Origin of the sequence: Sphingomonas parva (ex Maeng et al. 2020) (assembly GCF_004564275.1) — a bacterium.
Lineage (GTDB): Bacteria > Pseudomonadota > Alphaproteobacteria > Sphingomonadales > Sphingomonadaceae > Allosphingosinicella > Allosphingosinicella parva.
This window is the reverse complement of record NZ_SPDV01000045.1, coordinates 1-44,541: the sequence shown is the minus strand read 5'-3', so window position 1 is coordinate 44,541 and position 44,541 is coordinate 1. Positions and strand designations below refer to the sequence as shown.

General features: G+C 70.7%; 36 protein-coding genes and 1 pseudogene. 9 read left to right on the top strand and 28 right to left on the bottom strand.

Annotation, left to right across the window (positions count from 1 at the left end; translation table 11 throughout):
- The coding region (locus tag E2493_RS17710; protein ID WP_135089580.1) for a transposase at nt 1–613 on the top strand (613 nt) is incomplete at its 5' end.
- 14 nt (nt 614–627) lie between these two features.
- On the opposite strand, the gene E2493_RS17705 is transcribed toward E2493_RS17710, so the two are convergent.
- Nucleotides 628–2,871 carry a WD40/YVTN/BNR-like repeat-containing protein gene (locus tag E2493_RS17705; RefSeq protein ID WP_225421568.1) on the bottom strand — a complete coding sequence of 748 codons (2,244 nt, stop codon included), beginning with the start codon at nt 2,869–2,871 and terminating at the stop codon, nt 628–630.
- A gap of 135 nt (nt 2,872–3,006) precedes the next feature.
- Between E2493_RS17705 and E2493_RS17700 the strand changes: the two genes are divergently transcribed.
- Nucleotides 3,007–4,668: a DUF5597 domain-containing protein gene (locus tag E2493_RS17700; RefSeq protein WP_135089578.1), complete on the top strand. Its 1,662-nt coding sequence runs from the start codon at nt 3,007–3,009 to the stop codon at nt 4,666–4,668.
- Nucleotides 4,669–4,678: 10 nt separating this feature from the next.
- On the top strand, nt 4,679–7,570 hold the full coding sequence (locus E2493_RS17695) for a TIM-barrel domain-containing protein (protein ID WP_135089576.1): 2,892 nt from the start codon (nt 4,679–4,681) through the stop codon (nt 7,568–7,570).
- 132 nt (nt 7,571–7,702) lie between these two features.
- On the opposite strand, the gene E2493_RS17690 is transcribed toward E2493_RS17695, so the two are convergent.
- From E2493_RS17690 to E2493_RS17655, 8 genes are all read right to left on the bottom strand, one after another.
- Nucleotides 7,703–9,316 carry an alpha-L-fucosidase gene (locus E2493_RS17690; protein ID WP_135089574.1) on the bottom strand — a complete coding sequence of 538 codons (1,614 nt, stop codon included), beginning with the start codon at nt 9,314–9,316 and terminating at the stop codon, nt 7,703–7,705.
- Between the two features lie 31 nt (nt 9,317–9,347).
- Complete coding sequence (locus E2493_RS17685) at nt 9,348–10,907, bottom strand: TolB family protein (protein ID WP_135089572.1); 1,560 nt, start codon at nt 10,905–10,907, stop codon at nt 9,348–9,350.
- The gene (locus E2493_RS17680; protein ID WP_135089570.1) at nt 10,904–11,302 is read right to left on the bottom strand and encodes a potassium channel family protein; all 399 of its coding nucleotides are present in this window, start codon (nt 11,300–11,302) and stop codon (nt 10,904–10,906) included. The genes E2493_RS17685 and E2493_RS17680 overlap by 4 nt, the downstream gene beginning before the upstream one ends.
- Before the next feature lie 4 nt (nt 11,303–11,306).
- Nucleotides 11,307–12,452, bottom strand: coding sequence for a glutathionylspermidine synthase family protein (locus tag E2493_RS17675; protein ID WP_135089567.1), 1,146 nt, complete (start codon nt 12,450–12,452; stop codon nt 11,307–11,309).
- A 3-nt stretch (nt 12,453–12,455) separates the two neighbouring features.
- The gene (locus tag E2493_RS17670; RefSeq protein ID WP_135089564.1) at nt 12,456–12,869 is read right to left on the bottom strand and encodes a hypothetical protein; all 414 of its coding nucleotides are present in this window, start codon (nt 12,867–12,869) and stop codon (nt 12,456–12,458) included.
- A gap of 26 nt (nt 12,870–12,895) precedes the next feature.
- Nucleotides 12,896–13,303, bottom strand: a complete 408-nt coding sequence (locus E2493_RS17665) for a DUF350 domain-containing protein (protein ID WP_135089562.1) — start codon at nt 13,301–13,303, stop codon at nt 12,896–12,898.
- Between the two features lie 141 nt (nt 13,304–13,444).
- Nucleotides 13,445–14,950 (bottom strand): META domain-containing protein, encoded by a 1,506-nt coding sequence (locus E2493_RS17660; protein WP_135089559.1) that lies wholly within the window; start codon nt 14,948–14,950, stop codon nt 13,445–13,447.
- A 97-nt stretch (nt 14,951–15,047) separates the two neighbouring features.
- On the bottom strand, nt 15,048–15,326 hold the full coding sequence (locus E2493_RS17655) for an Lrp/AsnC ligand binding domain-containing protein (RefSeq protein WP_135089556.1): 279 nt from the start codon (nt 15,324–15,326) through the stop codon (nt 15,048–15,050).
- Nucleotides 15,327–15,479: 153 nt separating this feature from the next.
- On the opposite strand from E2493_RS17655, the gene E2493_RS17650 reads away from it, so the two are divergent.
- The 4 genes from E2493_RS17650 (at nt 15,480) to E2493_RS17635 (ending at nt 21,033) form a co-directional block, all read left to right on the top strand.
- The gene (locus tag E2493_RS17650) at nt 15,480–16,613 is read left to right on the top strand and encodes an amidohydrolase family protein (protein WP_225421567.1); all 1,134 of its coding nucleotides are present in this window, start codon (nt 15,480–15,482) and stop codon (nt 16,611–16,613) included.
- Nucleotides 16,614–16,717: 104 nt separating this feature from the next.
- The gene (locus E2493_RS17645) at nt 16,718–18,142 is read left to right on the top strand and encodes a DUF4832 domain-containing protein (protein ID WP_135089553.1); all 1,425 of its coding nucleotides are present in this window, start codon (nt 16,718–16,720) and stop codon (nt 18,140–18,142) included.
- Nucleotides 18,139–20,070, top strand: coding sequence for an NPCBM/NEW2 domain-containing protein (locus E2493_RS17640; RefSeq protein ID WP_225421566.1), 1,932 nt, complete (start codon nt 18,139–18,141; stop codon nt 20,068–20,070). Before E2493_RS17645 ends, E2493_RS17640 begins: the two co-directional genes overlap by 4 nt.
- An 81-nt stretch (nt 20,071–20,151) precedes the next feature.
- Complete coding sequence (locus E2493_RS17635; RefSeq protein ID WP_135089550.1) at nt 20,152–21,033, top strand: AraC family transcriptional regulator; 882 nt, start codon at nt 20,152–20,154, stop codon at nt 21,031–21,033.
- A gap of 5 nt (nt 21,034–21,038) precedes the next feature.
- On the opposite strand, the gene E2493_RS17630 is transcribed toward E2493_RS17635, so the two are convergent.
- The gene (locus E2493_RS17630; RefSeq protein WP_135089547.1) at nt 21,039–21,539 is read right to left on the bottom strand and encodes a hypothetical protein; all 501 of its coding nucleotides are present in this window, start codon (nt 21,537–21,539) and stop codon (nt 21,039–21,041) included.
- 281 nt (nt 21,540–21,820) lie between these two features.
- Between E2493_RS17630 and E2493_RS17625 the strand changes: the two genes are divergently transcribed.
- The gene (locus tag E2493_RS17625; RefSeq protein WP_135089545.1) at nt 21,821–22,993 is read left to right on the top strand and encodes a lipase family protein; all 1,173 of its coding nucleotides are present in this window, start codon (nt 21,821–21,823) and stop codon (nt 22,991–22,993) included.
- A gap of 347 nt (nt 22,994–23,340) precedes the next feature.
- Complete coding sequence (locus tag E2493_RS17620) at nt 23,341–23,844, top strand: hypothetical protein (RefSeq protein ID WP_135089542.1); 504 nt, start codon at nt 23,341–23,343, stop codon at nt 23,842–23,844.
- A gap of 143 nt (nt 23,845–23,987) precedes the next feature.
- On the opposite strand, the gene E2493_RS17615 is transcribed toward E2493_RS17620, so the two are convergent.
- The 18 genes and pseudogenes from E2493_RS17615 to E2493_RS21950 form a co-directional block, all read right to left on the bottom strand.
- Entirely contained in the window at nt 23,988–25,523 is a 1,536-nt protein-coding gene (locus E2493_RS17615; RefSeq protein WP_135089539.1) for a DUF6519 domain-containing protein, read from the bottom strand.
- An 11-nt stretch (nt 25,524–25,534) separates the two neighbouring features.
- On the bottom strand, nt 25,535–28,048 hold the full coding sequence (locus E2493_RS17610) for a DUF4136 domain-containing protein (RefSeq protein WP_135089536.1): 2,514 nt from the start codon (nt 28,046–28,048) through the stop codon (nt 25,535–25,537).
- A gap of 9 nt (nt 28,049–28,057) precedes the next feature.
- A complete protein-coding gene (locus E2493_RS17605) occupies nt 28,058–31,387 on the bottom strand; it encodes a putative baseplate assembly protein (protein ID WP_135089533.1) in 3,330 nt (1,109 codons plus the stop codon).
- Nucleotides 31,384–34,146, bottom strand: coding sequence for a putative baseplate assembly protein (locus E2493_RS17600; RefSeq protein ID WP_135089531.1), 2,763 nt, complete (start codon nt 34,144–34,146; stop codon nt 31,384–31,386). Before E2493_RS17600 ends, E2493_RS17605 begins: the two co-directional genes overlap by 4 nt.
- Nucleotides 34,143–34,517 carry a GPW/gp25 family protein gene (locus E2493_RS17595; RefSeq protein ID WP_225421565.1) on the bottom strand — a complete coding sequence of 125 codons (375 nt, stop codon included), beginning with the start codon at nt 34,515–34,517 and terminating at the stop codon, nt 34,143–34,145. The genes E2493_RS17600 and E2493_RS17595 overlap by 4 nt, the downstream gene beginning before the upstream one ends.
- Nucleotides 34,514–34,837 (bottom strand): hypothetical protein, encoded by a 324-nt coding sequence (locus E2493_RS17590; protein ID WP_135089529.1) that lies wholly within the window; start codon nt 34,835–34,837, stop codon nt 34,514–34,516. Before E2493_RS17590 ends, E2493_RS17595 begins: the two co-directional genes overlap by 4 nt.
- Before the next feature lie 12 nt (nt 34,838–34,849).
- Nucleotides 34,850–35,377, bottom strand: a complete 528-nt coding sequence (locus tag E2493_RS17585) for a phage baseplate assembly protein V (RefSeq protein WP_135089526.1) — start codon at nt 35,375–35,377, stop codon at nt 34,850–34,852.
- Nucleotides 35,374–36,501 (bottom strand): phage late control D family protein, encoded by a 1,128-nt coding sequence (locus tag E2493_RS17580; RefSeq protein WP_135089523.1) that lies wholly within the window; start codon nt 36,499–36,501, stop codon nt 35,374–35,376. The genes E2493_RS17585 and E2493_RS17580 overlap by 4 nt, the downstream gene beginning before the upstream one ends.
- Nucleotides 36,494–36,823, bottom strand: coding sequence for a LysM domain-containing protein (locus E2493_RS17575; RefSeq protein WP_135089520.1), 330 nt, complete (start codon nt 36,821–36,823; stop codon nt 36,494–36,496). Before E2493_RS17575 ends, E2493_RS17580 begins: the two co-directional genes overlap by 8 nt.
- The gene (locus tag E2493_RS17570; protein WP_135089518.1) at nt 36,820–37,467 is read right to left on the bottom strand and encodes a hypothetical protein; all 648 of its coding nucleotides are present in this window, start codon (nt 37,465–37,467) and stop codon (nt 36,820–36,822) included. The genes E2493_RS17575 and E2493_RS17570 overlap by 4 nt, the downstream gene beginning before the upstream one ends.
- A gap of 7 nt (nt 37,468–37,474) precedes the next feature.
- Complete coding sequence (locus E2493_RS21375) at nt 37,475–37,636, bottom strand: hypothetical protein (RefSeq protein WP_167737611.1); 162 nt, start codon at nt 37,634–37,636, stop codon at nt 37,475–37,477.
- A gap of 21 nt (nt 37,637–37,657) precedes the next feature.
- Complete coding sequence (locus E2493_RS17565) at nt 37,658–38,755, bottom strand: eCIS core domain-containing protein (protein ID WP_135089515.1); 1,098 nt, start codon at nt 38,753–38,755, stop codon at nt 37,658–37,660.
- Nucleotides 38,752–39,252 carry a HEAT repeat domain-containing protein gene (locus tag E2493_RS17560; RefSeq protein WP_167737610.1) on the bottom strand — a complete coding sequence of 167 codons (501 nt, stop codon included), beginning with the start codon at nt 39,250–39,252 and terminating at the stop codon, nt 38,752–38,754. Before E2493_RS17560 ends, E2493_RS17565 begins: the two co-directional genes overlap by 4 nt.
- 10 nt (nt 39,253–39,262) lie before the next feature.
- Nucleotides 39,263–40,378 (bottom strand): eCIS core domain-containing protein, encoded by a 1,116-nt coding sequence (locus E2493_RS17555; protein ID WP_135089510.1) that lies wholly within the window; start codon nt 40,376–40,378, stop codon nt 39,263–39,265.
- On the bottom strand, nt 40,375–40,644 hold the full coding sequence (locus E2493_RS17550) for a hypothetical protein (RefSeq protein ID WP_135089508.1): 270 nt from the start codon (nt 40,642–40,644) through the stop codon (nt 40,375–40,377). Before E2493_RS17550 ends, E2493_RS17555 begins: the two co-directional genes overlap by 4 nt.
- Nucleotides 40,641–42,761 carry an ATP-binding protein gene (locus E2493_RS17545; protein WP_135089506.1) on the bottom strand — a complete coding sequence of 707 codons (2,121 nt, stop codon included), beginning with the start codon at nt 42,759–42,761 and terminating at the stop codon, nt 40,641–40,643. The genes E2493_RS17550 and E2493_RS17545 overlap by 4 nt, the downstream gene beginning before the upstream one ends.
- Nucleotides 42,758–44,026, bottom strand: coding sequence for a DUF4255 domain-containing protein (locus tag E2493_RS17540; protein WP_135089504.1), 1,269 nt, complete (start codon nt 44,024–44,026; stop codon nt 42,758–42,760). Before E2493_RS17540 ends, E2493_RS17545 begins: the two co-directional genes overlap by 4 nt.
- Nucleotides 44,023–44,541, bottom strand: a pseudogene (locus tag E2493_RS21950) (hypothetical protein); the annotation flags it as partial. The pseudogene E2493_RS21950 and the gene E2493_RS17540, both read right to left, overlap by 4 nt.

Below are 44,541 nucleotides of genomic sequence, written 5' to 3'. Positions count from 1 at the left end.
CAGGCCTGCCGCGCATGTACCCAAAGGCGCCATTCTCGACGAGCTGACGGAACTGGTCGCCGCCCGCAGAGGACTGATGCGCGACCGTACCGCCTCTCTCAATCGCGCCAAAAGCCAACAGATCGCGCTCCTCAAACACCAGGCCGCGCAGCGGCTCAACCAACTCGAGCGTCAGGTCGCAGCCATCGACCGGCAATGCAGGCAGCTGATCGCACGCGAGACCGGCCTCGCCCATCGGCTCGCAATCCTGAGCAGTATTCCCGGTATCGGCGAAACGACCGCCATAGCCATCCTCGCGGACATGCCAGAGCTCGGACAGCTCGAGCCGAAACAGGCCGCCAGCCTCGCCGGCCTCGCGCCCGTCACCCGCCAGTCCGGCGCCTGGCGCGGCAGAAGCTCAATCCGCGGAGGGCGCGCCCACCTCCGCCAGGCGCTCTACATGCCAGCCCTCGTCGCCTTGCGCTTCAACCCACCCCTGAAAGCCAAATACCAGGCGCTTACCAAGGCAGGAAAGCCCGCCAAAATTGCGATCACGGCCATCATGCGAAAGCTGATCATCCTCGCCAATGCTCTGTTGCGCGATGAACGAAAATGGACCCCGACTATCGCTTGACCAAAACGGATACTCTAGTCCGCCGACGGCTCGCCCCAGACGATGCCGCGGCCGTCGGTCGCGACGTAGACCCGGCCGAAGTGGCGCGGGTCTCCTGAGACGGCGCGGAAGCGCAGGCCCCATTGATGGGCGTCGTCGTTGATCCGCGTCCAGTGGCCGCCGCCGTCGAGCGAGCGCCAGATGCCGCGCACGCCTGCTTTGGTGCCGATCGCATAAAGCGCGGGATGCGCGCTGCCGGACTCCGCCTTGCCCAGTCCGAACTCGTCGACGACGAGATCCGCGTCGGCGAAGGCCCTGAAGCTCTCGCCCGCATCGTCGCTGCGCCAGAGGCGCCCGCCGAGGTTGAACCACAGAGCGCCGGCGCGGCCGAACTCGGCGACCATCGGCCATTGATCCTCCCGCCCGCGCATCCGTGCGGGCGTAAGGTCGCGCGGCAGGCCGCGGGCGGTCGCCGGCGCGAAGCTGCGCCCGCCGTCGCGGCTGACGAAGATCCGGCCGCCGTCGACATCGATCGCGTAGAACAGGCGCGGATCGACCTTGTCGGCGATGGCGCGGGCGCCGAGCGGGAGGCCGGCCGCGGCGGCCCAGCTCTGGCCTCGGTCATGGGTGACCATGACGATCGGCGTCCCGACGATGAAGGTCGCGCCGTCGGCCGAGACGTTGATCGGCGCCTCCCCGCGCAGGTCGTAGCGCTGCGGCGCCTGGCCCCGGACGGCGATCGGCGGCACCCGCACGGCGTGCCAGCTGCGCCCGCCGTCCTCCGAATAGCCGAGAGAGGCGCCGCTCTGCGGCTGCTCCGCGTGCAGCGTGCCGCTGCGCACGATCACGTTCGGCTTGCGGCCGGCGTAATCGAGATTGTTGGTGTTGGTCAGCCGCGGCACGAGATGCATGGTCGCCGGGGCGACGTCGAGATCGTCGTGGACGAAGCCGGCGAGATCGCCGAAGCCGGAGACGAGCGGCGCCCCGCCGGTCGGGCTGATCAGGGTGATCACCGCGGTCTGCTCGATGCCGCTCACCCAGGGACGCCACAGCATGGTTCCCGACCTGCGTTCGCCCTCGTCGGTCCGATAGACGGTCGCGCCGGTCGTGTAGGCGATCGTGCCGCCGTCGAACGGATCGATCGCGAGGCCCGCCGTCCAATGGCCGAACTCCGCCTCCTCATGCCCCCAGCGCAGCCAGGGCGCGGCCGAGACGTCGCGGCGGCTGCGCTCCCGCAGGTTCGCCCATTTCGCGCCGTCGTCGTCGCTGAGCCAGACGGTGTCCCCGGGATGCCAGCGGTCCACGCTCGAGACGGCGACGCGGCCGGGGCGGTTGCGGTCGGCGCTGACGCCCATATAGCCGCCTTCCGCCGTCGGACTGCGGTCCGGTGTGATGTCGGTCCAGCGCTCGCCGGCCAAGTCGAGCCGCCAGACCGATCCGGCGGCGATGCCGTTCGGGCCGATGCCGGTCGAGCAGGCGAGATAGAGCCGGCCGTGCGCGACGTCGGCCTTGACCGGCAGCATGGCGGGCGGCGGGCCGCCGGGCAGGCGGCGCCAGCTGCCCCCGCCGTCGTCCGACCGGTAGACGGCGGCGGCGCCGGGATCGGCGACCCCTGCGAAGACGCTGCGCGAGGCGGGATCGAAGACGACGAAGCTCACCCCGCCATGGGTCTCGCGCCGGCCGGCGGGGAGGCCGAGCCCCTGGTGCGGGAAGCGCGTCACGCGCGCCCAGCTGCGGCCCGAATCCTCGCTCCGCCACAGGCCGTCGTGACGCGACCCGAACAGCAGGGTCGAGGGGCGGTGCGGATCGACCGCCAGCCGCTCGCCGAGGCCGCGGCCGTCCTCGTTGCCGCCCATCCTGAACGGCACCGGCACCACGTCCCAGGTCGCGCCGCGGTCGGCCGAGCGCCAGATCGCCGCCTCGCCCCAATGGCCCATGCCGGCGGCGAGATAGACTTTGTTCGGGTCGGTGGGGTCTGGGGCCACGCTCTCGACGCCCATATAGCTGCTCACCGCATTGCCGTCCTGGAGCGGGATCCAGCGCCCCACGGCTCTGTCCCAGCGATAGGCGCCGCCCATGTCGGTGCGCAGATAGGCGAGGCCGCGCTCGGCCGGGCTGAACACGATGTTCGGCGCGAACCCTCCGGCGCCGACCCGCACGTTGCGCCAGGCGTAAGCGGCGGGCTCGGCGGCGGCTTCGCGCGCCGGCGCGGCGGCGGCCCAGGCGAGGGCCGCGGCTGCGGCGATGAGCCCCGCGCGCGTGCCGATCCTGGCGATCATCGTTCCTCCCGCGTCATTAAATCCGACAAAATGCTAGCCCCTCTCCGGAGGCGGTGATACCGCTAACAACAGCTTCGAAGGCTGGGAAGGCGGCAAGAGGGCGGCACGAATCGCTCCGGCGCCGAGGGAGGATCGATGGCGGGTTGTTTGGCTTCTCTGTGGCGCAGCGCCGCCGTCGGCGTCGCGGGCGCGCTGTTGCTCGCCGGCCCGGCCGCCGCCTCCGGCGATCCCACCGCGCTTCCCCGCATTGAGAGCCGCAACGGCAAGCACGTCCTGCAGGTGGACGGCGCGCCCTGGCTGATGCTCGGCGCCCAGGCGCACAACAGCAGCAACTATCCGGCGATGCTGCCCAAGGTCTGGCCGGTGATCCGCCGCATCCACGCCAATACGCTGGAGATCCCGGTCGCCTGGGAGCAGATCGAGCCGCGCGAAGGCGCGTTCGATTTCTCCTGGCTCGATACCCTGCTCCGCGAGGCGCGGGAGAATGACGTCCGGCTCGTCCTCCTCTGGTTCGCAACCTGGAAGAACACCGGCCCGAACTATGCGCCGGAATGGGTGAAGACCAACCCGCGTCGCTTCCCGCGCATGACCAAGCCGGACGGCACCGCGCATTACGTGCTCACCCCGCATTCGCGCAGCAACCTCGAGGCGGACAAGAAGGCCTTCGTGCGCCTGATGCGCTACCTGCACGACAATGACCCGCAGAATACGGTGATCATGGTCCAGCCGGAGAACGAGCTCGGCAGCTACGGCCTGCTCCGCGATCATGCCCCCGAGGCGCGGCGGCTGTTCGAAGGGCAGGTTCCGGCCGAGCTGGTGCGCAAGCTCGGTCGGAAACCGGGCACGTGGACGCAGGTCTTCGGCGAGGTGATCGGAGAGCAGGCCTTCACCACCTGGCACATGGCCCGCTACGTCGACGAGATCGCCGCCGCCGGCAAGGCGGTGAAGGCGCTGCCGATGTACACCAATGCCTCGCTCGGCAACCCGTTCGACGCCAAGGCGGCGGCCTATTCGGCGACCGGCGGGCCGCAGTGGAACATGATCGACGTCTGGAAGGCGGCGGCGCCGAGCATCGATCTGGTCGCGCCGGACATCTACACGCGCGACCAGAAGGAAGTGGTCGCCCATCTCGATCACTACGCCCGACCCGACAATGCGCTGATGATCCCTGAGATCGGCAACGCGGCCGATTACGCGCGCTTCCTCTGGCCGGCGCTTGGCCGGGGCGCGATCGGCTTCGCGCCGTTCGGCATGGATGCCAGCGGCTTCTCCAACTATCCGCTCGGCGCCAAGACGCTCGACGAGGAGACGCTGGAGGCCTTCGCCTCCAAATACCAGCTGTTCGCGCCGATCGTGCGCAGCTGGGCGCGGATCGCGGGCAGCAGCCCGACCTGGGGCGTCGCCAAGGGCGCCGACGCGGCCGATCAGTCGACGGTGATGGGCCGCTGGCGGATCAGCGCGCAATACGAGCTCTGGGAGTTCGGCGAGCGCGAGTGGACCTGGATCAAGACCGATCCGCATCCGACGAAGGGTAGGCCGCTCGGCGGCATGGTCGCCGCGCAGACCGGCCCGAACGAGTTCGTCATCGCCGGCAGCGATGTCCGCGTCCGCTTTGCCCTCGATACGCCCGCGGCGGGCGAGACCGGCTCGGTGCTTCGGGTCGAGGAGGGCAGCTTCGGACCCGACGGCAGGTGGGTCATGACCCGCGTCTGGAACGGCGATCAGACCGATTACGGGATCAACTTCACCGGCCGGCCCGTGATGCTCCGCGTCACGCTCGCCGCCGTGCGCAACTAGACCAAAGAGGATGACCATCGTGCAGATCCGCCCCGCTCTTCGCCTGGCGCTCGCCGCCGCCCTCGCCGCGACCAGCGCCCAGGCCCTTGCCGCCGGCAGCTGGCGCAAGACCGACACCGGCATCGTCGTCACGCCGGAGCGCGGCGGTGAGAAAGCGGTGCGCCTCCAGGTCTATGGCGACAGCATCGTGCGGGTGACGGCGGTGCCGTCCGGCGATCTCGACCTGCCGGCCAGCCTGATGGTCACCGCGACGCCGCAGACCCGCGGCTTCGCGGTCAGCGAGCAGGACGGCGTGGTCACCCTCACCACCGAGAAGGTGCGGGCCAGCGTCAGCCTCGCCGACGGCAACGTCACCTTCATCGACGCCGGCGGCCAGGTCGATCTCGCCGAGACCGCGCCGGGCAGCTTCGCCCCGGTAACGGTGGAGGGCAGCAAGTATCTGGCGACCCGGCAGCAGTTCAACCGCAACACCGACGAGGGGCTGTTCGGCCTCGGGCAGCACCAGAACGGCCAGATGAACTACAATGGCGAGGACGTCGAGCTCGCCCAGCACAATATGGACATCGCCGTGCCGTTCCTGGTCTCGACCCGGAATTACGGCATCCTCTGGGACAACAATTCGATCACCCGCTTCGGCAATCCCAAGCCCTACAGCCTGGTCGGCGAGGGCAAGACCGGCCTCAAGGTCACCGACGCCCAGGGCCGCCCCGGCTGGACCGCCCAATATTTCCTCGGCGACCGGCTGGCGGTCAGCCAGACCGAGGCGACGATCAACTATCAATACATCAAGGATCAGGCGAAATGGCCGGCCGCCGCCAAGGCGCAGACCGTCGCCGCCACCTCCGGCCAGAACACCGCCGGCAACGCCGTCCAGACCCAGCGGGTGATCTGGACCGGCCGCATCACGCCCGACAAATCGGGCCTGCACCGCTTCCGCCTCTATTCGTCGAGCTATGTGAAGGTCTTCGTCGACGGCAAGCAGGTGCTCGAGCGCTGGCGCCAGAACTGGAACCCCTGGTACCACAATTTCGACCTCGAGCTCGCCGCCGGCCGCCCGGCGGACGTCCGCATCGAGTGGGAGCCGAACGCCGGCTATATCGCCTTGCTGCACAACGATCCTCTGCCCGAGGCCGATCGCCGCTCGATTTCCTTCGCCTCCGAGGCGGGTCATGCGATCGATTATTATTATGTCGGCGGCCAGGACATGGACGGCGTCATCGCCGGCTATCGCCAGCTCACCGGCAAGGCGGTGATGATGCCGAAATGGGCCTATGGCTTCTGGCAGAGCCGCCAGCGCTACAACACCCAGGCCGAGGTCGTCGGCGTCGTCGAGGAATATCGCAAGCGCGGCCTGCCGCTCGACAACATCGTCCAGGACTGGTTCTACTGGCGCGAGGACGATTGGGGCAGCCACGAGTTCGATCCGACCCGTTTCCCCGATCCCAAGGGCATGATCGACCGGATCCACGCGCTGAACGCGCGCTTCATGATCTCGGTCTGGCCGAAATTCTACCCGACCACCGACAATTACAAGGAGCTCGCCAAGGCGGGCGCGGTCTACACGCGCAACCTCGAGGCGAAGGAGAAGGACTGGGTCGGACCCGGCTATCTCAACACCGATTACGACCCCTACAACCCGAAGGGCCGCGCCATCTACTGGCGGCAGATGAAGGAGCGGCTCGCCGTCCTCGGCGTCGACGCCTGGTGGATGGACGCGACCGAGCCCGACATCCACTCGAACCTGTCGATAGAGGAGCGCGCCTATCGCATGGGCCCGACCGCGATCGGGCCAGGCGGCGCCTTGTTCAACAGCTTCCCGCTGGTCCATGGCGAGGGCGTCTACAAGGGGCTGATCGAGTACAGACCGGACGTCCGGCCGTTCATCCTCACCCGCTCGGGCTTCGCCGGCACGCAGCGGACCGGCTCCGCTCTGTGGTCGGGGGACGTCGCCAGCCGCTGGGACGACCTCAAGGACCAGATCTCGGCCGGCGTGAACCTGTCGATGGCCGGCGTCCCCAACTGGACCCACGACATCGGCGGCTTCGCGCTCGAGGACCGCTACACGAAGCAGGATCCGGCGCATCTCGACGAATGGCGCGAGCTCAACCTGCGCTGGTTCCAGTTCGGCGCCTTCTCGCCTCTGTTCCGCAGCCACGGCGAAGCGCCGAAGCGCGAGATCTACGAGATCGCGCCGGCGGGCTCGGCGATGTACCGGTCGATGGAATGGTATGACAAGCTGCGCTACCGGCTGATGCCCTACATCTACACCGTCGCCGCCGACACCTTCCACAAGGACGGCACGATCATGCGCGGCCTGGCGATGGACTTCCCGAGCGATCGCGCCGGCTGGAACGTCAACGACCAATATCTGTTCGGTCCGTCCTTCCTGGTCGCACCGGTCACGGCGTTCAAGGCGCGCGAGCGGCAGGTCTATCTGCCGGCCGGCACCTCCTGGTACGATTTCTACTCGGGCAGGTCGGAGACGGGGGGGCGCACCATCCGCGCCGACGCGCCCTACGAGCGGATGCCGCTCTACGTCCGTGCCGGCGCGATCGTGCCGATCGGCCCGGAGATGCAGAGCACGGCCGAGAAGCCGACCGGCCCGGTCACCCTCAACGTCTACACCGGCGCCGACGGCAGCTTCTCGCTCTACGAGGACGATGGCGTCAGCCGTCAGTATCTGAACGGCGCCTTCGCCCGCATCCCGATCCGCTACAACGAGCGGACCGGCACGCTGACCATCGGCGCGCGCGAGGGCAGCTTCCCCGGCATGCAGCAGAGCCGCACCTTCAGGATCCGCTGGATGCGCCCCGGAAAGGCGCGCCCGCTCGAGCTCGACGGCGCGGGCGATGCGACGATCACCTACACCGGCGCCCAGCAGGTCGTGACGCTGAAGAAGTGAATTGATCCTCCCCACGGGTGGGGAGGGGGACCATGCGAAGCATGGTGGAGGGGGTTCGTTGCAGGCCGCGGCAGGTGGAGAACCCCCTCCACCAGCCTTCGGCTGGTCCCCCTCCCCGCAAGCGGGGAGGATCTAAACCAGTCCCCGCCCGTACACGCGCACGCCGGGGACGAACGCCCCGCCGGCGCCGGGCGGCAGCATCAGGTGCAGGGCTTCCCCGTCGCGGAAGAAGGGGACCGGCCGGCCGCCCATCGTCTCGACGCGCTCGATCGCGGCGTCCGGCAGCGCCCTGGTTCCGAGCGAGGTGATCGCGCTCTCCCGCTCGGGCCATTCGAGAAAGAAGGCGTTGAGCACGCCGCGTCCCGCGGTGAAGCGTATGTCCTCGCCGACGAACGGCTTGGCCTCGCGCTCGGCCATCCAGCCGAGCGGCGGCGGCGTCGGCCCCTCGCCGAAGCGGCGCCACGGCCGCGTGCCGTAGATTGCGTCGCCGTTCAGGGAGAACCAGGCGGCGAGTTCGTCGAGGATGCCGATCTCGAGCTCGTCGAGGCTGCCGTCGCCCCGGACCGGTACGCTGAGCATCAGATTGCCGTTCTTCGAGACGACGTCGCACAGCCGCTGGATCACGCTCTTCGCGCTCTTGTAGCCCTTCCGCTCGTAGAGCGGCCGGTCGTAATGCCAGCTGCCGAGGCAGGTGTCGGTCTGCCACGGCTGCGGCCGGATGTCGGCGAGATAGCCCCGCTCGACGTCCTCGACGATCGCATGGCGCTGGAACGGCGACAGCTGCTTGGCGGTCAGCACCACGTCGATCTCGCCGTGCCATTCGAGGCTACGGTTGTAATATTCGGCGACGGCGTCGAGACCGGTCTGCCCGAACGGTATCCGGTGGTCGTCGAAATAGACCATGTCGGGCCGGTATTTGTCGATCAGGTCGCGCTGGCGCAGCGCCCAGCGGGCGACGAAGGCGGGATTCTGCGGCGGCGCATGCTCCATCCACTGGCCGTCGCGCGCATTGTGCCATTCGTTCATCGCGGCGATGCTGTCGAGGCCGGCGGGCGGCACGAAGGCCGGGCCGGTGTAGAGCTCCTGCGGGTCGAGCCCATCCCAGAATTTGCCCTTGCCGTCCGCCTTGCGCAGGCGAAAGGCGTCGTAGCGGACGCCCTTCAGCGGGCCTTCCGCGTCATAGCCATAAGCGGTCTGCCACCAATGCCAGGCGTGGCTCGAATGATTGCTGACCGCGAAGCGCATGCCCGCCTCGCGCGCGATCTTCGCCCAGGTGCCGACGATGTCGCGCTTCGGCCCGACCCGGGTCGTGTTCCAGGAATGGTGGGCGCTGTCGAACATGTCGAGATTGTCGTGGTGGTTGGCCATCGCCATGAAGTAGCGGGCGCCGGCCTTGCGATAGAGCGCCATCAGATCGGCGGGCTGCCACTTCTCGGCTCTCCAGCGGCCGATCAGGTCGATGAAGCCGGTCTTCGACGGGTGGCCGTAGGTGCGGACGTGATGCTCGTAAAAGGGGTTGCCCTGGATGTACATCTGGCGGCCGTACCAGTCGCCGAATTCGGGGACGCATTGCGGCCCCCAATGCGCCCAGATCCCGAACTTGGCGTCGCGGAACCAGTCGGGCACGCGATAGGCGTCGGCGAGCGCCTGCCAGTCTGCGGCGATCGGCGCCGCGGCCTTGACGCCGGCGGGAGCGAGCGCCGCGGAGGCGGCGGACAGGCGAAGAAGGTCGCGTCTCGAGAACAAGGCGGGCTCCTGTTGCGTCCTTGGGGAGGGGCTAGCGCACCAGCCGGTAGCTGACGAAGGCGATCGCCTTGCCGTCCGGCGCAAACGAGGGGACGTTGATCGTGCCCTGGCCGCCGAACAATCGGGTCAGCGTCCGCGGCGGCGCGCTGCCGTCGGCGGGCATGATCCGGAGCTCGACGTCCCGGTTCGGCGGATGGTCGCCCAAAGCGACGTCGAGGCCGAACGAGATGAAGACGATCCACTTGCCGTCGGGTGAGAGGTGCGGAAACCAGTCGCGCCGGGCGGGATCCTTCGTCACCTGCTCCGGCTCGGCGCCGTCGGCGGCGCGCATCCGCCAGATCTGCATCGCGCCCGAGCGCGCCGAGTTGAAGTAGATGGTGCGGCCATCCGGCGAATATTCGGGGCCGTCGTCCAGCCCCTTGGCAACGGTAAGACGCCGTTCTGGCCCGCCGTCGAGGTCGCGGGCGTAGATGTCGAAGTCGTTCGTTTCCGGCCGGCTCGCCGTATAGGCGATCGTCCGCCCGTCGGGTGACCAGCCGTGCCAATAGGAGGGGGCGGACGGATGGCCGGCGACGAGCCGGGGCGAGTCCGATCCCTCCACCGGAAGGACGTAGATCCGGCTGTGATCGTCGGGCTGCGACTGGTCGGAGATCGCCAGCATCCGCCCGTCGGGCGAGAGGCCGTGATCGTTGTTGTTCTTGCGCAGCGCACCGGTGTTCACCGTCTCCGGCTCGCCGCCGGTCGCGGCGATCCGCCGGATCAGGCCCTTCTCGTTGAAGATCAGCCAGCGGCCGTCGCGCGACCAGTTCGGCGCCTCGATCTTCGAGGCGAAATGGCGGACCACCCGCCGGCTCTCTGCGCCGGCCAGGTCCATGATCTCGAGCGTGCTCTCGACCGCCGCCGGGTAGCCGGTGTCGGGGACATGAGCGAGCGTCGGGACGGTGAGCGTCACGTTGGAGAACAGCGCCGTCTCGGTGACGCGGTCGTCATGCGCGGAGACGGCGAGGCCGGCGTGATAGGGGCCCGGCATTGCGATCCGGTAACTGCCGCCGGCGTGGCGCAGCACGCCGTCGTCGCGGGCGACCGAGAAGAAGACATAGTCGCCCTCGCGCTCCAGCCGCACCCGCCGCGCGGCGGAGACGTTCGAGCGGATCTCGTGCGTCGGGCCGTCCTGCACGTCACGATATTGCAGCGAGACGAGGCCGTCGCCGTGCACGACGACGTCGGCATACGGGGAGCCGGCGGTCAGATTCTGCCGGATCATCACGCCGGCCTTGCGGTGCGGGTCCTTGCCGGTACCGATCCAGGTCACGTCGGCGGCGAGGTGGAGGTCGCCCGAGCGCTGCGTCGAGACGAAATGGAAGGCGTCGGCATGGCCCCAGATGTTCGCGCCGCCGCCGGTGACCGTGTAGCGGCCGTCGTCGACGCGCGTCGATCCGGTCAGGCTCGGCGCGCCGATGTCGGCGGCGCGATCGAACAGGCCGAGGCGCGACGCTTCGGCGCCTGCCGATACAGCCTCTCCCGCCGACCCGCCGGCGCAGGCGGAGAGGGCGAGGGCCAGCGACGCCGCGGCGAGGATGGCCGTCTTCATTCGCTCTTGCCCCCGCCCGCCGGGACGCCCGCGTCGGCGGTGCAGCCGAGCGCTTTCTCGATCCGCTCGATCCCCTCGAGGATCCGGACCTGCTCCTCATGGGTGAAGGCGTCGCGATTCTGGTTCAGCCGGTCGACCAGCCGCACCACGATCAGCGGCGCGATGCCGAAGATCGAGATGTGCATCAGCACGAGGGCCAGGACCTGGCCGCCGAGCGTCTTCGGGCTGATGTCGCCATAGCCGGTCGAGGTCGCGGTCGTCCCCGCCCAATAGAGGCTCTCGCCGAACGCACGGTCCTCGAGCAGCATGAACAGCCCGGCGCTGGTCACCAGCAACAGTGCGTAGAAGAAGGCGACCTCCTTCAGCGTGTCGGTCGCCGCCTGGAATTTGTTCATGGCCCTAGCCTCTGATGACGTGCGGGATGAAGCGGGCGCGGTTGCCGGTGATCAGCCCGTCCTCGCGGATGCCCAGGCCGGCCGCCTCGCCGTCGACGATCCAGGCGCCGAGCACCGGATAGCCGCTGCCGAAGTCGCGCAGCCGATACAGCTCCTGGTAGAGGGTCAGGCCTTCGCGATACTCGCCCTGGCTGCGCGCGATCGTCTCGCCGCGGTCGACGATCTCGATGTTGGCGCCCTCGCGCGCCAGGAACGGCTTGGCGACATAGCTGCCGCCGATCCGCTCCTGCCGCACCGAGGCGGCGAGCAGGTTCGGATGGTTGGGGAACATCGTCCAGAGCAGTTGCAGGATCGCCTTGTTGCTCCACACCATCTTCCAGATCGGCTCGATCCAGGCCGTCTCCGGCAGGTTGCGGACCACGTCCTGGCCGAACGGCTCGGCGACGATCCACTCCCATGGGTAGAGCTTGAAGATCGAGGTGATCACCTGGTCCTCGCGGTCGAGGATGCGCCCGCCGGCGTCGACGCCGATATCGTCGATCAGCACGGCGTGCGTATCGAGCCCCGCCTGCGAGGCGAGGTCGCGCATGTAGGTGGTGGTGATCGTGTCCTCGTGCGCGGGATCGGCGCTATGGGTGAACCAGACGCGCTGGCCGAACAGGCGCGGGCGCAGCTCCGCCCAGCGCCCGACCAGTTTCTCGTGCAGGCTGTTGAACTGGTCGAGCGCGGGGAACAGGCTCTCCTTCCACTCCCACTGGATCACGCTCGCCTCGAGCATCGAGGTCGGCGTGTCGCAGTTGAACTCGAACAGCTTCGGCTCGCCCTCGCCGTCATAGCCGAAGTCGAAGCGGCCGTAGTTGAGCGATGGCGGCTCGTCCTTCCACGCCTGGCGGATCGCGCGGTGACAGAAGGCGGGGATGCCGAACAGCTCCATCATCTCGGCATCGCCGACGATCTTGTCGCCGGCCTGGAGGAAGAGATCGTAGACCGTCTCGCTCGCCGCCTCGATCGTCTCGATCTCGGCCAGGGTGAACGAATAATAAGCGCTCTCGTCCCAATAAGGCTGGTCGCCGTCGCTGTGCCAGATCAGCCCCTGCGCCTCGACGGTCGCCTGCCAGTCGGTGCGGGGCGCGATCGCGTGCCGCTCCATGCCTTACGACCTGCTGCCGCCGAAGCTCCGCGCGCTCGAGCCGAGGCCGCCGCGCGACACCGCCTGCGAGCGGGTCATCGCCGTCGATTTCGGCGCCCGGCCGTAGGCGACCGAGGGATTGCGGCTGAACGATCCCTTGCCCGCGAACCGCCGGTCGTAGATCGAGTCCCCGTAATAAGGCAGCGCCGAGTTGCGGCCGATATAATACCACAGGAAGGCGTTCCCCACGCCGCTGCCGCCGCGATCCCGATCGTCGTCACAAAGGTCGTCGTCGACCCTCTTGCCCTGCTGGTCGACGCACACCGCGGTGTCGCGATCGGCGAGGACGTCGCCGTTCCAGTCGTCGTTGGACGAGCAGGCGGGAAGGGCGAGCAGCGCCGTCGCCATCGCCGTCGTCATGCTGAGCTGCTTCTTCATCGCGTCTCTCCTTTCCGCACGGCCGCTCAGGGCACCATGCACGCGGCCTGGAGGATGCCGATGCCGAGGCCGATCCCGCCGACGAAGATCCCCGAGGCGACGCAGCGGTCGGTGATCCGCTGCGAGATGCTCCTGAACAGCAGCCGCGAGACCAGGAAGAAGACGGCGAGCTGGACGATCGCGGCGACCGCGCCCCAGAGCAGCATGTCGGGAATGCTCACCGAATGGCCGATCACCATCGCCACCGGCACCGAGAAGCCGAGAAAGGTGCCGGTCAGCTGGGCCGCGGCGGCGCTGTTGCCGTCGCGGATCAGCGCGATCTCCTTGTGCGGCGTGATCATCACGTAGAGCAGCAGGAAGGCGATTGCGAGCGCCACCGCCGCCGCGAAATAGGCGAGAAAATGCGGCAGCGCGTCGGTGAAATATTCGAACATGAAAGCCCCCTCCTGTGTTGCCGCGGGCGCGGCCGCCGGCAAGCTGCCCGCAACCCCTGCCGCTCCCGCGTCTCGCCGTCGTTTTTGCCGTTGTTCCGGCCGCTCCGCAACGGAAAGCGTGGCGCGGGCGGCGAAGGGACGTCAGCGCACCGGTCGCGCTGCAAGGCTCCGGTCGCGGCTGACGAACAGGGCTATGTCGCGATTGGGGCCGATCGCCGCCAGCACGTCGCCGGTGAAGAACTCGGCGATCGGGTCGGGCGGCCCCGTGCGGCTGCACCCCGCGTCCGGCGAGAAGCGGGCGTAGGGGCCGGCGGGCGCGCTGTCGGTGCGCCAGCGTCCGGCGATCGTGCCGCAGGGCAGAGCGAGCGTGAAGCGCCCGCCGGCGGCCAGCGTCAGCCGCGCCGGTGCGCCCTCGCCCGTCAGCAGGTCGAAGGCCGAGCCGGCGCGCAGCCTCGTCTCGACGCCGGTGCCGAACGGCTGCGTCGAGACGCGTTCGAGCCGCAGCGTGCCGGCGTCCGACACCAGTGCGACTCCGCCGGCGCCGGTCAACGCGATGCGCGGTCCGCCGCCGAGGGCGGCGGCGATCTCCGCCCGCACCGGATCGGCCGGGCAATTGGCTAGCGTCACCACGCCCGATCCGAGCACGAACAGCCTGCGCTCGTGGGCGATCGCCACGCCCTCGCTGTGACGGCAGCCGTCCCACAAGGCGAACGCACCGGGACCGAAAGCGAGCTCCGCCGGCCGCTCGGCGGGCGGCGGTGGGGTTCCGTCGACCGAGACGATCCGCCATCGCCCGGAGAGCAGGTTCGGCTGCTCCCAGCCGAGCGTGACGTCCCGCCGCCCGACGATCCAGTGGTCGCCGCCGGCCAGCACCAGCTCGCCGTTCAAGCCGACGGTATAGGCGAGCCGGCCGGCCACCGCCCCGATCAGCGCCTCGCTCGGTGCCGTCAGCGCGCTGCCGCAAGCGCGGTCGGCCCGGCTGCCGGGCTCGAGCGCGACCGCGCCGGCCTCCTGCCGCCATCGGCCGGAGACGGAGGCGCAGGGCGTCGCGAGGGTCCACTGGTCGGCCTCGAAGGTGAGGCGCGCCGGCCGCGTCTGCCCGGGCAGGTCGATTCCCTTGCCGTCGACCGCGTGGAGATCCCAGCGCGTGCCGGCCAGGCGCATCGGCGAGGCCTCGGCCTCGCTCGGCGGCGCGGGAGCGGCGTCGCGGCGCAGCCGCATCGTGCCGGTGGCGGCCGTGAGGAGCGCCACGTCTTCGCCCTCCCAGGTCACGACCGGGCCGCCGGAGAGAACCTTGAAGACAGCATCCTCCTGCGCGGTGAGTGCGCCGCAACCCATCGCCGTCGCCATCGGCGCCTCGGCGAACCAGCGGTCGCCGACCCACAGGCCGTTGCCGCCGAAATGGTTGCAGCCGCTGCTGCCGCCATAGGATCGCGGCGAGAAGGTGACATAGGGGCGTTCGGCGCCCTGCAGCGGCCGTGCCGGTGCGCCGTTCACCGCCTCGATCGTCCAGCGTCCGAACAGGGACGGCGCGGCCGGTGGTGCGGGCGCCTCGGCGGGGACGGGGGTCTCGCGCGACGGTGCGGCGCCGTCGGGGCGCTCGGGCGCGCTGCAGGCGGCGAGCGCCAGCCCCGCGAGACCCGCCATTATCCTCCACGCCGGCACGATGACGGGCCCTCCTTGCGCTGCGCCCAAGGGATCAAAGCGCGCGCCCCGCGCCCGTTCCGTCCCGCCGGGACGGGCACTATTCGACGAAGCTGTCCTCCGGGTTGAACACCCGATAGCCGATGATCGTCTGCGTCCGGTCGACATTGTCCCATTGGTCGGCGAGCAGGGTCTCCATCACATTGCTTTCGAAATCCGAGTCGGCGCCGCGCGGCGTGAGCATGGCGCGCACCATCAGATCCCATTCGCCGCTGATCGAGTGGATCTCCTGCACCTCCTTCAGGCGCTTGCGGACCATCGCCTGGCCGACCTCGGTCGTCTTGCCCGGCTTGCAGCGGATGAAGATGAAGAATTGCATCCTGGTCGTCCTCTCTTCGGCGCCGCGAGGGCCTGCGCCGGTCGTGCGCTCCTCATTCCCAGCACTGCCCCCGCGACACAAGCGCGATCTGGAACGGTCACCTCTTTCGCCGCGAACGGCTTTCGCTAGGGTGCGGGGAAGGGGGGTGCTGCAATGCGCGTCATGTCGATCATCGCCTGCCGGCGGGCTGCCGCGCCGGCGCTCGCGGCACTCGCGCTTTTGGGCTGCGCGATGGGCGATCGCGGCGCCGCCGATCGCGGCTACACGATGGCGGACTTTGCGAGCGTTCCCAAGTTCGACGCGCATGTCCACGCCAACTCCGCCGACCCGGCCCTGATCGATCAGGCGAAAGCGGACGGCTTCGCTTTGCTGACCATCAACGTCGACTATCCCGACTTCCCGCCGCTCGCCGAGCAGGCGCGGCTCGCCCGGCGCTTCGCCGCCGCCGCGCCCGGCCGCATCCATTTCGCGACCACCTTTCCGATGCAGGGCTGGGGCGATCCGCAATGGCCCGAACGCACCTCTGCCGCGATCGCCGGGGCGGTGTCGGAAGGCGCCGTCGCGGTGAAGGTCTGGAAGAACGTCGGCATGGAATTCCGCGACCGCTCGGGGCGGCTGGTGATGGTCGATGACGAGGGTTTCCGCCCGGTCTGGCAGGCGATCGAGCGGCTCGGCATTCCGCTGATCGGCCACCAGGGCGAGCCGCGCAATTGCTGGCTGCCGCTGGACCGGATGACCACCGCCAACGACCGCGCCTATTTCGCCGCCCACCCGCAATATCACATGTATCTCCACCCCGAGCTGCCGGGCTACGAGGCGCAGATGGCGGCGCGCGACCGGCTGCTTCGGCGCAATCCGGGGTTGCGCTTCGTCGGCGCGCACATGGCGAGCCTGGAGTGGAGCGTGGACCGTCTCGCCGCCTTCCTCGACGCCAATCCGCAGGCGACGATCGATCTCGCCGCACGCATGGCCCAGGTCCAGCACCAGTCGGTGCGCGATCACGCGAAGGTGCGGGAGTTCTTCATCCGCTACCAGGACCGGATCCTCTACGGCACCGATCTCACCCACGGCCCGGGCGACGATCCCGCCGCCTTCCGCGAGAATGCGCACCGTGTCTGGCTGTCCGACTGGCGCTACCTCGCCACGGGCGAGGCGCAGCGGATCGACAATATCGATGCGAGCCCGCGCGGCCTCGCCCTGCCGCGGGGCGTGATCGACAAGATCTACAGGTTGAACGCCCGGCGCGTGTTCTTGGGAGAACGTTCCCAGCGCGGCGGCCGAGGGTGACCGATGGCCGATTGTGCGGCTCGCGCATCCTCTGTAGCGTCCGCCTCGACAGCATATCGGGAGACCGCCGCCAAGGCGGCCCCGGGTCGGCGGGGGGAGAGGGGATGAGGAACACGCGCGCCCGGTGGCTCGCCGCCTGCGTCCTGCTCCTCGCCGCAACGGCCGCTGGGGCGCCGCCAGCCTCCGCCCTCGTGCCGCCGAGGGCGACGCGCACCTATCTGCCGGACGAGAGCGACTTCCCCAACCCGGAGCGCGGCTTCTCGCGCAGCTACAAGGGCGACATGGCCGGCGTCCGCGGCGAGAACATGTCGCTCCTCCACGTCTATTTCAGGCTGGACGATTATCGAGAGGGGCCGCTCCCCAGGAAATTGCTCGCCTCGGTGCAGTCCGTCTTCGACACCGCCCGCCGCCAGGGCGTGAAGGTCGTGCCGCGCTTCACCTACAGTTTCCCCAAGGGTGAGGATTATCGGCTCACTGATACCGACCTGCCGCGGGTGCTGGGCCATATCGACACGCTGGCGCCGCTGCTCGCCGAGGGCGGCGACGTCATCGCCTTCCTCGAGGCGGGGTTCATCGGCGCCTGGGGCGAGTGGCACGATTCGACCAGCGGGCTCGAGACGCCCGCGGCGAAGAAGGCGATCCTCGATCGGCTGCTCGCCGCTTTGCCGCCCTCGCGCAGCGTCGCCTTGCGCTACCAGCGCGACAAGGTGGCCCTGTTCGGGCGCAGCGCGCCGCTCACCGCACAGGAGGCGTTCGGCGCCAGCCCGATCGCCCGCGTCGGCCACCACAATGATTGCTTCCTCGCCTCGGCCGACGACTGGAACACCTACGAGCCCGACGACCCTGCCGCCCTCGCCGCGCAGAAGGCGTATTTAGCGCAGGAGAATCTCTTCGTTCCTCAGGGCGGCGAGACCTGCAATGTCGCCGCCGACGCCCAGCCCTACATTCAGTGCGACACTGCCCTCGACCAGCTCGCATTGCTGCGCTGGAGCCAGCTCAACCGCGATTATCATCCCGAGGTCCTCGCTCTCTGGAAGAAGCAGGGTTGCTTCGACGAGATCGCGAAGCGGCTCGGCTACCGCTTTCGACTGACCCGCGCATCGTTCGTCCGCTATCCGGCGGCGGGCGGAATCCTCTCCGGTACGATCGACCTCGCCAACGACGGCTTCGCCAGCCCCTACACTCCGAGACCGCTCGAGCTGGTGCTGCGCCATCGCCTGACCCGGCGCGAGCATGTGCTGACGCTGCCCGACGATCCGCGGCGATGGACCGGCGGCGCGGCGCAGACGCTGCGCATCGCGGCGAACCTTCCCGCCTCGGTCGCGCCGGGCCGCTACGATCTGTTCCTCAACCTGCCCGATCCGGCGCCGCGGCTTCGCCGCCGTCCGGACTATTCGATCCGTCTCGCCAATCGCGACATGTGGGAGGCGGCCACCGGCTACAATGCGCTCGGCATCGCGATCGAGGTCGGCGGCGCTGCGCGCCGGCCCGGGCGTCCGGCCGCGCCGCGATCAGGAGCAAAAAATTGAACCGGATTTTGCGTTTCATCTGTTCGGCGGCCGCGCTTGCCGTCTCCGTCTCGCTCGGCGCACCCGCCGTCGCGCAGGCCGTCGATCCGCTCGCGCCGACCGGACGATGGAGCGCGAACGCGCGCGGCGCCGCCGCCACCCCGCCGATGGGCTGGAACTCCTGGAACGCCTTCCGCACCGAGGTCAACGAGGAGAAGGTGCTCGGCGCCGCCCGGGCACTGGTCGACACCGGGCTCGCGAAGCTCGGCTATCGCTACGTCAACATCGACGACGGCTGGTGGCTGAAGCGCCGGCAGAGCGACGGCCGCATTCTGATCCGGACCGCGATCTTTCCGAGCGCGCGCACCGGCGGGAAGCAGGACTCCAGCTTCCGCCCGTTCGTCGACCGCATCCACGCCATGGGCCTCAAGGCCGGCATCTACACCGACGTCGGCCGCAACGCCTGCTCCCAGGCTTTCGATCTCCATTCGCCCAACCTGCCGGAGGGAACGACCGCCGAGCGGGAGATCGGTCTCTACGGCCATGTCGACCAGGACATCCGCCTGTTCTTCGCCGAATGGGGCTTCGATTATGTGAAGGCCGATGCGTGCGGCCTCGCCGATTTCCGCCCCGGCACCGATCTGGTCGCGAAGAACGGCTATCGGCCGATGCCGCCGCGGATCGAGCGCGGCATGCCGAACCGCACCGACCATGCGCAGGTGCGCGCGCTCTACCAGGACGTGGCCGACGCGTTGGCGCGGCACAATCCCGACGGCGACTATGTCTTCTCGATCGTCCCCTGGGGTGAGGCCAACGTGCGGTCCTGGGGCAAGGACGTCGGCAATCTCTGGCGGACGAGCAACGACATCACGCCCGAATGGACGCGGATGCTGCACACGTTCGACAGCGCCGCGACGCGGGCTCTTTACGCCCAGCCGCACAGCTGGAACGATCCGGACATGCTGTTCATAGGCGCCGGCGATTTCGACGAGAACCATCTCGTCGAGGCACGGTCGCATTTCTCGCTCTGGGCGATCGCGAACGCGCCGCTGCTGATCGGCTACGATCTGCGCAACGCGCCCAGGGCGTTGCTCGACATCTGGGGCAACGCCGACGTCGTTGCGGTCAACCAGGATCCAGCCGGCAACCAGGGCGTCATCGCCTATCAGTCGGACGACGTGCAGATCATCGTCAAGACGATGCAGGATACGGGGCGTAAGGCGGTGGTCCTGTTCAACCGCGGCCAGCGGACGCTGAATGCGACGCTCACCGCCGAGCATCTCAAGTTCGCCGCCGGCCAGCCGTTCACGCTCACCGACCTGTGGAGCAAGGCCCGCTTCGACGCGTCTGCCGGCGAGCAAAGCTTCGCGCTGGCGCCGCGCGAGACGCGGATGTTCATGGCGAGCGGCACCCGTGCGCTTCCCGACGGCGTCTATCTGTCCGAGATCCCCGGCTCGGTGAACGTCGCGCACGACGGGGTGCTGCGTCCCGAGGCCGATCCGACGATCCACCAGATGGTCAGCCCCTGGGGCGGCACGCGCTCGTCGGGCGAGCGGGCGGGCTATCCCGGTTGGGGCGGCGCCCAGGCCGATGCCGCGCCCTACGGCACCGCGCTGCAGGTGGCGGGCCGCAAGTTCTCGACCGGTCTCGGCTTGCTCGGCGGCTCCCGGCTCGAGGTGCGCAACGACAAGGGCGACACGCGCTTCTCGGCCCTGGTCGGGATCGACGACGCGACCCGCGATCCCGCCGCCCGGGTGCGCTTCACCGTCTACGGCGACGGCAGGCTGCTCGCCCAGTCGCCGGAGCTCGCTTTCGGCGCGGCCCCGGCGGCGCTCACCGCCGATGTGACCGGGGTCCGCATCGTCGAATTGGTCGCGCGTGAGGACGGCGGCGATGCGCCGATCCCGACCTCGGTCTGCTGGTGCGAGGCGGCGCTCACCGGCCGCTGAGGCCTTGGCGCGCACAATCGCAAGATCGGTCGAGCGCCCGTCCGCCGCGCCGGGCTAGCTGGCGGCGCCACGGAGGAGCGGATGAAGACGGCACGCCAGAGATACCAGGACCGGATGGAGCGGGTGCTCGATCATGTCGATCGCCACCTCGACGGCGATCTCGATCTCGCGACGCTCGCCGGCGTCGCCGCTTTCTCGCCCTGTCACTTCCATCGCCAGTTCTCGGCCGTGTTCGAGGTCTCGGTCCATCGCTACGTCCAGCTCGCGCGCATGAAGCGGGCCTCGTACCGGCTGGCCTTCCGGGATCGCGACAGCGTCACCGCGATCGCGATGGAGGCCGGCTATGACGCGCCGGACGCCTTCGCCCGCGCCTTTCGCAAAAGGATCGGGCAATTGCCCTCGGCGTTCCGGCGGTCGCCCGACTGGGAGACTTGGCATGCGGCCCTCGGGCCTCTCACCGAAGCAAGGAGCAAGCGCATGCAGACGAGCTTTTCCGCCGACCAGGTCACGATCCGCGACACGCCGCCGGTGCCGGTGGCGGTGATGGAGCATCGCGGCGATCCGCGCACGATCGGCGCCACGATCCAGCGCTTCATCGCCTGGCGAAAGGCGCAAGGGCTGGGGCCGAGAGTGAGCACGACCTGGAACATCTTCCATTCCGATCCGCGGACCGCGGCGCCGGAGGATTATCGCCTGAGCCTCTGCGCCGGCACCGATCGCCCGGTCGCGCCGAACGAGGCCGGCGTGGCGCCGGGCCTGATCCCCGGCGGCCGCTGCGCCGTCCTCCCAGTCACCGGCAGCAGCGATGATCTCGAGCCGGCGGCGCTCTTCCTCTACCGCGACTGGCTCCCGGCCAGCGGCGAGGAGCCGCGCGATTTCCCGCTCTACTGCCGGCGCATCGCCTTCTTCCCCGACGTGCCCGAGCACGAGGCGGTGACCGAGCTGTACCTGCCGCTGAAATAGGCGCGTCAGGCGCCGGGGGCGCAGGTCCAGCGCAGGCCGTGCGAGACCGAGAAGCCGTGCCGGTCGCGCACGATCGCCGCGCCGGCGTCGCGCACCACCCCGTCCCCGGCGCGGCCGATCTCGCCGCCCGGGCGCACCTCCACCGCCAGATCGTCCGCGGCGAAGCGGCCGCCGGCCGCGATGCCGTCCCCCGCATCCCGCGCCAGGCGGACGATCCTGCCCTGGTCGTCGATCACCGCGCCCCGCGCACTCACGGCCATCAGCACCCTGCCGCCGTCGCTCAGCGCGCAGCGCGGGCCGGCGCCGATCTCCGCGGCGACGCGCGCTGCGCCGAGCGGCCGCAGCCCCGGCAGGGCCGGTGCCGGCGGTGGCGGCGTCGGCGGCTCGGCACCGGGCGAGGCGGGCGAAGCGGACGCGGCGGCGGGCGGATCGGTTCCAGCATCCGGCGCTGCCGCGCCGTCGCAGCCGGCAAGGCCCATGGCAAGGATCAGAAGCAGGGCACGCATCGCGGGGAGACGCGTCCCGCCGGCGCGAAGTTCCTGTGTCGGAGCACGGCGGCGGACGCGCGGGCCGGGCCAAGGGCTGGGCGCCCTGATCTTGGACCTTCTCCTGCTCTCCACCACCGGTGAACGGAGGGGACGTGCCGCGCCGACCCGGCATCGTTCAGATCGGTGCGGGTTCCGCTTGCGCCGCCCGGCCCCGGACATCGACACTCGTGCCTGCGGACTCGAGCGACCGGCGCGGACGCGATCGGCGCCCGGCGGGTCGGCTATCGGTGGAGGGCAGGATGACGATGACGCAGCGCATCGACGAATTGGTCGGCGGCCTGGAGGCGGTTCGGTCCCCCGACGCGCCCGCTGCGACGGCGACGAGCGCGGTCGCCACCGCCATGGTTCAACTGTCCTATTTCGCATATGACGAGCCGATCACCGATATTCCCGGCGACGTCGCCGATCCGGACAAGGTCTTCCCGCCGGTCAACGACAGCTACTGGCGCTGCGTCTGGGGACCGGTGGTGGACGGCGACGACGGCAATCTGCTCTACGTCGCCGGCCTGTTCGCCGGCAGCCCCGACGCGCCGGCTGGAACCTCGCCGTTCGCCGTCGCCCTGGTCAACCGCGGGACCGCCGATCCGGACGTGAAGGGCCTGCTCGAGGATCTGTACGAGGACGCCACGCCGATCCCGCAGGACCAGTGGCAGGACGATCCCGACGCCTGGGTGGCGAACGGCAGCCGCTCCGCCTTCCGGACCGTGACCGGGCTGACATGGGGAGGGCAGACGGTCCTCGACTATCTCTGTGCACTGCCGCAGGTCGACGGCCACGAGCCGATCATCCTCGTCACCGGCCACAGCCTCGGCGGGTGCATCGCATCGATGCTGGCGCCCTGGCTGGTCGCGAACCTGCCGCCCGCCAAGGCCGCCTGGCTGACCCCGATCACCTTTGCCGGACCGACCGCGGGCAACCAGGGCTTCGTCGACGATCTCGCCGCCGCCTGTCCGCTGCGCCAGATCTACGTCAACCCGATGGACGTCGTTCCGATGGCGTGGTGGGAGGTCGGCGCGATCCCCGACGTCTACGGCCTCTGGTATCTCGACCCAGTGGTCGCGAGCTGGGCGGCAACGACGTGCCTGGCGCTGGACGCCCTCGATTATCCTTATGTGGCGGTGCCCAGCGCCATCGCGCCGCTGCCCGGCAAGTTCATCAAGCTCGAGCACCCGATCTTCGGCCTGGAATGGTTCCAGGAAGCCGGCGCCCAGCATGCCTGCGCCAATTACATGCTGCTGATGGGGCTGGTCCCGCCCTATGCCTTCGCCCCCGACGCGCCGCGCATGCAGCGGCTGGAGAGCGCCCAGCGCGAGGACGTGGAAGCGGTCGCGCGCGCCGGCGGGCGCGGCACGGTGCAGACGCAGCCGAACAACGTCCTCGCGCGCTATCGGCTACCGACGCTTGCTCGCTAGGCACGCGGTCAGAGAAGTCGGCCAGCCGAAATGGCGGATCGAGCGGCAGGAGTGCCGAGGTTTGCGCCCGTCGGCTGCGTTGGTCAGCCGTCGAGCCGTCGTGGACATCCCGAACGCGGCGCGACACGATGTTCGATCATGAACTACTCGGTCGAGGAAGAGAGTTCGGCATGACGCAAATCCCGATGCCAGGTCCGCCCAGCCGCTCACGCCACTCGGAGCCGCAGACTTCCTATGATCGGGGGTCACATCGCCAAGCACATCACGATGCTGCGCGAGACCGAACTTCTGTTCGGGAGGTGCGCCGGGCAGGGCGTGTTCGCCCGATTCTCGGTCTCGTCTCCGTCGTGCTCCTGACGACGGGAGCAAACGCGACCAGCTGGGGGAGGACGCCTCCGCACGAGCCGTCACTGGCGTGCGGGGCGATCGAAGCAGCTGTCGCAGAAATGACAGGCAAGAAGCCGCAGTCAGACGTTCTGCCGCTCTTTTACACCGACGAGTTCGGGTTCGTGGAATACAAGGAGCGCTCCGCCTTCATCCGCAGCATGACAAGCGCTGAGGGGAAGCCGGACGAGAGTCCGATCATCGTCACCATGGTTTGGCCGGTGGGCAAACACAAGGCGGGCGATGCAAAGGCATTGTACATCGTTGGGCTGCAGCGACACAGATGGTATCCGGAGCGCGAAGGCAGTCTCGACCCCATGCAAATCGAGCCTGCCGGCTACCAGGTCGAGACTGACTATTGGTTGGCCGCTTTCTCGGGGAACCAGATCGTAGAGCTTCGGGAAGGGCGATATTATTTCGATCTGCTCGACTACGACAAGCGACTGGAGGGATGTGGCCGCGGCTGAACCGGCGAGGAATCCAAGCCTCGCTGCTCATTCGCCTTCAGCGATTGCGATGATGCGTGGCGTTGCCGACGCCCGGCGTCGCCCGGTCCAGCGCGTGGAAAGACGCCCGGCCAACCGGTACTAGCCGATCATTTCTCCACCTATCACCGTGCGGTCTCGGTCAGCGGGCGGAACTCGCGGCGCAGGTCCCGCTCCACCGTGACCGAGCCGTCGCCGGCGACGCGGATCAGCGCGAGCGGGGCGTAGTGCCGCTCGACCCCGTCGGGCGGGCGGGGGAGCGGCGCGCCGGCCGCGTCGCGCGGGCCGAGCACGTCGGACAATGCGATGCGTGACGGGATCTGCCAATAATCGCCCTGGCGGTAGATCTGGCGTCCTCTGCCGAGCCGGTCGCCTTTCTCCAGACGGTCGGCGCGGCCGAGCTCCTCGCGGGCCTTGGTCGGCAGCCGGTCCCCGGTCTCCTCGATCGCGTCCTTGCGGACCATCTCCATCTCGGCGCGAGGGGGAAGATTGTCGCCGTCCTGCAGGCCGCCGTCGCCGAACATCACCTGTATGCCCTCCTCGAGGGTCAGCCAGCGGCCTTCGACGAGCTGCAGGGCATTGTCGTCGGCGAGCTTCGGCCGGTCCTGGGTGGGGCCGCGCAGCGCGCCATGGTCCCAGCGGCGCAGCAGCACCGGCCGCCGCGGATCGTCGGTGTCGACCTCCGGCGTCGCCTCGAGCGTCACCGTCGCGCTGTCGGGATCGTAGTCCATCACCCGCAGCAGCCGGGCGCTCGTCTCCTGCAGCGCCTCGGCCGGCCCGGCAACCTCGACGATGTCGCCCGGCGCGATCGCGAAGCGGGCGTCGCGCCAGCCGGCGGCGAGCTGGACCTTGGGGCCGGCGATCTTGTCGACCGGGAAGGTCACCGCGCCATTGTCGCGCGACCAGACGAAGGTGGCGCCGCCTTCCTTGGCGGAGGCCGGGCCGCCGCGGCGGATCTCGACGCGATAGAGCTGGTCGCTGTCGCCGCGGAAGCGTGCCCGCGGCGAAACCTCGCAGGGCGGACCGCCGGCCGCCGGCGGCTCGGCGGCCTTGGCCTTGAGCGTGCCGCGCATCCCCGGCGCGATCTGCTCGAGCGCGGTCGCCCAGGGATCGTCGGCGCCGTCGGGCGACGGCTCGAACGTGTCGAGCGACCGCGCCTTCACCTGCCAGACGAGCTGGGCGCGCGAGGCGGTATCGGGCCCGTCGAGCGCGACCTCGCGCATCGCATCGGAGGCGTGCGGATCGCGCGCCCGGTCGAACTCGGCGGCGGAGACGTGGCGCTCCCAGACCTCGAGATAGACGAGATAAGCCTGGCCTTCCTCGATCTCGGGCGGCGCGGGGTACCAGGGCTGCGCCCGCAAATCCTTGCCGCCGGAATAGCCGACGACGGCCCGGTTCCACGCTGGCCAGCCGTCGACATAATAGCGGCCCGGGCGGATCCGGAAGCCGCGATAGAGGCCGGCGTCCGCCTCGATCTGGAAGCTGCCGGGCAAGCCGCCGTGCGGCCCGATCAGATCGGCCGCGAGCGTTCGGACGAGCTGGAGGTTGATCGCCTGCTGCTCGTTGGCATCGGCATCGAGCTGCATCCGGCCCTGTTGCGCGTTGACGCGCGTGAACCCGTGCTCGGCGTTGAAGCTGACGCGCGAGAAATCGCCCTTCATGTCAGTCCCTTTCAGTCGGCAAGGAGGATGGCGGCGGTGAGGCCGGCCGGCATGTTGTCGTCGACGGCGGTGCGCAGGCTGGCCAGGCGCCGGCCGCTGCGCAAATGGTGGAAGACGCCCATCTCCGCGCCGTCCTCGGCGCCGGCGGAGATTTCGGGCGGGCAATCGGCGGCCAGCCGGCAATATTCCGGCCGGCCGTAGCGCAGGCTGTCGAAGCGCGGGCGGACCGCGGACCGGGTCCAGGCGAGCCGCGCCTCGATCTCCTCGGGGGGGAGCGGGTCGGCGACGGCTTCGGCCTTGGCCTCCGCTTCGGCCTTGTCGGGCTGGCAATGGAAGCGGCGCGGCGTTCGCGACGCCGGCGCGACATGGCAGAAGCGCATCCAGCCGAGCTGGCGCCGCGCCACGGTGATCCGGCCGAGGAAGATGCTGTCGTCGGCGGTGAGGCTGTGGGTCATCACCCGGCCGATCACCGTCGAGCGCACGAAGCAGGATTCGGCGAAGGCGATCCGCGCGCCGGCCGCACCCAGCGCCTCGCATTCGGGCGCGTCGCAATCGACACCGGTCGCGTCGACGATGCTGTCGGCCACGCAGATCCGGATCGGATCGGTGGCGACCTCGTCATTGTTGACCTGGATCGATCCGACGATGCTGTGCGCGATGGTGATGCAAACGCGGCTGTCGATCACCATGATGCTCGGCTCGGAAGGCCTCTTGGGGTCGCAGTCCGGGCCGAGCGACCAGCCGGGCACCAGGGTGCAGTGGCGGATGGTCACCGAGGTCACCGCGCCCTCGATCTGCAGGCCCCGCCCGGCGATCAGCAGCCCGTCGAGGATCAGACGCGCCCCCTCCGCGCCCGCGACCTGCATCGAATCGGTGGATTCGGCCTGCCAGTCGGCGAGGCGGATCACCGGCCGCGCGCCCTGGGCGGCGCGGATCTGCAGCGTCCGCCCCTCGCCGATCATCAGCCGGATCGGCAGCTGGTAGACGTCGCTGTCGGTGATCTCGATCACCTCGCTCTCCGGCTGGTCGGCCGCGGCGGCGAAATCGCCTTCGTCGTCGAGCGTCGGTCCCCAGGGCTCGAGCGCCTTGCGCAGCTCGGCGGCCCCGGTCACGCGCTTGACGTCCGGCGGCGGCGGGAAGCGGGCGACGGCCTGGTCGGCGGCGGCGTTGATCCGCGCCTGATCGCTCGTGCCCGGGTGGAGCCGGTCGGTGGCGGTGCCGCGCGCCACGGGCCGGCGGGTCTCCGCATCGACGAAGCTCACTTCCAGCCTGTCGTCGACCAGCGCCAGATCGACCGCGAAGTCGCCGGGCTCGCCGGGGCGGAAGCGGCGCTGCAGCGCCCGGTCGACGGCGGCGCGCAGGCGCGTGAGCAGGCCCGACGTCTCGCCGTCGGGCGCTTCGGATGCGACCCAGCTGTAGCTCTTGAACCGGGTGCCGCCGACCTGCTCGGAGAGCGGCCGGTAATATTCGCCGCCGCCGATGTCGGCGCTGAAGCCGTAGAAATAGCTGACGGTGACGCGCTTGCGGGGGAATTGGCGCGGCGGGAAGACGATGCGGCCGCGGAGCGGGTCGACCGCGACATGGTCGCGCGGGGGCAGATAGCTCCAGTCTTCGAGATCGGCGACGATCACTCTCTCGGCCGGGATCGGCGCGGTGCCCGGGCTCTTGGCGGTCGGCCAGCCGGGCGCCCAGATCGCGACCGAGCGCACCATCTCGCGGCCGTCGACCATGCGCGTTCCCCACAGCTCCGGCGCGGCGGTTGCGAAGCCGGCCGGGGCGCGCTCCGGTGCGGCGAAGATCTCGCGGTCGATCCGCACCGGCAGGGCGGCCGCGCCGGTCCCGCCGCCGTCGGGATTGACGAACAGAGGCGCGTCGTTGCCGAGCAGGCTGAAGCCGAAGACATGCGGGCCGACGTCCTCGAGGCTGGCGGCCGGCGCACGGGTGACCGGATAGGCGCGCAGGCGCCAGACCGAGAGCTCGACATCGGCCGAGCGCCGCTGGCCGGCGACGCCGCCGAGCGCGAGGCTGTGGGCGCGCAGATCGAAGCTGCCGCTGTCGGCCAGCAGCGACGGCGGCGCGCGCAGGTCGACCGTGCGGCCGCGAAGATGGCGCGGCAGGCGCAGCGACTGGCTCTGTGCCGCCACCGCGCCGAACTCGATCGCCCGCGCCGGCGAGCCGGCGATCTCGCTCGCCAGCCGCTCGAGCAGCGGCAGCGTGCCCTTGCGCCGGCGGTTGGCGATCGCATTGGCGACGGTGCGCCGCGACGGCGGATCGCCGCCGGGCGCGACGGTGACGCCGACCAGCTCGCCGATATAGGGGACCACCCAGTCGGCGCAGGTCTCGATGAACCAGTCGTCGTAGCGCTGGCCGATGTCGTCCTCGATCAGCGCCAGCTGCTCGGCGATGACCTCGAGCAGCGCGCGCAGGCCGCCGTTGGTCTCCGCATCGCGGCGGCGGTGAATGGTCGGCAGCAGCGCCCATAGCCGATCGAGGCGGGCATCGCGTTCGGCGGTGAGGCTCGGCATCGCGTCCTCCTATCGGATCTGGTTGAGCACGAGCGTGGCCGGGATCTCGGCGCTGAGCAGCAGCAGCTCGGCGGGGAGGATCGCCTGCGGGAAGGCGCCCTGGTCCGGCCGCGCCGCATAGGCCGGCAGCCAGCGCCGAACGCCCTGCTCGGCAGCCTTGGCGACGAGCTGCGCGATCTCGTCCGGGGTCCGCGGCTGGCGTCCTCCAAGGCCGTCGCCGCGCATCGTGGCGACGCTGCCGAACACGTCGAGATCGACCCAGGCGACGCCCGGCACCGCGTGCATCGCCGCGACCAGGCCGCTCGGCGCCGCGCCCTGGGCGAGCTCGCGGGATTCGAAGCCGTAAGCGTCGAGCAACCTGGCCCGGATCGCCTGCGCGACCGGCTCCCACAGCCGGTCGGGGTCGATGCGGACCTTGGCCGAGACGATCATCAGCTTCAGCTCGCGCGGTGCGACGACGACCGGCAGGTCGGGATCGCCGAGCCGGCGGAAGGCGGCGCGAAGGTTCTCCAGCAGCGCGCCGGCCTCGTCGAGCGGCGCGTCGTCCTCGGCCGCCACGGTGACATGGACGATGCGGCGGCTGCCGGAGCTCATCGCCTGCGCCGTCGCGCGGGCGATGCCGCCGAAGTTGCGGGCGAAATCCTCATGGTCGCGGATCGAGACCAGGCGGTCGAGCGCCATCGTCGAGACCGGTGCGTTCCGGCGGATGCGCTCCATGGGCTCGGCATCGGCGCCGCCGGTCGCCGCGACCGGGTTGATCACCGCCTTGACGCCGAGCGGGCGGACGACCAGCTGGTCGATGCGGCCGGCGCCGAGATTGCCGGGCCGCCCGATCCCGGCGCGATAGACGGCGCGGATGTTCTGGGTGCCGGTCGGCGGGCGGGCGCCGTCGCGGCCGTCCGGGAAGATCACCGTCGCCTTGCCCCCGGCATCGTTCCTCACCGTGTAGACGCGCTCGGTCGGTCCGGTGGCGATCAGGTTCGCCTCGGGGCGCCAGCGGATGTCGTCGACATAGACCTCGAGGCTGGTCGCGAGCCCGGTCGCGGTTGGCGCCGGCGTGTAGGTCAGCGGCGCCCGCTTCAGGGCGAAGCGCTGGCGGGCCGCGGCGGCATCGCCGTTGCCGAGAGTCTCGGCGACGGTCTCGCCATGGGTCGCCTCGACGACATTGGCCTGGAGGCTGACGGTGCCGCGCGCGTAGCAATAGGACAAGGGATTGGCGAAGCGCAGGAAGGTGTGGACGGCATCGCCCGGCGCCGCCTCGCGATCGCCCGGCGTGATCGGGCCGCCGTCGGGGCCGCGGACGCCATGGACCACCTCGGCGATCATCCCGATCTCGCTCGCGGTCACGCCGGCAACGCCGTCGATGTCGCTGCGCTCGCCGCTCACCGCGACATAGCGGCCGGCCTCGAGCCCCGAATAGGTGCCGTCGAGCTCAATCCAGGGCAGTGGCTTGCCCGGCTCCGGCTCGACGCAGAAATCCTGCTCCAGCGGCCGCGTCGCCAGCGGCAGCTCCTCGGGCCGGGCGTAGACGGTCGTCCTGCGGATCAGCTGGAAGTCGCGGTCGATGATCGCCTGGTTGCCGATCCGGTTCTGCCAGTCGTCATTGACCTGCAGCCATTCGCTCTTGCCGCCCAGCGTGATCGCGGTGCTGTCGCCGGCGCCGCCATAATCGGCGCGGGCGAGCTTCGGATCGACTTCGCGGACGCGGGCGAGAAGCAGGCCCTGCTTTCGGGCGACGACCCAATCGTCATTGTCCGGCGCCGCCGGCACCGCCCGCATGTCGACCATCACCCAGCTGCCGGGGACGATCCCGTCATAGACCGCGTCGAGGGTCACGACGTCCGGCTGCTCGCGCACGATCAGGTATCGGATATTGTCGAAATTGCCGCCTTCGCTGGCGATCGGCCATTCGCCGATCTCGACCACCTGCGTCCCCCCGCCGCCGGTGTCCGAGCGCTCGACCCGGGTGCGCTTGGGGAAGGTGCGGCCGAAGACCCCGGCGCGGACGCGCATGGCGAAGACCCTGAGCTCGCCTTCGAGCACGCGGGTGCCGGTCAGCGCCGCGCCGATCTGGGCGCCGATCCGCGGCACCGCGACCGCCAGCGCCCGGTAGGCCGCCTCCGAGCCCTTGGCGAAGCTGGTCGAGGTGGCGAGCGCGAGCTGCTCCGGGCTGCGCGGCGGCACCGATTCGGCGAGCGCGAGCTTGTCGATCCACGAGGCGCGCGCCGGCGCGTCGTCGCCGGTGGTCGCGGCCAGGGCGGCGCCGGCGTCGATCGTGCCGGCCTCGCCGATGGTCGGCGAGGTCTGCGCCTCGACCCTGTCGAGCCACTCGCGCAGCTTGACCTGCGGCAGGCTGCCGATCCGGGCACGCGCCGCGGCGATATCCTCGTCGAGGGCGCGCTGCGCGGCCTCGCGCTCGGCCGGCGAGGCCGCCTCGAGGCGATCGAGGCCCGCGACGATGCCGCTTGCGATCTCGCCGCCGGGCGCCTCTTCGCGGAGCTGGGCGAGCCCCGCCGCGGTGCCGGCCGTTGCGACCGGCCCAGCCTCCTCGGGGAGCGCCGCGCCGTCCCAGCGCTGCACGGCGACATAGGTGCGCGCCGCGGCCGTGTCGGCCTCGACCGCCGTCACGCGCATCGGGACGGGCTCGCCGCCGCCATATCGGAAGAGAAGGGCGTCGCCCGGCTTGAGGCCGGTGTCGGTGCCGGCGAGATAGACGTCGCGGGTGACGCCGTCCTCGTCCCTGTTCTGGCCGCGCTCGGGCTCGCCGGTGCGCACCCCGAGCAGGTTCCAGCGCGCGCGCGCCGCGAGGTCGCGCGAGGTCTCGAAGACCTGCGGCAGCTCGTCCTGGGCTGGGAGGGACTTGGCGCCGGTCCCGGCGGCGATGGTGACCGGAGTCTCGGGATCGCTGTCGAGCGTGAAGGCGAGATAGGTGCTCGCCGACACCCCGGGCGAGGGCTCGTAGCCGATCAGCCGCGCCAGCTCGCGCAGCGAACGCTCCCGCGTCGCGGTGCGGAGATAGCCTTCGTTGGCGATCCGCTCCTGGTAGAAGGTCAGGACGTCGCTGGTCACCGCCCAGGCATCGAGCAGGGCGATCGAGGCATCGGCCTCGTCGCGGGTGCGCAGGGCGGCGAGGGGGCGCGTGCCGTCCTCGAGCGCGTGGGTGCCGAGCCGCGCCTGCATCGTCTCGCGGAAATCGGCGTGCGTTCCGATCCGCGCGGCGAGCCGGGCGAGGCCGGGCCGGTTGGCGATCGCGCGCGGCGTGATGCTTTCCACGCCCTCGCAGCAGCCGCAGGCGCCGGCGGCAGAGGCGCATGCCCGGCAGGAGCAGGTCTCGCTCATTGCCCGATCTCCATGGTGAGCGACAGCCGCCCGTTCTCCGGGGCGTCGCGATCCTGATCGAGCCGCGCGAGCTCCAGTGGTCCGAGGGGCAGGATCCCGGCTTCGAGCTCTCCGTCCGGTCCCTCGAACAGCCGCTCGAGCCTGGTCACCTCGACATGGGCGACACCCGGGACAGCGTGGGCGGCGGCGACGATCCGGCTGACGGTCACGCCCTCGCCGAAGCTGAGCGAATCCGGATGGAAGAAGGCGGGCCGGCTCCGGCGGTCGAGACGAGGGCCGAGCGCCTCGCGCAGCTCGGTCAGCACCTGCTCGCCGATATGGCCGGGGGCGACGCAGATGCGCAGCGCGAGGTCGATCGGCACCTTGCGCGCCGGGACGACGCGCAAATCGTGCCCGATCCGGCGATAGAGTTCGAGATGTGCGGCGATGCAGTCGAGCAGCGACTGCGGCGGGTCGGAGGTGCCGAACGAGTCGATCGCCACCTGCACCTCCCGGCGCACGCCGGTGGCGCGCAGCGTCGCCGCCGCGCGCTGCACCAGCGTCGGTAAGTCGCGCATCGCGATCGCCGCATAATCCTCGGCCGCGACGGCGCGCTCGAGCCGGGTGCGGAAGAGCTGCGGCGCGCGCAGCTTGCCGTCGGCGATCGGCTCGCGCGCGGTTCCGCCCTGCGCCGGCAGCGGGTTGGTGACGGTGAGGGTGACGCCGTCGGGAAAGGCGTTGCGGAAGACGATGTGCCTGAGCGCGTCCGCGCCGACATTGCCGATCGGGCCGTTGCCGATCCGGTAATAAGCGAAGAAGCGCTCGCCGGCGGCCGGTGCGAGGCCCGAGACGCCGTCGCCGAAGCGCAGTGTCGCGATGCGGTCCTCCGCCATCTCCACGACGAAATGCGTGCTCCGCGGGCCGGAATCGAGCAGGTCGGGCCGCGGCCGCCACAGGCTGGCGGACCGGGCCGCGGCGCGCGCGCCGGAATGACGCACCGCGCGCAGCTCTGCCTGGAGGCCGGGCGCCTCCTCGTCGGCGGGGGGCACGCTGGCGAGGCGGATCGCCGGGAGTGCGGCGACCGGGTCGGGCCGCGCCGCGGTCGAGGCCGCGGCGCCTCCGCAGCTCCCGCAGAGCTGCTCGTCGCTCGCGGCCGGCGCAACGAAGGTCAGGTCCGGCCATTCGAGTTTCGGGCGATAGGGCCTGGCGACGTAGCGCGTCTCGGACGGCGTGCAGCGGTCGTCGCAATCGGCCTCCACCCGTGTCACCGCGACCGGCGGCAGGGCCTGCTCGACGCTGCGGCCATGGCCGACCGCCACGACGTTGCCGAAGGCGATGCTGATCCCGCTCAGCCACTCGCAATTGGGCGCCTCGCCGCGGGCGGAGAGACAGAAGGGGAAGGGCAAGGCATCTTCGGGACACCATTGCACGTGGACGATCCGCTGGCCGGTGAGCGGATCGGTGCCCTGCTCGACGGCGGTGAGGCGCACGGCGTGGCGGCGGGTCGGATCGGCGTCGCCCGCCTGGCCGGTCCGCGGCCCGATCACCTCCACGAAGAGCAGGACGTCGCCCGGCGCGAGGCCGAGGCCCGCGGTCTCGTCGTTCTCGTCGCGCTCGCGCTGCTCGGCGGCGGCCGGCGCCTGCGTCGCCTGCGCGGCACGGCCTGCGCGGCCGGCCTTCGGCGGCTCGGGCCGGGCGGGCTGGTCGGGGCGCGGCGTCTCCGGATCCTGCCGTTCCGGGCGATCGTCCGGCGGTGCGCCCGGCGCCTCGGTCGGATCGACGAGGGTGGCCGAGGTCGCACCCTTGACCAGGCAGCATTCGCTGCCGTCCCAATCGTAGAAGGCGATGCGGTTGCGGGCGCGGCGGAACGTGAGGGCCGGCTGGTCGGCGAGCGGCTCGAAGACCAGATAGTCGCTCCAGCCGATCTCGGCGATGTCCTCGGCGCGGACCATCGGGTCGTGCTCGCCCGGAAGCGCGGTGGTGAGCATCACATCGTCCGGCGCGATCTCGATCGTCTCGGCGCCGTTCAGCTCGAACGCGGCCCAGGTTCGGGCGGAGGCGCCCTGATGCAGGCGGTAATCGACCAGCCGGCAATGGCGTCGCACCGACTGGCGCAGCCGCGCGCTGTCGAGGAAGCCCTCTGTGGCGACCGCGTCCTGGTAATAGCTCAGGTCGTCGGCGGCGTAGGCGAGCAGCTCGACCAGGGTGATGCCGAGGTCGGGCAGGTGGCGCTCCTTCCAGTCCGGCATGGTGAGCGCGAGCCGGTCGAGGATCAGCCGGCGGAAGCCCTGATAGTCCCGCGCCAGATAGTCGATCGTCACCGGCGGCACCGCCGCTGGCGGGCAGGGCGGGCAATCGGCGGGGTCCTGGTCCTGGGCGCAGCCCGCCTTGAAGCTGAACTCGGCCGAGGCGTAGCGCACGTCGAAATCTCCGGGCGCCCCGGGGAGGGCGCGTCCCCGCTCGTCGCGCGCGACGATCGCCAGCCGGTAGGTCGAGAAGTCTCCGGGCCGATCGACGGTGACGAACATGCGGTCGTCGAGCCCCTCGTCCTCGGCGCGCTCGACCGCCACCGCGAGCACCTTGATGTCGCGCTCGCGCCGCCCGCCTTCGATGCGGATGTTCTCCGGTCCGATCCATTCCGGCGCGCGGCCGAGGAAGGTCACGATCAGCGTGGTCTGCGCGCAATCAACCTCGATCGAGTCGATGCCGTTGAGATCGGCCCCGCGGATCGCGGCGCGCCGCGCGTCGTCGCTGGCGCAATGAAGCGGAGCGCTGCTCATTCGGTGCCTCCCACGACGAAGGTCTGGACCGGGCGCTCGCCGGTCGTCCGGATCAGGTAATGGATCTCCACTTCCATCGCCGCGTCGCGCGCCGTCACCTCGAGCTTCTGCACGTCGATCACGTCGCCCAAGTAGCGCTGCAGCGCCGCGCGGGTGGTGAATTCGAGCGCAGTCGCCGCTTCCGGGCTGGCGAAGGCGAAGACCTGATGCATCACGCCGGCGCCGAAATCGGGCCGGTTCACGCGCTCGCCGGGGCGGGTGAAGAGCAATTGCTCGATCATGTCGCGGACATGGTCGGCCTCGTCGGTCGTCGCGGTGCGGCCACGAGGATCGATCGCGAAGGGATAGTCGATCTCGATCCGCTCGTTCATTGCGCCATGACCCTTGCCTGGGGGACGGTGATCACCAGCGGCGTGCCGGTGGGTGCGCAGACCGAGCTGCTCGACTGGACGATCAGCGGCTGCCCGTTGGACAGCACGCGCGTCGTTCCGGTGAGCCACTGGCCGGTAACGCAGGGGCCGTTGCCGGCGGTCGGCGGCGGGAAGCTGCAGCCGGCCACCGTCATCGTCGTCGCCAGCGTCATGCTCGGCACGCCGCCCAGCGTGACGCGGCTGTTGACCGCCGTCGGAGTCGCCTTGCCGCCATGGCTGCACAGGACGCTGGCGGTCGCTTCAACGAGCATGCCGGGCATGTCGGACCTCCCTCATGTCACCACCAGCGCGCCGTTGTTGACCGTGACGCTCGGCCCCACCAGCGTGATCGAGGCGCCCTTGCCGTTGGTTATGTAGATGCCGCTGTCGTTGACCACGATCATCGCCTTGCTGGCGCTGCGCAGGATGATTCCGCCGGTCGCCGGGGTCGGCGGCGCGTCGCCGATGATCACGCAATGCTGGCTGAGCGTCTGCAGGACGATGTTGGGCGCGACCGGCAGGCCAAGGCTCGCATCGGGCGGCAGGTCCGATGCGCTGCTCCAGCGGCAGCCGCTCCAGATTGGGTAGTTGAGGTCGCCCTGCTCGAACTCGGCCCAGACCGCGGCGCCGACCGGGGGCACGATATGGATGCCCATCGGCGGCCCGGTCGGACCCGACAGCGGCGCGCAATTCTCCGCCCAGGACGAGGGCGTCGGGCCGAGCACGTCGGGCACCATCATCTGGATCCGGCCGCGCCGCTCGGGATCGACGTTGAGCGACACCGTCGCGCGATATTTGCCGAAATAGCGCCCCTCGGTCATGGCAGCACCGCCGGTCCGGCCGCGATCAGCCCGTCGCGCGACAAAGTGAAGCTCTGCCTGTAGCGGCCGGGCGAGATCGTGTGGGAGACGGTGTTGACGTAATAGAGGCCGTCATAGGCGAGCCCGGCGCCGCGCACGCCGACCAGCATCCGGGCGCGCAATATGCCGCCATAGGCGGCGACGTCGAGCGAGCCCTGGCCGGTGATCGCGTCGCGCGCCGACATCATGATCTCGAGCGCCCGCTTGGCGGCCCGGTCCGGGGTCAGCCGCGTCGCGGCGCCCTCGAACAGGATCTGCGCGGGCGGCGTCGGGCGCAGGCCGAGCGGCGGATGGGTGAGGCTGAGGTTGGGGACCGGCACCGGGATCGGGATCTTGCCGGTCGCCGGATCGTAGGTGAGCAGGATGGTCTGCTTCTTGGCGAGGCCGTCGAGGCTGAAGCTCAGGCTCTCGACGTTGGTGAAGGCATCCATGTTCACGTTCAGCGCCGGCTGCGGCACCGGGATGCGGATGTCGGGTCCGAAATAGGCGATGCTGGTGAGCGGCACCGGCCCGGGCTCGACGAAGAAGACATAGGAATTCGCCTGGGCGAGCTGATCGAGATAGGCGCGGTCGGTGGCGTCCTGGGTGTCGAAGCGGCTGGTCGGGCTGTCGACGCTTGGCATCATCGGCGGGATCACCATCGGGACGATGCCGAAGGCGGCATATTTGGCGAGGATCGTCGCCACCCGCCCGGCCTCGGGCACGGCGGGCCAGGGCATGCGCACCTGCACCACGTCCATCAGCACGCTGAGGTCCTCGCCGGTCAGGGTCAGCGTCGACTCGCCGGGCGTGTTGCTCGGCGCGATCTCCTGCCGGGTCACGACGCCGTCCATCAGCACCTGGGGAATGCCGCGGTAGACCATGGTGATCACCACCCGGGTGATCATCGGATCGAAGAAGCCGAGCGGCAGCATCGCCAGGTTGAGCGGCGAGGTCTTGCCGGTGTGGAAGCTGATCTGGAAGCCGCTGCGCGTCCCGCCAGAATTGACCGAGACCGATTTCACCGCCTCGGTCAGCGGCAAGGGCGCCGGCAGCGGCGCCGCCAGCGGGCCGATCATCAGCAGGAGGTAGCCGGCGTCAAGCAAGGGGCGGCCCTCCCAGTCCCTCGGGAAGGGTGATCGCCAGCCGCGTGCCGACCGTCTCGGTGAGCGCGTTCGGGCGCATCGCCGTGTTGGCGTCGGCCAGCCGCCAGGCGAGCTCGGCGTCGCCCAGCCGCTGCGCGGCGATGTTGTCGAGCCGGTCGCCTTCGGTGACGACATGCTCGCCGACCCGGACGAAGCGGGTCGGATCGGGCACGATCCGCGGCGCCAGGTACGAGACCTCGCTTCCGTCCTCGGCGGTGTATCTGAGCACCTCCGCGCCCTGGTACCGGCTGTTCGCCGGGAAGCTGTCGGTCGTCACGCTCATAGCTTCAGCCCCGCTCCGACGTTCTGGATGCTCGCGAAGATGTTGGTCACCGCCAGCACTTCCTTGGTGACCTGGTGGACCATGAAGAGCGCGTTGCCCGCCGAGCCGAGCGACAGGTCGTTGTAGCTGAGCACGTTCAGCGTCAGCTCGACCTTGGCGCGGATCGGGTTGAGCAGCGTGTCATAGGCTTCCTCGGTGATCGTGATCCCGCCCACCCGCACGGGCAGCACGCGCGTCGGGCCCCAGACGAACAGGGTCATCGGCGCGTCGGTGGGCAGGATCTCGATGATGCCCGCGGCGCCCAGCGCGGCATTGGCGATCACCAGCGCGGTCTTCGGATAGACCAGCATCTCCAGCGCCGCGAGCGTCGGCGTGATGCCGGTGGCGATCGCGAGCGGGTTGTTCTGGTCGAGCTGGTCTGCCGCGTCGATCTCGACCGAGACGGTGATCGTCTCCTTCGGCGGTCCCGCCAGCCGGAAGGCCTCGCCCTTGTCGCCGCCGCCGCCGCCGCCGCGCGGCTCGAGCCGCCGCGTCATCGTGTCCGGATTGTACTGGAACACGACGATGCTCGCGAGCGGGTTGAACAGGTCGACCCCGATCAGCGCGCCCTTGATCAGCCGCGGCGAGGAGGAAAGGCCGGTCATCCGACGCTCATCCCGGCCGCCGGGCGACGAAGAAGCCGATCACCACCGCCAGCACGAGCGCGCCGAGCGCGTAATACCAGATGCTCGAATTGCCGCTGCGCGAGAGCTGCACGACGAGCAGCACCGCGAGGAGCAGCGTCGCGACGATCCACAGGTACAGCGGCTTCATGACCGGCTCCTTGCTCTCGGCTCATCGCGGGTTCGCGCCCGCACTGCGGAAGTTGGGATCCTGCGCGCAGCCGGTGATGATCCCGAGCACGAAGCCGACCGAGAAGCCGACCACGCCGGCGATGCAGGTCGCCGCCGCCAGCGCCGCCGTGCCCGCCGCGCCGGGCCCGGTCGGGCTCCCCGCGATCGCGCCGATCAGGCCGCAGGTCGTGCCGACGATGGCCAGTACCCAGGCGGCGACGCCGGCGCTCGACAGATTCTCGTTGACGCATTGCAGCGTCGTCTTCTGCTCGCCCTCGCGGGCGATGGTCGGCCCGCTGTTCTGTTGCTGGATGGCGTGGCTCAGCTCGTGCGCCAGCAGGCGATCGCCCTCGTGGGTGCCCGGGGCGAACTGGCCGCTGTCGAAGAAGATGTCGCTGCCATAGGTGAAAGCGGTGGCGCCGAGGCTCTCGCTGAGCGCCGCGGCGTTGGCATCGGTGTGGACGCGCACCCCGGAGAGATCGGCGCCGAGCGCGCCTTCCATCTCACTGCGTATCTCCTCCGGCAGCGCCATGCCGCCCTCGGCGAGCCCGCCGAACACGCCGCGGCGATAGGTCGCGCCGGCGGAGCGCGCCTTCGGCTCGGGCGACCGCTCGCGCGTCCCGCTCGAGCCGCCGTGGGGGTAGAGCGCCTCGACGATCCGCTCGGCTTCCTGCTCGGCGGCGTCGGCAGGATGGCTGACGTCGAGGGGGCCGCGCGATGGCGGGTGGAGCGGCAGCGTGCCGGGCGCCCGGCCCTCCGCCTCGCCGCCCGCATCCTTGGCGCGACCGAGGATGCGGGCGAGATCTCGGGCGACGTTGCCGCCCGGCGCCTCGCCGCTGCGCGCCTCGCGCCCCGCGCCCATGCCGAGCGCAAAGGCGCCGCCGACGGCGCCCCCGCCATGGACCGGCACGCCGGCCAGATCGGCGACCCCCGCGCCGCCGTGCGTCTCGGCGTGGCCAAGCTCCTCCATCCCCTGCGCCTCGGCGGCTTTCGCCGCGGCGCAAGCGGGGCAGGTGCCGCAGCCGCAGCCCTTTTTCTTCTTCTCGCCGGACAGCGCCGCCATCGGGCGACCGGCCATGCGCGGAGCATGGTGTTTCATCGGTTCGGGCTCCTTCCTCGCGCGTCGGCCGCCGCCGCGCGCACCATCGGATCGGGATCGGCAATCACCATCTCGATACAGTCTTCGGCCCTGCGGCCGCCGATCCGGCCGAGCGCGGCGACCGCGTTGGCGCGCACATTGGCGCTGGCGCTGCGCAGCGCCGCGCAGAGCGGCTCGACCGCTTCGCGGTCGCCGACCGCGGCCAGGGCCGCCGCCGCCTCCATCGCCACCAGCGGTGCGTCGGAGAGCGCTTCGATCAATTCCCGGCGGGCATCCGTTTCGCCGAGCAGACCCAGCGCCAGTGCGGCGGCGCTCCGTGTCACCGGATCGGGATGCTCGCGCAGCAAGGACGCCAGCCGCCCACCTGTATCGGGCAGCGAACGGCCCGCGGCGAGCCACTCCGCCTCGTCGGTGAAGCAATCGCCGGCGGGGCCCGGCCGGTCCTGGCCGGGACGGGCGAACAGCCAGTCGAGCAGAGGGTCGCCGGAACCGGTCACGATGCCCTCCTCATGGCGTGGTGAACGAGCTTGCGGTCCAGTCGGGCGTACCGCTGGTCATCACCAGGACCTGCTTGGCGGTGACCTGCTTCGATGCTTCGGCGCAGCCGCTGTCGGACGAGGCGGGCATGCTGTTGACGACCAGGCGGAACTCGAGCGTGCGGGTAACGGTGCGCCCTGCACGTTTGCCGAGCGACGGCGGGTCGTTGATGGTGACTCCCTGGCTGCTCGAGCAGGTCGTTCCGCGGTTGTGCCACGGAGCGAATGTCGGCGACGTCGGGAAGTTCGCGAACATGTCCGTCCATGTGTTTGGCGGATGTCCCGGGATCGCGGGGACGTCGGTCTTCTCCCACCACTCCAGCACGCATTCGCCGGCGGGGCCGCTCGACGGGCGGTCCATCGCGATCTGCAGGTCGAAGCTGTGGCCCATGTGCGTGGCGTTATCGATGCGGGTGATGTTGGCGATCGACAGGCCGGTGATGCAGCACGGGCAACTGGACGGCACCAGTCCTCCGCCGCTCTGGCGCGCGACCTGCTGGTCGCTGCGTTCGTGGGGCGCGGCCGGGACAGCGCGCGCGACCGCATGAGCCACGGCGTCGGCTTCGCGCTCGGTCGCGTGATCCGGCGCAGCGATCCTCAGCTCGCCCCGCGGCGGGGCCGCGCCGCCGGACTGCTGGACGACATGCGCCAGTTCGTGCGCGAGCACATTGTGTCGGGCGAGTCCGTCGCGATGGCGGCCGCCCAGCACGACGTGACGACCCACGGTGAAGGCATCGGCATCGACGGCGCGGGCCGCCTCGGCTGCGCGCATGTCGGAATGGACGCGGACGCGGCTGAAATCGTGCCCGAGGCGCGGCTCGAAGAAGCTTCGCTCCCGCGCCGTCAGCGGCGCGCCCGCTCCCTCGATGACGTCGTGAACGATGCCCGGCGCGACGTCCTTGCTCGGCCCGCCACAAGGGGAAACGGAGAATTCCTGCTCGTCGAGCTGTTCGGGGTCGCGATCCTCGCCGGCGCATTCGGGGCATTCCGCCTGCGTGCTTTCGTTACCGCAGGCGGTGCACCGGCGGTTGACTACGACCGGGGCGGGCGTGAGTGCGGGAGCCCTCTCGACGGAAAGCCGCGTCATGGCATCTCTCCTTGTCGCTGGTGCAGGCAGGCGTGGAGCGTGCCCGCGATCTCCGCGCCCATCGCCTCAACGTCGCCGCCGCGCGGGACAAATCGGGCAGCCGCCTGCACCCGCCAGGCCTCCGACGGCGCCCAGCCGGCGTCTTCCTCGGCCAGCAGCCGCGCCAGCTCGGCCTCCAGCGCGGCGCGCAGGCGCGGGCCGTCGGCCGCGGCGGCGCCGAGCCCGGCATCGACCACCAGCCGATCGATGTGCAGGCGCAGGGTCATCTTCTGTCTCCCGCGACGGCGCGGATGCGCCGGAAGTCCGCCTCGTTGACCGGGCGGTCGAGCTTGCGCAGCTCGATGCGGCACGCGTCGAGCAGCAGGTCCATCGTCACCGGCGTGCCGGCCGCCGCCGCCATGAAGGCGGCGTTGATCGCGATGCCGTGGATGTTGCCGCCGGTCAGGTCGAGCTGCGCCAGCCGCTCGAAATCGACGCCGCGCAGCGGCACGCCCGGCGGGAAGGCATGCTGCCAGATGCGCCGCCGTTCGCCCGGGCCGGGGTAGGGGAAATTGACGATGAAGCGCAGCCGCCGGACGAAGGCCGGATCGAGCGCGCTCTTCATGTTGGTGGCGAGGATCGCCAGGCCGGCAAAGGCCTCCATGCGCTGCAGCAGATAGTCGATCTCGATATTGGCGTAGCGATCGTGGCTGTCCTTGACGTCGCTGCGCTTGCCGAACAGCGCGTCGGCCTCGTCGAAGAACAGGATCGCCCCGCCGGTCTCCGCGCCGTCGAACACGTCGCGCAGGTTCTTCTCGGTCTCGCCGATATATTTGCTGACCACCGCCGAGAGATCGATGCGGTAGAGATCGAGGCTCAGCCGGTCGGCGAGCATCTCCGCCGCCATGGTCTTGCCGGTGCCGCTGTCGCCGGCGAACAGCGCGCTGACGCCGAGACCGCGGTTCATCCGCTCGCGGAAGCCCCAGTCGTCATACACTTTGGCGCGCTCGCGCACCTGCGCCGCGATGTGGTCGAGCAAGGCCATCTCGCCCTCGGGCAGGACGATGTCGCGGCAGCTCGGCTTCACCTCGATGCGCTGGGCAAGCTGCGCCAGCGACGGCCGGCCGCGCGTCACGCTGCTGCGCCACAGCCGTTCCTCGGGCGGCACGTCCTCGGCGCCGGCGTCGGCTTCCCGCACCACGGCGGCGATGTCCGCGAAGTCGAGGTCGAAATGGCTGGAGAGCCGCGCCGCGGTCGCCGCGCTGTCGGGCCGCTCGCCGAGCTGGTTCTCCCATTCGGCACGCTGCTCGAGGGCGGTCGGCCGGGCGACGTCGACGCGGGAATCGATCTCCAGCCCCGAAAGGCCGTCGCGCAGATCGACGAACAAAAGGCCGCCGGCGCGGCGCACCAGCCGCCGCACATTCTGCTCGGCGGTGGCCGGAAGGTCGTGCCCGTCGAGATGCAGCGCGAACGGCAGCAGCAGCGATTCCCGCAGCCACAGCCGCAGGAAGCTGTCGAGCTCGGCGCCGGTCGGGATCGCCTCGGCCGGCAGCCGGTAGCAGGGCAGGCCGAGCGCCGCCGCGGCGGCCGCGGCGAGGCGCCGCTTGCTGACCCGGTCGGGGCCGACCAGCGCGATCCGCGCCGGCGCCGTCGCCCGCGCCAGCCGCTCGATTTCGGCGATCCGCACCCGATGCGACGGCGCCAGCGCCTCGGGGATCACCGCCGGCATCGGCTCGAGCAGCGCCGCGATCCGGCCGTCGAGATGGTTGAGGCCCTTGGCGAAATTCGCGATCCGCTCGTCGATGCGCAGCGCGGCGGTGGTGAGCGGCGTCGCCCCCGGCTGGTTGATGTCGATCAGCCGCCAGTAGCGCAACGGCCGCTCCGGCGAGAGCGCGTCCCAGGCGGCATGGTCGAACAGCGTCATCGCCAGCGCGAAGCTCGGGCTCGCCCGGCCCGGGCTGCCCTGCACCGCGGCGTAGGACGCGGGGATCCCCGGATCGAGCTCGGCGGCGAGGCACAGCAGCAGGATGTCGCGCTCGAAGTCGGAGAGCTCGAACCGTCCGGCGAGCATCAGCAGGGCGGGCGGCGGATCGCCCGCGCTGGCTTCGGCGAGCCGTTCGGCGGCAGCGGCGACCGCGGCCGGATCGGTGCCGTCCGGCCCGGGAAGCAGCAGCACCGGCGCCGCGGCGTCGGCTGCCGCGGGTCTGCGGAACAGGTTGAACCCCGGCCAGCTGCCCGCCGCGTCGTCGTCGCGCCCGGTCTCGGCCAAAGCGGTGCCGGTCGGCGCCTGCGGCGTCCCGGCATCCGGGCCGATCGCCGCGCGCAGCAGCGCCCGCAAATGCGCCAGCGCCGCCGCGAGATAGGCGTTGTTGCGGTCGAGCCAGAGGTCGATCTCTTCGCTCATGCGACGGTGATCCTCTGGCTGTCGTCGAAGGTGAGCCGGCCGGTGACGGAATCGATGACGAACGGCTGGCTGTCGGCGCCGTCGACCCGGACGATCGCGAGGTCGCCGTCGGCGACGCTGTCGCTGTCGACGCGGAACGCGAGCGTGGGCCCCGCCGCCACACGATCCTCGGCGGGGATCTCCTGCCCCGAAAGCAGCAGGATCGCGATCTGCTCCGGCAGGACATGCGGCCGGCAGGTGAAATTGAGCGTCACCATGCCGCTGCCCGACGCCAGCGGCTGCGGCGCGATCGCGGTGACCCGCACCGCGAGCGGCATCGGCCAGGCCGGCGAGCGGATTTCCCGGCCGGCGCGCGTCACCACCGCCGTCACGCCGTAGATGCCGGGTGCCCACAGCGCCTGATCGGGAGCGCCATCGGGCAGCGTCGCCCGAAGCTCGCCAGAGCCGCTCGCCACCGGCACCAGATCCTCGCCGATGTCCCGCCTCAGGTTGCGGAATTCGAGGCGCACCGAATCGCCGCCGAAGCCGGAGCCCGAGAATCGCAGCTTCGCGCCCGGATGCGCGGCGCGCAGGCTCGGGAAGCGCGGCGGCCCGTCGTCGGTCGCGGCGAGGCCGATCCACAGGCCTTCGATCGTCGGCCCGACCGCCGCCAGCGTCTCCGGGCCGCGATCGTCGGGGCCGCGGTTGAGCACCGGCAGCACCGGCCCGGCGCTCTCCAGCGCGTCGATCAGCACCACCGAGGCCTCGTAGCGCAGCGACAGCGCATAGGGCGTCTGCACCATCACCGACCACAATCTCGACATCTCGTCGAGCGAGTCCGCGCTCGGGGTGAAGGTGACGCGCTCGAAGGAGTCGGCGAGATCGGACTCGCCGAGGATCGCGCTGTTGCTCGCGATCGCATCGGCGATCACCTGGTCGGTGAGACGGGGGCGGGCGTGGAGGTCGCGCGCCACCGCGGCCGCCATGCGATCGGGCTCGAGATCGCTGTCGGTACCGTAGAAGCTGATCAGATAATGGAGGCTGAGCGCCGCGCGGGGGCGGTTGACCAAAGCGCCGTCGGCGCCGCGCATCGCGAGGTCGGCGTTGCGCAGGCCGGCGTGCGGCATCAGGTGATAGAGGAAGACGTTGACCTGGCGTGTCGCCGTATCGGTCGCCGGCGGACGGCCGAAGCGGAGCTGAACCCCGGAAACGGCGCTGGCGGCGGCCGCCTGGGCGATCTGGCCGAGCGCCGCGGTGACGGTGGCGATGGCGAGATGGTTGCTCATCGTGCCCGCCCGTTCCGCCGGGAGAGATAGGCGTCGAGGCTGAGCGGCGCGTTTTCGCTGCGCGCCTCGCGCGGCGCCGGCCGCGGCGGCGCGGCGGCGGCGCGGATCTCGACCCGGCCGATGCTGATCTGCACGTCGGGCAGCGGCGGCCGGTCCGCAACGGGCTCGGGAAGTATCACCTGCGGCGCTGCGAGGACCGGTGGGTTGGCGGCCGGCGGGGCTGCGGCTGGCGCAGCCGGGCGCGTCGCGGCAGCCGCCGCGGGCGCCACCGGCACAACCAAAGGCGGGGCTTGCGGCACCGCCGCCGGCGACGTCGGGCGCGGCGCAGCGTCGCGGACGATCGGCGGGACCGCAGCCGGGGGGACGGGCCGGGCTGCATCGGCGCGCAGATCCTGTTCGGACCGCCGCGTCGCCGCCTCGACCGGTGGCGATCGAGGGAGCGACAGGGCGGGCGCCGGCGCGTCACCGATCCGGTCTGCCGGCCGTCCCCGACGGCGTGGCGGGTCCGTGTCGGC

What these genes read in the sequence shown, in the direction of transcription:
- E2493_RS17705 (WP_225421568.1), bottom strand. Translation starts at nt 2,871, where the DNA reads ATGATCGCCAGGATCGGCACGCGCGCGGGGCTCATCGCCGCAGCCGCG.
- E2493_RS17700 (WP_135089578.1), top strand. Translation starts at nt 3,007, where the DNA reads ATGGCGGGTTGTTTGGCTTCTCTGTGGCGCAGCGCCGCCGTCGGCGTC.
- E2493_RS17695 (WP_135089576.1), top strand. Translation starts at nt 4,679, where the DNA reads ATGACCATCGTGCAGATCCGCCCCGCTCTTCGCCTGGCGCTCGCCGCC.
- E2493_RS17685 (WP_135089572.1), bottom strand. Translation starts at nt 10,907, where the DNA reads ATGAAGACGGCCATCCTCGCCGCGGCGTCGCTGGCCCTCGCCCTCTCC.
- E2493_RS17680 (WP_135089570.1), bottom strand. Translation starts at nt 11,302, where the DNA reads ATGAACAAATTCCAGGCGGCGACCGACACGCTGAAGGAGGTCGCCTTC.
- E2493_RS17675 (WP_135089567.1), bottom strand. Translation starts at nt 12,452, where the DNA reads ATGGAGCGGCACGCGATCGCGCCCCGCACCGACTGGCAGGCGACCGTC.
- E2493_RS17670 (WP_135089564.1), bottom strand. Translation starts at nt 12,869, where the DNA reads ATGAAGAAGCAGCTCAGCATGACGACGGCGATGGCGACGGCGCTGCTC.
- E2493_RS17665 (WP_135089562.1), bottom strand. Translation starts at nt 13,303, where the DNA reads ATGTTCGAATATTTCACCGACGCGCTGCCGCATTTTCTCGCCTATTTC.
- E2493_RS17660 (WP_135089559.1), bottom strand. Translation starts at nt 14,950, where the DNA reads ATGGCGGGTCTCGCGGGGCTGGCGCTCGCCGCCTGCAGCGCGCCCGAG.
- E2493_RS17655 (WP_135089556.1), bottom strand. Translation starts at nt 15,326, where the DNA reads ATGCAATTCTTCATCTTCATCCGCTGCAAGCCGGGCAAGACGACCGAG.
- E2493_RS17650 (WP_225421567.1), top strand. Translation starts at nt 15,480, where the DNA reads ATGCGCGTCATGTCGATCATCGCCTGCCGGCGGGCTGCCGCGCCGGCG.
- E2493_RS17645 (WP_135089553.1), top strand. Translation starts at nt 16,718, where the DNA reads ATGAGGAACACGCGCGCCCGGTGGCTCGCCGCCTGCGTCCTGCTCCTC.
- E2493_RS17635 (WP_135089550.1), top strand. Translation starts at nt 20,152, where the DNA reads ATGAAGACGGCACGCCAGAGATACCAGGACCGGATGGAGCGGGTGCTC.
- E2493_RS17630 (WP_135089547.1), bottom strand. Translation starts at nt 21,539, where the DNA reads ATGCGTGCCCTGCTTCTGATCCTTGCCATGGGCCTTGCCGGCTGCGAC.
- E2493_RS17625 (WP_135089545.1), top strand. Translation starts at nt 21,821, where the DNA reads ATGACGATGACGCAGCGCATCGACGAATTGGTCGGCGGCCTGGAGGCG.
- E2493_RS17615 (WP_135089539.1), bottom strand. Translation starts at nt 25,523, where the DNA reads ATGAAGGGCGATTTCTCGCGCGTCAGCTTCAACGCCGAGCACGGGTTC.
- E2493_RS17610 (WP_135089536.1), bottom strand. Translation starts at nt 28,048, where the DNA reads ATGCCGAGCCTCACCGCCGAACGCGATGCCCGCCTCGATCGGCTATGG.
- E2493_RS17605 (WP_135089533.1), bottom strand. Translation starts at nt 31,387, where the DNA reads ATGAGCGAGACCTGCTCCTGCCGGGCATGCGCCTCTGCCGCCGGCGCC.
- E2493_RS17600 (WP_135089531.1), bottom strand. Translation starts at nt 34,146, where the DNA reads ATGAGCAGCGCTCCGCTTCATTGCGCCAGCGACGACGCGCGGCGCGCC.
- E2493_RS17595 (WP_225421565.1), bottom strand. Translation starts at nt 34,517, where the DNA reads ATGAACGAGCGGATCGAGATCGACTATCCCTTCGCGATCGATCCTCGT.
- E2493_RS17590 (WP_135089529.1), bottom strand. Translation starts at nt 34,837, where the DNA reads ATGCCCGGCATGCTCGTTGAAGCGACCGCCAGCGTCCTGTGCAGCCAT.
- E2493_RS17585 (WP_135089526.1), bottom strand. Translation starts at nt 35,377, where the DNA reads ATGACCGAGGGGCGCTATTTCGGCAAATATCGCGCGACGGTGTCGCTC.
- E2493_RS17575 (WP_135089520.1), bottom strand. Translation starts at nt 36,823, where the DNA reads ATGAGCGTGACGACCGACAGCTTCCCGGCGAACAGCCGGTACCAGGGC.
- E2493_RS17570 (WP_135089518.1), bottom strand. Translation starts at nt 37,467, where the DNA reads ATGACCGGCCTTTCCTCCTCGCCGCGGCTGATCAAGGGCGCGCTGATC.
- E2493_RS21375 (WP_167737611.1), bottom strand. Translation starts at nt 37,636, where the DNA reads ATGAAGCCGCTGTACCTGTGGATCGTCGCGACGCTGCTCCTCGCGGTG.
- E2493_RS17565 (WP_135089515.1), bottom strand. Translation starts at nt 38,755, where the DNA reads ATGAAACACCATGCTCCGCGCATGGCCGGTCGCCCGATGGCGGCGCTG.
- E2493_RS17555 (WP_135089510.1), bottom strand. Translation starts at nt 40,378, where the DNA reads ATGACGCGGCTTTCCGTCGAGAGGGCTCCCGCACTCACGCCCGCCCCG.
- E2493_RS17550 (WP_135089508.1), bottom strand. Translation starts at nt 40,644, where the DNA reads ATGACCCTGCGCCTGCACATCGATCGGCTGGTGGTCGATGCCGGGCTC.
- E2493_RS17545 (WP_135089506.1), bottom strand. Translation starts at nt 42,761, where the DNA reads ATGAGCGAAGAGATCGACCTCTGGCTCGACCGCAACAACGCCTATCTC.
- E2493_RS17540 (WP_135089504.1), bottom strand. Translation starts at nt 44,026, where the DNA reads ATGAGCAACCATCTCGCCATCGCCACCGTCACCGCGGCGCTCGGCCAG.